The sequence below is a fragment of the Devosia sp. Z11_6 genome, assembly GCF_058133665.1.
The window spans coordinates 57,672-115,342 of record NZ_JBYUNQ010000009.1; the positions used below are offsets into that span (position 1 = coordinate 57,672).

Sequence of the window (57,671 nt, forward strand, 5' to 3'; positions counted from 1 at the left end):
CAACCCGCTGGCCACGAACGGAGGGGTCCGTGAACATGCGCTTGACCTCGCCCAGATCCGAAGAATGAACCTTGAGCGCGCCGCAGCCCACTGCCTCGCCTTCGGCATTGCGCGCCACGAAAACCGTCGTGTCGTCACCCGCCATCTGCTCAACGGTCATCTTGAACTGAAATTCGATTGGCGAAAGCGGCAGCAGGTGATCGTTGAGCGCCGCCACAAGGCGGCGCACATCGTCCTGCAACGGCGTTTCAATGCCAATCGTGACGGCCATCGCCTACTCCACGACCTTGGGGACCATGAAGAAATTGTCTTCCGACAGCGGCGCATTGGCCACGATCAGCTCAGGATAGCCGCCATCGGTGATCGCATCGTCGCGCCGGCGCAACTGCATCGGGGTCACCGACGTCATTGGCTCGACGCCGGACACATCCACTTCGCCCAGCTGTTCCACGAAACCGAGAATGGCGTTCAGCTCGCTTTGATAGCCAGCGACTTCCTCGTCCTCGATGCGAATACGCGCCAGGCGCCCGATACGCTTCACCGTTGCGGCGTCTACCGACATGGCTCATGCCTCCAAATAGGGAGATGCGGCCCTTGCCGCTCTGGTGCCGCTTTTAACAATGGTGGCGGGCAAGTTGCAATGGCAGAGGCGCCGCGGCTTTAGAGCTCAAGCCCCAGCCGTGACTCGAGAGCAACCAGAGCGGTGTCGTCCAGGTGGGCTCTCAAAGCGGGAATGGCTTCATCAAGCTCAGCGTCAGCAGCCGCCAGCGCAAGCAATCTCGGAGGCTGGCGCTCCAGCAGATTCCTGCCGTTGGCCACCAATTGACCAGCCGAACCAAACAGCACCACCACGGCATCGCCGAGCCACCGCCCGAACGGCAACAACTCCCCGGCCACCAGCAGCAAGGGCCGCTCACCATCCACATGCACGAGAACCAGCCCCGCCCCTGCCCGCAAGATTGTTGCCTCGACGGGACCAGCGTCGAGCGGCCGGATGCGCCGGGGCTTCCAAAGGGCAAGATCAACCTGAGGCAAGCAATCTTCCGCCGCAGCCAATCCCAAAACCCGATCCGCCCCCGACACCAGCTCAGCCGCGTCGATCCCGGCCGGGGCCACACCGGCATCGGCAACCAGGATCAAGCCGCCAATGTGAATACGGAGCGTCGTACCACCAAACCAGGTGAGTTTCATTGCAAAGTCCAATCGCCAAAGTCAGGGGAAAACTATAGGAGCGGCACCATTGAGCAAGCCGAGGTGCAGCATGAGCGACGATCTTCCAGAAAATCCCCTCGCTGGTCTGCCCGCCGCCGGCAAGCTCCTGTGTCTTGATCTTGGCACCAAGACGATCGGCGTGGCCGTCTCAGACGCGATGCGCTATTCGGCGACGCCGCTCGAAACCATTCGGCGCACCAAGTTCACCCAAGATGCCGAGCGACTCGACGAGTTGATCGCACAAAATAATGCCGTCGCGATCATTCTCGGCCTGCCGCTAAACATGGATGGCAGTGAAGGGCCGCGGGTGCAATCGACGCGGGCCTTCGCCCGCAATCTAGCTGCGCGGATCAGCATTCCCATTGCATTCTGGGACGAGCGCCTGTCCACCAGCGCCGTTACCCGCATGATGATCGACGCCGATCTGCGGCGCGACCGGCGCGCCGAACTGGTCGACAAACTCGCGGCCAGCTACATCCTCCAGGGCGCGCTCGATCGCCTGCGCCGGGGATAAAGCAACAAACAGTTGAACACCCGCCACCCCTCCGCTAGACCGCAGCTAATTGCAGGGGATCCGAGGCCATGGCTGAACCAACCGGCGGCAACGTCACGCAAGCTGGCAGCAGCGCTGGCGACTTCCCCCCCTTTCGCCAGCGTCACCTGCTTTCCATCGCCGATCTGAAGCAGCACGAGATCATCGACCTGCTCGACCGGGCCGAGCGCATGGTCCCCGTTTCGCGCCAGGAGCGCAAGACGCATCCTACCCTGTCGGGTAAAACCCAGATCAACCTGTTCTTCGAACCCTCGACCCGTACTCAGGGCTCGTTCGAGATCGCCGGCAAGCGCCTCGGCGCGCTGGTGATGAACATGTCGGTAAAGTCCTCCTCGGTATCCAAGGGCGAGACGCTGGTGGATACCGCGACAACGCTCAACGCCATGCGCCCGGATGTGATCGTGGTGCGCCATTCGGCGGCCGGCGCGGTGGAGCTTCTCTCGCAAAAAGTGGGTTGTGCGGTAATCAATGCGGGTGATGGCGCCCACGAACACCCCACTCAGGCGCTGCTCGATGCGCTCACCATCCGGCGCCATAAGGGCCGTATCAATGGGCTGACAGTCGCGATCTGCGGGGACATCGCCAATTCACGCGTTGTGCGCTCCAACCTGCTGTTGCTCGGCGCGCTTAATGTCCGCACCCGGGTGATTGCCCCGCGCAATCTCTTGCCTGCGGGGATCGAGCAACTTGCAACCGAAGTGTTCACCGATATGCGCAAGGGCCTCGAAGGTGCCGATGTGGTCATGATGCTGCGCCTGCAGCATGAGCGCGCCAATGGCCGCATGATCCCTTCGGTGCGCGAATATTACCGTTTCTATGGATTGGACGCCGACAAGCTCAGCCATGCCAAGCCGGACGCGATTGTGATGCATCCCGGCCCGATGAACCGGGGCGTGGAGATCGACCCAGCCATTGCAGACGGTCCCGCTTCGGTGATTACCGACCAAGTGGAAATGGGCGTTGCCGTGCGCATGGCAGTGCTCGATGCCTTGCTGCCTGCGGGAGACGTTCGATGAACCGCCCATTGCTGATTGAGAACGCCCGCCTCGTTGATCCGGCTTCCGGCACAAATGCCCGCGGAGCTGTGCTGGTCGAGAATGGCGTCATCACCGATCTCGCGCTTGACGGGCCCATCGGTGTGCCTGACGGAGCCGAGGTGATCGATGCCGCGGGCCACGTGCTGGCGCCAGGCCTCATCGATATGCGTGTGTTCACTGGCGAGCCTGGCAAGGAATATCGCGAAACGCTCCAGTCGGCCGGCGAGGCCGCCGCCGCAGGGGGCGTCACGAGCTTTGTGATGATGCCGGACACCAGCCCGGTGGTCGACGACGGTGCGCTGGTGGATTTCCTGCTGCGCCGGGGCAAAGCCACGAGCAAGGTCAATATCTTGCCCGCTGCCGCGATCACCAAGGGATTGCGTGGCGAGGAGATCACCGAGTTCGGGCTGCTGCAGGAGGCGGGCGCCGTTTGCCTGACCGACGGGCGCAGCTCCATCCAGTCCAGCGCGCTGCTGCGCACCGCGATGAGCTATGCCGCCAACTACGACATGCCGATCGTTCATCACCTCGCGGACCGTGGGCTAGTTGGCGATGGCGTAATGAACGAAGGCTTCTTCGCCACTATTCTGGGCCTCAAGGGCATTCCGCGGGAAGCCGAAACCATTCCCCTGGCGCGGGACCTGCAACTCGCCGCTTTGACCGGCGTGCGCTACCACGCGGCACAGATTTCCACTGCTAGCTCCGCCGAACTGGTCCGGGCGGCCAAGGCCCGGCACGCCAATGTGACGGCCGGCGTGTCGATCAACAATCTGGCGCTCAACGAAAACGACATCGGCCGCTACCGTACTTTTTTCAAGCTCGCAACACCCCTGCGCTCCGAAGATGATCGCCAAGCGATGATCGAGGCGCTGCGCAACGGCACGATCGACACCATCCATTCCGATCATGACCCACAGGACAGCGAGGTTAAGCGGCAGCCCTTTGCCGAAGCCTCGGATGGCGCGATCGGGCTCGAAACCTTGCTGGCGGCTGCATTGCGGCTGGTTCATTCCGGCGAGCTAGATCTCCTGACGGTGCTGCGGGCGATGACCATCCGGCCGGCGCAAATCCTGGGCCTGCCTTCCGGGCGTATTGCGCGCGGAGCACCAGCCGACCTGATCTTGTTTGATCCCGATTATCCCTGGCAGGTCAGCGAAACCGCGATTCGCTCGCGTTCGCGCAACACCAGCTTTGAAGGCGCGCGCCTTGCCGGCAAGGTGATGCGCACCATTGTGGGTGGACAAACGGTTTATCTCCACACCGAGACGCTCTAGCCATGTGCGAGCCCTTGTGGAACGGGCGAGGCTGGGGCTACCAATACTTACCTTCGCTCGGAACCTGTTATGGCCCCTGATCTGCTTACCCTGCTCTACGCCGTCGTGCTCGGCTATCTCTGTGGCTCGGTGCCGTTCGGCCTACTGCTGACTCGCGCGGCCGGGCTTGGCGATATCCGCGCGATTGGCTCGGGCAATATCGGTGCCACCAATGTGCTGCGTACTGGCAATCGCTGGCTCGCGGCCGCAACGCTGGTTCTCGACGCCGCCAAGGGCGCCATGCCGGTTTTGCTGGCTCGCTATCTTTGGGGCGAGGACGCGGCAATGATCGCTGCGATTGGCGCCTTTATCGGGCACTGCTTTCCGGCGTGGCTGGGCTTCAAGGGCGGCAAGGGTGTCGCCGTGCTGATCGGCGCCCTCCTGGCGTTGTCTTGGCCTGTGGGGCTGATCTTCTGCGCGGTCTGGCTGCTGATCGCCGTAACGCGCAAGACCTCCTCCCTCGCTTCACTCACCAGTGGCGCCACCGGACCGATTTTTGCCTATGTCGTCGTCAATGAGTGGCTCGCGGTAGCAGTGGCGGTCATGGTGATCCTGCTCTTTATCCAGCATCGCACCAACATCGCCCGTCTGATGGCGGGAACCGAGCCAACCATCGGCTCTACCAAGAAAGTCTGATCCGTGGGCAAAGGCGCTGCACTGGTTTCTGACCAAGAGCGCCTTGCCTGGCTTCGCCTGATTCGCACTGACAATGTCGGCCCCGTCACTTTTCGCCAACTGCTCGGCCGCTTCGGTTCAGCCGAGGCGGCGCTCGACGCCCTGCCCGGCTTGCTCAAACGGGCCGGAACGCAGCCGCGCATCTCGACCCGTATGCAGGCCGAAGACGAACTCGCTGGCTTGCAGCGCTTCGGCGCCCATCTCGTGCTCAGCTGCGATCCCGACTATCCGCCCCATCTCGGCTTTATTGCCGGCGCGCCGCCGGTGCTAACCCTCGCGGGCGGCGCCGATCTGGATTGGCGACGCACCGTAGGCATGGTCGGTGCGCGCAACGCCTCCTCGGCGGGGGTGAAGATGACGCGCCTGCTCGCTACCGATCTTGGTGCGCGCGGTTATACGATCGTTTCCGGCCTCGCCCGCGGCATTGATGCAGCGGCCCACCGGGCAAGTCTGCAAACCGGCACCGTTGCGGTCCTGGCGGGCGGCTTTGACCAGATCTATCCCGATGAGAACATTCCGCTCGCCCATGACATTCTGGACTACGGCGGCGCCTTGCTCACCGAGATGCCGCTCGGCTGGGAGCCTCGTGCCCGCGATTTCCCGCGCCGCAATCGGCTGGTGTCAGGGCTGTCGCTCGGCATTGTCGTGGTGGAGGCGGCCAAACGCTCGGGCTCCCTGATCACGGCGCGCCTTGCGCTTGAGCAGAACCGGGATGTCTTTGCGGTGCCGGGTTCACCCCTGGATCCCCGGGCCGAAGGCGGCAATGCCTTGATCCAGCAAGGGGCGAAGCTGATCACTAATGCCGAGGACATCATCGAAAGCCTGGGCTCGGCCGATCCGTCGCGGCAAGCACTATTTGATCGACAATGGGAGCCGGACCCCGACGAGGTCGGCGCTGGGTTAGACGTCCCCGATCCTAGTGACGCGGATCGCTTGCGCGGTTTGTTGAGCACCGCTCCGATGGAAGTCGATGAACTGCTGCGGCAAACCGGACTGTCTGCCGCAGCGATGCAGATGCTGTTGCTGGAGCTCGATCTGGCGGGCGAGATCGAGTGGTCGAGCGGTCAGCTGGTCGCTAAACGCTACCGCTGACCGCCGCGCCTTCGGTTTAGCGCCCGCCTTCGAGCTTGCGATGGCGCTGGTTGATGCCACCAGCGCCATAGGGGTAATCGCCGATCTGCGGCTTGCTCGCCTCGTCAAGCCGCGCAACCTCCTCAGCGCTTAGGCTCAGATCGCCCGCGGCCATGTTGTCGGCCAGCTGTTCGCGCTTGCGGGCGCCCAGGATCACCGAGGTGACGGCGGGTTTTTGCACCAGCCAAGCCAGCGACACCTGCGCTGCACTGACGCCACGCTGCTCGGCGATCTGCATGACCGCGTCGATCACTGCCCAGGTCTGTGGGTTGGCGTTGCGCTTTTCATACGCCTCCATGCCTCGCTTCGGGTTTTCCCCCAGCCGCGTTGCCCCGCTTGGCATTTCGTCACGCTTGTATTTGCCCGACAGCCAGCCGCCAGCCAGCGGCGACCAGGGCAGTAGGCCCATGCCGGCATCGAGCACGGCAGGCACGATTTCGTGCTCGATATCGCGCACCAGTAGATTGTATTGCGGCTGCAGGGTTACGGGAGGGGTATAGCCCTGCGCCTTGGCAATCCACACTGCCTTGGTCAGCTGCCAGCCGAGGAAATTGGAAAAGCCGTAATAGGCGATTTTGCCGTTACGCACCGAATCATCAAGGAAGCGCAGGGTTTCCTCGATCGGCGTCAGCGCGTCCCACGCATGCATCTGGTAAAGATCGATCTGCTCGACGCCCAATCGCCGCAGCGAGGCATCCAGCGCGTACCCCAAATGCTTGCGCGACAAGCCAAGGCCGTTGGACCCTTCCAGCGTCGGAAAGCGGCCCTTGCTGGCAATCACCAGCCGGTCAGCCATCCCGCCCTTGCTCTTGAGCCAGCGACCAATGATCTCTTCGGAGGTGCCATTGGTGTAGACGTCAGCCGTGTCGAGGAAATTTCCGCCCGCTTCGACATAATCATCCATCAAGGCGAACGACGTGGCCTCGTCCGCGTCCGACCCGAAGGTCATGGTCCCAAGGCAGAGTGCCGAAACCACCGTGCCGCTATTGCCCAGTTTGCGTAAATCCATTGTCAACTTCCTCCTGTTGATCGCCACAACGGCCCGGCCGACACTCGGCTCCACGGGATCATACTAAATCAGCGCCCGTTGACACTGCCCCTCCGCTTCACCATGTTGCGCCACCTTGCGTTGCAGTGTTTCGGATCGGGTTTTCCATGAAGGTCGTTGTCGTTGAGAGTCCGGCTAAGGCTAAGACAATCAACAAATATCTGGGTAAGGACTATGAAGTCCTGGCCTCCTTCGGCCATGTTCGTGATCTGCCCGCCAAGGACGGTTCAGTCCGGCCCGACGAAGATTTTGCCATGTCCTGGGAGGTTGATACCGCCTCCAAGAAGCGCCTTGCCGACATTGCCAACGCGCTTAAAGGCGCTGATGAACTGATCCTTGCGACCGACCCTGATCGCGAAGGCGAAGCCATTTCCTGGCACGTGCTCGACGTTTTGCGCCAGAAAAAGGCGATCAAGAAAGACACCCCGGTCCAGCGCGTGGTGTTCAACGCCATCACCAAGGATGCCGTGACTGCGGCCATGGCCAAGCCGCGCGACATCGACATGCCGCTGGTCGATGCCTATCTCGCTCGCCGCGCGCTCGACTATCTCGTGGGCTTCACCCTTTCGCCGATCCTGTGGCGCAAGCTGCCCGGCTCCCGCTCGGCCGGACGCGTGCAATCGGTGGCTTTGCGCCTTGTGTCCGACCGCGAGTCCGAGATCGAGCGCTTCAAAGCCGATGAGTACTGGTCGGTGGAAGCCAAGCTCGCGCAAAAGGGCAAGAGCTTCATTGCCCGGCTTTATTCCGTCGACGGCAAGCGCACCGACAAGCTGGCGATCAAGAACGGCGAGGACGCCGCCGCGCTCAAGGCGCTGATCGAAGCTGGCCAGTTCAATGTTTCGGGTGTTGAAAAGAAGCCCACCAAACGCAACCCCTATGCGCCCTTCACCACCTCTTCGCTGCAGCAAGATGCCTCGTCCCGGCTAGGTCTGTCGCCGTCGCGCACCATGCAGATCGCCCAGCGCCTCTACGAGGACGGGTTGATCACCTATATGCGTACCGACGCGGTGCAGATGGCCCCCGAAGGCATCGCCATGGCGCGCTCTGCCATCACCAAGAACTTTGGTGCCGAATACCTGCCGGAAAAGCCACGCATCTATCAGACCAAGGCCAAGAACGCCCAGGAAGCGCACGAGGCCATCCGTCCCACCGATATGCTCAAGCATCCCGATACGATGAGCAATCTCGATGCCGACCAGCTCAAGCTCTATGGACTGATCTGGCGCCGCACGCTGGCGTCACAGATGCGCTCGGCCGAGATCGACCGGACCACCGTTGACATCGCCGTCAATGTGCCCGGCCGCGAGGTCGAACTGCGTGCTGTTGGCTCCGTAGTCACCTTCCCCGGCTTCCTGGCGCTGTATGGCGTTGAAGCCAAGAGCGACGATGACGAAGAAGACGAGGACAGCCGCGAATTGCCGCCGCTGGCCGTTGGCGACAAGCCTGCCTTGCAGGCCGTCGAAATCGAGCAGCACTTCACCCAGCCACCGGCCCGCTACACCGAAGCCAGTCTGATCAAGAAGATGGAAGAGCTCGGCATCGGCCGGCCCTCCACCTATGCCGCTACCCTCTCGACCCTCAAGGATCGCGACTATGTGCGCCTTGAGGGCAAGGCGCTGCATCCCGAGGATCGCGGCCGCATCGTCACGGCCTTCCTCGAGAGCTTTTTCAATCGCTATGTGGAATATGGCTTCACTGCCAATCTGGAAGAACAGCTCGATCTGATCTCGGCCGGTGAGCTCGACTACAAGCAGGTGCTGCGCGATTTCTGGCGTGATTTCACCGTTGCGACCACCGAGATCAAGGATCGGCGGGTCACGGAGGTGCTCGACGCCCTCAATGACTTGCTGGAAGACCACATCTTCCCGGCCAAGCCTGATGGCTCGGATCGTCGCCTGTGTCCAACCTGCGGCACGGGCCAGCTGTCGCTCAAGCTTGGGAAATATGGTGCTTTTATCGGCTGTTCGAACTATCCCGAATGCAAGCACACCATGCAGCTGTCCGACGCGGCCACTGGCCAGTCCTCGGAAGCGGCGGCAGGTGACGGCGTGTTGGGCACCGATCCGGAAACGGGGGAAGAGGTTTACCTCAAGACAGGGCGCTTTGGCCCCTATGTGCAGCTTGGTGACGGCAAGGAGCCCAAGCGCTCCTCCCTGCCAAAGGGCTGGGAAGCGGCGTCCCTGACGCTCGACAAGGCCCTGCAGTTATTGTCACTGCCACGGGAAGTGGGCACCCATCCGGAAACGGGCTCGCCGATCACGGCAGGGCTCGGGCGCTACGGCCCCTTCATCCTGCATGACGGCAAATACGCCAATCTGCCCGATGTGGAGGAAGTGTTCACCGTCGGCATCAACCGCGCCGTGGACCTCTTGGCGCAAAAGGCGGCGGGCGGTTTCAAGCGCGGTGGCGCTGCCGTCGCCGCGATCCAGACCTTCGAGCACGACAACGGCCCCATCACCGTGCGTGCTGGTCGCTATGGTCCTTATGTTAACCAGGGCAAGATCAACGCCACCATTCCCAAGGACATCAAACCCGAGGATGTAACGGTGGACCAGGCGGTGGAATGGATCGCCGCGCGCGCCGAAGCCACCGGCACCAAGCCTAAAAAGGCCCCAGCCAAGAAGGCAGCTGCCAAGAAACCTGCCACCAAGACGGCTGCCGCCAAAAAGCCTGCTGCCAAGAAAGCTGCGACCAAGAAGTCACCAGCCACCAAGACCGTGGCCGACGAAGACGTTCCGTTCTGACGCATGGTTTGTCGGGGCGCGCGAGCATGATCTGGATCAAGGGCACTGATCGGCCCCTGTGCTAGCTTAGCGCTGCAAGCCCAAGGGGGGCGCTTACGCGCTGCAAGGACAAGGTTGCGTGGTCACCGGCGCCGGCTTCGGCGTCGGACGAACCCGGCACCGCGTCGGCTGGAGCGCCGCCTGACGCCGTCTACCGGTTCAGCCGATAGTGCGCTCGATCAGCGACAGCCAGTTGTCGCAGGCGATCTTGCGCACCAGCGTTTCGCCATAGCCCTTGTCCAACAGCGCGGCGAGCAGCTTTTGCACGCCCGTGACATCGCCGATCTCGGCGGGGATCATGGCGCCGTCAAAATCGGAGCCAAGCGCCACGCCGTCTTCTCCCAGCGCTTCCACCAGACTGTCCACGTGGCGCACCATCATCTCGACGGGCGTATCGGCCCGCATCTGCCCGTCCGGACGCAAAAAGCCTGTGGCAAAGTTCAACCCGACAACGCCGTTGCTTTCGGCGATCGCTGCCAGCTGCCAATCGACGAGGTTGCGCGCATGCGCGGTGATGGCATGGACATTGGAATGAGTGGCAACCAGCGGCTTGTTGCTGATCGCAGCCACATCTCGAAACCCCGCGGCATTAAGATGCGACAGGTCGATCATCACGCCAAGGCTATCGCAGGCGCGCACCAAGGCCTTGCCCGCATCCGAAAGTCCCGGGCCGATATCTGGATCCGCCGGGTAGCGAAACGGCACGCCGGTACCAAAGGCATTGGCGCGGCTCCACACCAGCCCGATCGAGCGCAAACCGGCCGCATAAAGCACATCAAGGGAGCGCAAGCCCGTGTCGATCGCTTCGGCGCCCTCGATATGCAGCACTGCTGCCAGCTTGTCGGCCGCGATCCCCTGGCGAATCTCGGCAGCACTCCGGCACAGTGTTAAGGCGCCAGCCCGCTCCAGCCGCAGCAGGATCGAGGCCATGGCAAGAGTCACCGATTGCGCATCGGCCAGCGGCAATTCAGGAGGAAGCGTGGAGCTTGGATTGGCCGAATTGGCTACCACCGATCCAAGGCCGCCCTTAAGCGGTGGCGGAAAGATCGCAAAGAACCCACCCACCATACCGCCCGTGCGGGCACGTGGACCATCGATCTGGGCCGCAGGCATCCCCTCCACAAACAGCCGCTCGGGGTCGGCGACACCCGCTTCCAGCAGCTTGAGCAAGGTGTCGTTGTGGCCGTCGAAAAATGGAATGGTCATGGGAACTCAGCAGAATCGGTGGAATCTGGGCACCCTAGCATCCTCTGGACGGGGACGGGTCAGCCGATAACCTGTGCCTTGTTCCGCATGGACGACCTCGGTGAAGATAGAGCAATAACGGCCTTATCCCGGCCATACTCGGCACCAGAGCGCAATAACCTCGATCTCGTCGCGCAACATTTCAGCCGCGTCAGACATTGAAATTGGGCAGGTCAGGCGGACTTGGCAGAGCGGCGGTTTGCAAAAGCCCGGGCGATCCCTATTTATGTTGCAACATAAAAAGAACTGACACTTATGGCCAAACTACAAACAAGAGCAAAAAACACTTCCGGCCCCAAGCGCCCCCGCCTCAGTGCTGCCGAGCAACTACCTTCACGCGAGCAATTGCTGCAGGCGCTCGCCGAAACGCCCGATCTCAAGGGCAAGCGCGATCTGGCCAAGCTGTTCGGCATCCGCGGCGATCTGCGCAAACCATTCAAGGCCATGCTGGCTGAGCTGGAAGGCGAAGGCGTTATTACCCGCACGCGCAAGGCGCTGCGCCGTACCGCCGCCCTGCCCCCGGTAACCGTGCTCGACATCCCCACCGATGCCGATCCCGATCACCTTCACGCCTTCCCTGCCCAATGGAATGACGAAGAAGGCGAACGCCCCCGCGTTCTCGTTTATCAGGGGCGCGACGCCCGCGTCATACCCGCTCCAGGCGACCGCATCCTGGCCCGTATTGACGCCGGTGATGGCGAGATCCCGGCCTATACCGCCCGCCCGATGAAGATCCTCGACAAGCCGCGCCGTGCCCATATCGGCATTGTGCGCATGGATGAGGACGGCGCCCGCCTCATTCCCGTGGATCGCAAGCAAAAGGAAATGCGCATCCCCATGGGCGACCTTGGCGAGGCCCGCGACGGCGATCTGGTGGAAGTGGAGGTCAAGCTTTCAGGCCGCCTGATGATCCCGCGTGCCCGCGTTACGGCCGTGATCGGCAACCCGGCTTCCGAAGGCGCCATCAGCCTCATTGCTATCCACAGCCTCGAGATCCCCTATCGCTTCCCGACATCGGTGCTACGTGAGGCCGAGGAAGCCAAGGAAGCCACGCTCAAGGGCCGGGAGGATTGGCGTGACCTTCCCTTGATCACCATCGATCCGTTCGACGCCAAGGATCACGACGACGCCGTCTATGCCCAGCCCGATCCCGATCCCGCCAATGCCGGCGGGCACCTGGTCACCGTGGCCATTGCCGATGTGGCGGCCTATGTCCGTCCCGGCTCAGCGCTCGACCGCGAGGCCTATCTGCGCGGCAATTCCGTTTATTTCCCTGACCGCGTCGTTCCCATGCTACCCGAGCGCATCTCCAACGAGTTGTGCTCGCTCAAGGAAGGGGAACCGCGTGCGGCCCTTGCCGTGCGCATGGTCATCGGCGCCGATGGGCGCAAGCGCTCGCACAGCTTCCACCGAGTGCTGATGCGCTCGGCCGCCAAGCTGTCCTATCAGCAGGCACAAGCGGCCATTGACGGCCAGCCCGATGACAAGGCTGGCCCGCTGCTCGAGCCGATACTGCGCCCGCTCTGGGACGCCTATGAGACCATGGCCAAGGCACGCGACCAGCGTGGGCCGCTCGATCTCGACCTGCCCGAACGCAAGATCGTTCTGGACGAGAAAGGCATGGTCAAGGACATCCGGATCCCCGAGCGCCTCGATGCCCACCGGCTAATCGAAGAAATGATGATCGCGGCCAATGTCGCGGCGGCCGAAACGCTGCAGGCCAAGAATATGCCCCTGCTGTTTCGCGTCCACGATACCCCTTCGACCGAGAAACTCGCCGCCCTTCGCGATTTCCTCGGTTCGCTCGATATTGCGGTCAAGAAATCCGACGCGGTGCGAGCCAGCGACTTCAACGGCATCCTGGCCCAGGCCCGCAAGGCGGGCAATGCCGAGCAGGTGTCGGAAATGGTGCTGCGCTCGCAGGCCCAGGCAGAATATGCCCCCGAAAATTACGGGCATTTCGGCCTCAACCTCGACAACTACGCCCACTTCACCTCGCCCATTCGCCGCTACTCGGATCTGATCGTCCACCGCGGCCTGATCCGGGCGCTGGGCTTGGGTGATGATGGCCTCTCGGACAACGAGATGCAAAAGCTTGCCGGCATCGGCCAGCACATTTCAGCGACCGAGCGCCGGGCCATGGCGGCGGAACGTGAAACGTCCGACCGCCTGCTGGCGCAATTTCTGGCCGGCCAGATCGGGGCACGGTTCGAGGGCCGGATCTCCGGGGTTACCCGCTCCGGCCTGTTCATTCGGCTCCTTGATACCGGAGCCGATGGATTTGTTCCCGCCTCCACCCTGGGAGCCGATTTCTATCGTTATGAGCAAGAGCAGCAGGCAATGATCGGCGATCGCACCGGCGAGAAGTTCGCCCTAGGTGACCGCGTGACCGTTCGCCTGCTCGAAGTTGCCCCCGTGGCAGGGGCAATGCGGTTTGAACTTCTCTCGGAGGGCAGCCGCGTCAATCCGTCAACTACACGGCGGACAACGAAACGCCCATCTAGGACACTCGGCCCCAAAGGCCGTCGCAAGAGGTGACGCCATGAGCATCGTAGCCAAAAGTACCGATCAACGCAGCGTCATGCAGGCTATGTGGCGTGGCGTGCTGTGCAAGTGCCCAAACTGCGGCGAGGGCAAGCTGTTCCGCGCTTATCTGAAAGTCGCCGACCACTGCGAAAACTGCGGTGAGGAGTTTCACCATCATCGCGCCGATGACTTGCCGCCCTATATTGCCATCACCATTGTCGGCCACCTGCTCGTTGGCGTGATGATGCATATGGACATGACCTATCACGTCAATCCGCTGACCTATCTTTATACCATGGTACCCTTGGGCATCATCATGCCGCTGGCTATGCTGCCCTCGATCAAGGGTGCCGTTGTGGGGCTGCAATGGGCCAACCGCATGTATGGCTTCGACCCAGCCAAGCGTGAGGCTTGACATCCGGCGGTAAATCCGTAGGTTGCACCCAAATTCCGGCGCCGCGTTCGCGGCGCCTCTTTGTTTACGCGAGGACACTCCAATGGCCAAAGCCGCTTCCGTCAAGATCAAGCTCGTGTCGACGGCTGATACTGGCTTCTACTATGTCACCAAGAAGAACGCCCGCACCCAGACCGAGAAGCTGTCGTACAACAAGTACGACCCGGTTGTGCGCAAGCATGTTGAATTCAAGGAAGCCAAGATCAAGTAATTGATCCTCTTCCTAGCCGAACAAAAACCCCGCAGCGATGCGGGGTTTTTTGTTTCTGAGGCTGCGAGCAGCGGCCACGGCCTGCAGGCCACCCAGAGAATGAAGGGAAAGTGGCTGGTCCGGAGCGGCATGTCGAAGAGGCCACTCTGTCCGCGTCCGGACCAGCCGCCCTACGGTCTCAGGAGTTGCGGCGGACCTGAGAGAGCCGTAGGGAACTTTGGGCGCCATCCACAAGAACTTGGCAGCGCCGTTAAAGAAACCCTACGCCTGCCCCGCCAAAACTCAAGCATCTCCAGCAGCTTGCGGCCGCTAAGCTTCTGTTAAGTATAATGGATAACCCTAATTACGTAGCTGGCAGGCTCAAGCGGCGTCAAAGACAACCTGGTTGCGGCCCTGCCGCTTGGCGCGATAGAGCGCCACATCGGCTCGCTTCATCAGCACTGCCGGTGTATCCGAGACGCTCTCGTTGAGTGTCACGCCAGCCGAAACCGTCACCCACATCGGCCGGTCGCCGCCGACATCAAAACCCTGTTCGGCAATGGCTCGGCGCACCCGCTCGGCGACGGCTTCCGCCTGCCCCATATCGGTATCGGGCATTAGCACCACGAACTCCTCCCCACCGAAACGGCAAGCAAGGTCGACACCTCTGACACTGCGCCGCAACCGCTGCGCGAACTCCTTGAGCACACTGTCGCCGACATGGTGCCCATAAGTGTCGTTGACGGCCTTGAAGTGGTCGATGTCGAGAATCATGACGGCCATGTCCCGACCTTGCGACTGCGCCTTGCTCAACATCACATGCAGGTGCCGCTCGAAATAGCGGCGATTATATAGCCCGGTCAGGTCGTCCGTTACCGCCATGGCCATGGTGTTGTTGACGCTTTGCCGCAGCTCCAGCGCGTAGCGCTGCCGGCGGATCTGCGTGCGCACCCGCGCCGCCAACTCATTGCGCTCCACCGGGCGCATAATGAAATCATTGATCCCCAGATCCAGCGCCCGCACCACTTTGGGGCGGTCGGTTTCATCGGCAATCAGAATGATGGGCAAGGTGCGCGTATGTTCGAGCGTACGGATCTGCGAGCACACCCGGAGCGGGTCGAAATTCTCGAGCGCCATGGCGACGAGCACAACTTCGTAGGGCGCCCCGGTGACCTGGAACACGGCATCGGCGGGCTGAACGAGCACATCAACGCTATGTTCGGGAACAAGATAGGTCTTGATCCGCTCGGCATGGCGCGCGTCGGTGTCGATCACCAGCACATGCCCGCCGCCAGTGTCGACATTGTCCATCGCACGCAGCGCATCCTCGATGGCGATCTGCTGGCCCGTGAGGGCCCGCGCGCGCAGCTCGTCGGTCAGCGTCTTGAGGCGCACCAGGCTTTTGACCCGGGCCATCAGTTGCATGTCATCGACTGGCTTGGTCAGAAAATCGTCGGCACCCACTTCCAGCCCCTGCACCTTGTCGGAGGGCTGGTCGAGCGCGGTAATCATCAGCACCGGAATGTGGTTGGTCCGCGGGCTCGCCTTGAGGCGGCGGCACACTTCAAAGCCATCCATATCGGGCATCATTACATCGAGGAGGACGATATCCACATCGTTGCGATTGCAGATTTCGATGGCCTGCGGGCCGGAACTGGCGGTCAGGACCTCGTAATACTCAGCGGCTAAGCGAGCCTCCAGCAGGCGTACATTGGTCGGAATGTCGTCGACGATCAATACGCGTGCAGTCACTCTTCGCCCCACCTACCACAGCCGGCATATAGACGACCGGGCAGCACCATGGCCGCGCCGAGCGCAACGGCCCCCTCAAGCCGGGCCAATATAGCGGGCAATAGTTTCCAGAAAGTGAGGCACCGAAATGGGCTTGGAGATGTAACCCTCGCACCCGCCTTGCAAAATCCGCTCTTCGTCGCCCTTCATGGCAAAGGCAGTCACCGCGATTACCGGGATATGGGCAAGCTCTTCATCATCCTTGAGCCACTTGGTGACCACCAGTCCCGACACTTCAGGCAACTGGATATCCATCAAGATCAGGTCGGGATGGTGTGCGCGCGCCAGATCCAGCGCTTCCATGCCGGAGCGGGTCTGGATGACGGCGTAACCGCGCGATTCGAGCAGATCGTTGAAGAGCTTCATGTTGAGCTCGTTGTCTTCCACGATCATCACTGTTTTTGGCATCAAACCTCGCTTGCGCTGCTCGAGTACCCTCAGCACTTCGTTTTACCGCGCCATTCAGGTAACATCGAACTCATTACAAAAGACCAAATGAGCCTGGCTGTGCCCCGTATTGAATCTGCGCCCCCTCCCAATGCCTCCGGACTCGCCGATGCCTGCCTCTCCTACCTTGCCGAGAACCCCGATGAACTCTTGGCATTCATGCAGGTCGCCGGCCTTGATCCCGACTCGCTGCGGCGCTCCACCGGTTCCCCAGCCTTCCAGCACGGACTTATCGACTATTTTGCGGCCAACGAGCCGCTGCTCCTGTCACTTTGTGCCAATACCGGCATGGCACCCGAAACCTTCATGCGAGTCTGGCACCAGCTCAATCCAGCCGGCTAAGCACGAACGCCCTCAGTGCGTGCTGCCGGTTTTCACTTGCGCCGCCGGCCCGGAGCCCTGATGATCCGGCGACACGGCTGATGTGCTCGATGGGGTCGGCTGCCCTCCGGTGAACCGGCCAAGTGTTGGGGTGCGCTGCCGGCCGCTCGGAATCGGTGTATCGGTTTCGGGAAGGCCAAGGCTACGGTGCGATCTGCCGGAGTTCGGCAATGCCGAGGGCCGCGGTCTAGTTGAACATCTCAGCGCATTGGGCTTCGGCCATGCAAGTGAAGCCGATGCACGGCCGGCCCAATCAAAATGACGACAACCAAGGCAAACAGCGATGACCAGTCCCACTGAAAAACTGCGTGAATACGGCTACGAGCTCCCTGCCCCCAAACCGCCGGTCGCCAGCTATGTTCCGGTGACCCGCACCGGCAATATTTTGTACGTATCGGGCCAGATCTCCAGCAATGAAACCGGCGTCGTCACCGGCCTCCTGGGCGATACCATGAATGTCGTACAGGGCGGCAACGCTGCCGAACTCGCGGCGCTCAACGTGTTGTCGCAAATCGTCCATATGGGTGGCGTGCCGCTGGAAGAGATCAAGCGTATTCTCAAGATCACGGTTCTTGTGGCTTCAACGCCTGACTTCACCGAGCACCATCTGGTTGCCAATGGGTGCTCGAACCTCCTGGTCGGGGTGCTGGGTGACCGGGGCAAGCATGCCCGTGCCGCCTTCGGCGTTGCCGCGCTGCCCTTTGGCGCCGCCGTGGAAATCGAAGCCGTGGTGGAAGTCTAGCCACAGGCCCGGTCCTCGCCCACCTCCATATCCCCAGCACAACTGGATACCAAAACTTGACCGACCTGCCCCTTTTCCCGCGTCCCGTCGCCCATCGTGGTCTGCACAATCGTGCCGCTGGTGTCATCGAAAACAGCGCTTCCGCCTTTGAAGCCGCTATCGCCGGCAACTGGGCGATCGAGTGCGATCTGCAGCTGACCTCGGACGGCGTGCCGGTGCTGTTCCATGACAGCAAGCTTGAGCGCCTCACCGGACGCACCGGTGCGGTCAGTGAGCTCACTGCTGCCGAACTCACCGCGATCCCCTTACTCGACAGCGCCGCCGGTGATCGGCCCCAGCGCTTTGCCGAGTTCCTTGAACAGATCAATGGCCGTGCGCTGCTGCAGATCGAGCTCAAGCATCAGGCCGACAGCGCCGGCACTCAGTTGCTCGCCCGCGCGGCGGCCGAAGCCTTGAAGTCCTATGCCGGCCCGGTAACCGTCGAGTCCTTCGACCCCAACCTGATCACCCAGATCCGTCAGTTCGGTTTTTCCGGGCCGCGCGGCATCATCACCTACAACTATGAAGGGGTTGAAGCCGAGCAGAACTACACGGCAGAGCAGCGCTGGACCCTGCGCCATCTGCTGCACTGGCATGAAACTCAGTTCGATTTCATCTCCTGTGCCAAGGACGCGCTGGAGCTGCCCGCGATCAAGTTCTGGCGAGCACTCGGCAAACCGGTGACCGGCTGGACGATCCGGTCTAAACAGGAGTGGGAAGCCGCCCGGCCCCATATCGACCAGATCGTCTTTGAAGGCTTCGACCCGGACCTTGCCTGATCCCGGCTATACCGCCACCATCCATCCAACCACCGCCGGCATTTCGGCGGCGGTTTGGAACAGCCTTGTGCCGTCCACGAACGGGGTGGCGGATAACCCGTTTCTGAGCCACGCCTTCTTCCTGGCCCTCGAACAATCCGGCTGCGCCACTGCCCGCACCGGCTGGCAACCTCAGCACATCCTGCTGGCCAACAGCGCGGGCCAGCCCGTTGGGCTGATGCCGCTCTTTCTCAAGTCCCACTCCATGGGCGAATATGTCTTCGACCACGGCTGGGCCAATGCCTTCGAGCGCGCGGGCGGGGACTACTACCCTAAGCTGCAATGTTCGGTGCCGTTTACCCCGGCCACCGCGCCCAAGCTCCTGGTGCCGAGCGGTAGCCTTGAGGAACAGGCGGCGCTGCTTTCCGCCGCTCAGCAACTCGCCAGCCAGCGCGACGCCTCGTCGGTGCACATGACCTTCGTGCCCGAAGCCGAGGCCGATCTGGTGGAAACAACTGGCTGGCTCAAGCGCCTCGACACCCAGTTCCACTGGCACAACCAGGGCTTCGACAGTTTCGAGGGTTTTCTCGAAACCCTCTCCTCGCGCAAGCGCAAGACCATCCGGCGGGAGCGCCGCGATGCGCTCGTCGATGGCCTTACGGTCAAGTGGCTGACGGGCTCTGACCTCCAGGAGCATCACTGGGACGCCTTTTACGATTTTTACGAGGATACCGGGGCGCGCAAATGGGGCCGGCCCTACCTCAATCGCAAGTTCTTTTCCCTGCTTGGTCAAACCCTGGCCGACCGGATCGTGCTGATGCTGGCCTATGACGGCCCCACCCCAATCGCCGGCGCGATCAACTTCCTTGGCCATGATCGCATCTTCGGGCGCAACTGGGGTGCTACCCGCGAGGTGCCGTTTCTCCACTTCGAGCTCTGCTACTACCAGGCGATCGATTACGCCATCGCGCACAAGCTGGCTGTGGTGGAAGCCGGGGCCCAAGGCGAACACAAGCTCGCCCGCGGCTATGCTCCCGCCACCACTTATTCCGTGCACTATATCGCTCATCCTGGCCTGCGCGGGGCCATTGCCGACTTCCTTGAGCATGAGCGCGCTTCGGTTGCGCGCGAGCAGGAAGCGCTGGACACCTACACTCCGTTCCGCAAGGGCGAGCGCACCGACCGCTAGCGCGGCAGGATGCCCCTTGGACTTAGCCGGCGCCGGAGGCTATGTAGGTTAACGCTCCCTGCAGGAATCCGCATGAATATCTCTGACGCTTTCGTCTTTATTCTCCAGGCCGGCGTCACCTTCGTGTTCTCCACCGCCCTCTTCGATGCGCTGCACTGGTTGCTGCATCGCTGGGAAACCTCGCGGTTCAAGCTGTTGCGCACCTTCTCGTCCTGGCACTGGGTGCATCACAAGTTTCTCGACCTCGATATGAAGATCAATCCGGCCTATGCCCGGGCCAATATCTGGTTTCACATCCTGCCGGAATACGCGACCTCGATGCTGGGCATTGCGCTGTTCCTGCTCGTTTTCCCTTGGCCGCCCATAGCGCTTGTGGCTGTCATTCGTACCATCATGCTGGTGATGACCTTCCGCGAGGAAGGGCTCGACTACAACCACATGGCGATGGATCGCGTCGGTGCCCAGCAGGGTCTGCTCTGGGTGGACAACAACTACCACGCCATGCACCACGTCTACCCGCATAACTTCTTTTCGTCCTTCGCCAACATCTTCGACCTGCTGTTCGGCACCACTTGCCAGATCAAGGGTCGCCGCTTTCTCGTTACCGGCGCCAGCGGGTCTTATGGCTCGGCGATGGTGGCAAAGTTGACCGATCTGGGTGGTCTTGTGGAAACCGCCAAGTCAGGCACCGATTTTTCAGCCGGCGACTATGACCGCATGCGCGAAAAGCTTGAACGCGCCGAGGTGCTGGTGCTCGCCCATGGCGCCAAGTCGCAGGATTGCTGGAACGCCAATTTCGTCACCTTTACCGACCTGGTCGAGCTCTTCACCGCCCTCGGCGAGGACAGGCTCACCCCGCCCGAAGTATGGGCGGTGGGCTCGGAAGTCGAGTTTCACGGCGATATGGGCATGGAAGAGCTCAAGGATTATTCGGCGTCCAAGCGCGCCTTTGCGCGCCGTGCGCTGGATTATTACCACTCCGACGCTGTCTTCTACCGTCACATCGTGCCGTCGAGCTTTACCTCCGCAATGGGCAAGGGGGCAATGAGCGCGGGCACCGCCGTCAACATCACGCTGTTCTTTATTCGCCGCGGCTTTTCCTATGTGCCGGTCACCTTTACCGGCCTTGCGGTTCTGAACTATTTCCGCTTCCGCTTCTTCCAGCGCCGCTCGGGACAGGCAGCCCCGGCCGAATAGGCGGTTGATCTCGGCTCTTGAGCCGAGCACCTTGCCGGGAGTATGCCAAGGCCATCCACTCCCGCGAGGTACACCGTGAGCACCGCCTACGATCCCGACAACATCTTCGGCCGCATTCTCCGGGGCGAAATGCCAGCCCACAAGGTTTACGAAGACGACACCGCCTTGGTGATGCTCGATGTGTTCCCCCAGTCACGCGGGCACACGCTGGTTCTGCCCAAGGCGGCCTCGCGCAACCTGCTCGACGCGGATCCTGCCACCCTTTCGGCCGTGATGCCGATCGTGCAGCGGGTGGCTGTTGCGCTCAAGGCAGCGACGGGGGCTGATGGCATTCGCCTCGTCCAGTTCAATGAAGCCCCTGCTGGACAAAGCGTGTTTCACCTGCATTTCCACCTCATTCCCGTCTATGAGGGCGAGGCTTTGGGCGATCATGGCAAGGGTGCTGCTGACGCCGCTGAAATGGCCGGGCTGGCGCAAGAAATCGCCAGCCGCCTTTAAGCCGGTGACGCCCGCTCCCAAGCTCGGCCAAGGGCTCTTGCTCACCGGATTGGCCGGGTTCATCGATGCGATCGGCTTTATCGAACTGGGTGGCTACTACACCTCGTTCATGAGCGGCAACACCACCCAGTTGGGCAATTACCTGCTCGATACGCCCTCGGCAGCCGCGTTGCTGCCGCTTGGCCTGTTGCTGCTGTTCTTCACTGGCAGCACGGTGGGATCGCTGCTGTCTTTGGCAAGCGAGCGTTTTGGCCCAGCCCTTGTTGCGGCCTTGTTGTTTTCCAGCACAACAGGGGCAATCGTCTTGCACTTTGCCGGCGCCGACTCGCCGCTTTCGATGGGACCCCTGGCGTTTGGCGCGGGCGCCCAGAACGCTTTGTTGTCCCCGGCCGGCTCCGTTCGGCTTGGCGCCACCTTCGTGACGGGAACTCTGTTTGCTGCCGGCCAGGACCTGGCCAAGGCCATCCACAAATTGGCCCCGCGCTGGCGATGGACGCAACACCTCCTGGTTTGGCTTTCCCTGTTGCTGGGTGCCGCCCTGGGCGCGGCATCCTATCAGCGCTTGGGCCCGCTCGCCCTGCTTGCACCCGCGGCTCTCCACGCTGCCTTCTGCCTTGGGCTGGCGCTGCGCCAGCGCAAGGCGGGCCCCCGGCCCTAGTCGACCCGTGGCTGCTCGCGCGAGCGGAACTCGAACAATTCGCGGAAGGCTCCGGGCACCAGTGCGGATAGCGGGTTGATGCGGAAATCGGGCTTGGCGAGTGGTCCCTTGACTGCAAAGGTCACGCCCACCAGCCCCTCACCATCGCGTCCGCCCAAGAGCGGCCCCAGCAGCGGGATTTTCTGGAAGGCGCTGTTAAGCCCGAATAGCGGCACATAGGTGCCCGCCAGATCGTATTGCCGCTGGTCGGTATAGATAAAGCCGCGCATCGTTCCGCCTACGGTGTCGCCGGTCAAAACAGCATTGGTGACCTCGACCCGGTCCGAGCGCCGCACGAAATTGACCATGCCCCGGTCGAAATCCAGCCGGTTCCCGCGCGCGATCACCGCTCGCGAATCGGCGTGGTTGCCAAGCACCTGCGCAACATTGGCCTCGTCCACAATGGAAAAGCCGCGCATGCGCAACTGGCCGAACTCGGCGCCTGCTTCGCTGTCGGTGGTCATGACGAGATTGCCCTCGCCGCCCGCCAGCTGTGAATACACGCCCAGGAGCCGCAGGATCGTTCCGGCATCGCTGAATGCCACCGTCATCGTTCGCCCCTTGGGCGCGGGATTGGTGGTGACCGAAATGGCGTTGTCATCACCAAACTGCGCCGTCAGCCGCGCCCGCCGCATGTCGCTGCCCTTCAGGGACAGGTCCAGATCGAGATTGAAGGCGGTCGTGGCGTAATAACCCAGCGCTCGATCGAGCTCCACGTCGAGCACCAGCGTCTGGTCGAACTCGGTGGTTTGCACCCCCCCGGTGCCTTCATCCAGGCTGAAGAAGCGCTTCAGCATGGGCTTGAGGTCCAATTGGGTACCGCGCACCTGCACGGAATAGCCGCCGTCGATCGGAGCGAGCTTGAGTTGCGCGCCATCCCCCTCGCTGAGGCCGAAATCGATGAACTCGGCACTTTGCAGCCCAGCCTCGGCGTCGAACTTGAGGCCACCCTTGAGTTTCACGGTGCCAAAAGCCAGATCAATCCCGAATAGCTCGGTTACACCATCGGTTTGCTTGACGATTGTCTGCAAGGTGCCGGGGACGCCGGCAGCCTTGCTCAACCCCAGATCCCCAATGGTGAGCGCTGCCTCCTTGAGGTCTACCGCGATCTGCAGCGAGCCATCCAGCAGCGGCTGCGCCACAAAGCCAACCTGCCCGCTCATGAACGGCGAGGCATCGAACCCCATGGCGGCCAGGTCCTTCACCTCCACCGTGGAAGCGAGCCGGAACGCAGGCTGAGTTTCCGGCGTGCCGGCAATCTCCAACTGCGCCTCCATACCGTCTATGTCAGCGGTACCCTGCACCTGATAGCCGTCCTGCGAGGCGCTGAAGGACAGCTGCCCGTTGCCGATTGTGCGCTCCTGTATGGCCTGAGTGCTGGCGAAATTGGCGACATTGCCATTGACCACATAGTCGAGGTCCAGCGGCGCGCCGCTTGCTTCATCGCGCAGCTTGATGGTTGCCACAAGCCCCAGATCAATCTGACCGGATAGCGCGGCAAGATCGAGCGGCAGGCTGGCTTGCGCCAGCATTTCGGGCTGCTGTTCCTTGGCCAGGGCAAGCAGGGATGGAATACCGGCGCTCACATCCCCCGAGATCTCGAGAATGCTTTCTGCCGGATTGGAGTTGTCCATGATCACGGCCGGATTGCGCACCGCAATCGGCCCCGCCGTGGTCGCGATGGCACCTCCACCAGCCGAAACCGTCAGGTTGGGGCCGCTCAATTGCAATCGCGTTTCGCCATCAATGGCGATATCGGCCATCTCCGGCACCGGCTTGACCACCACGCCGGTACCAACCATGTCGATCTGCATCGCCTCGGGCGATATCGGCTTGTCCTCGCCACCCACTTCCAGGCTGCCCACCGGGAATTTGAACTTCAGCCGCGCGCGCGTCACCGTGCCGTCGCTCACATTGGCCACAAACCAGTCACGGCTTTCCGTGCCCAGCATATAGGGCCAGAGGCGTTTCAGGTCGTCCGCACTGACCCCTTGGCCGACAATGGTCATGTCGAGAGCCATGCCGGCCTTGAGAATATCGATCCGGCCGGCGCTTTCGACGATGGCAGCGCCCTTTTTCGCGACGAGCCGGTCGATGCCCGTGGCACCATAAAGTGGCGCCGACCAGCCCGAGAACTCGACGCTGTCGAATGGCTCCGCCGGTGCCGCCATGTCGTTGGGGTGCACGCGGACCTCGCGTGCCTTGATCATCATGCCGATCGTCGGCCCGAATTCCGCATCCAGGCCGAGCGCAAACGTGCCCGAAACGCGGGCGGAACTCTGGCCGATCTGCAAGGCGGCCTCGTGCAACTCGAACCGGGCGTCCTTTGGCGACCAGGTCACGTCCAAGATCGAGCTCGCGACTGGGAAGAACTCGTCCTCGATGCGCATGTCGAGACCCGTCAGGTCGATCTTGAACGCGCCGTCCACGAGCTTGCCCGTCTCGGGCGCAAAATGCACATCGATGGATAGCGCACCCGCGCCCCGCAGGGCCGCGATGCTTTCAGCGTCATCGACAAAGGGGGCCACGGCCGCAAAATCGATATTGGCAATGTCGGCCTCGAGCCGGGAGCCACCCTTGTCGTCGAGGGTGCGCGACAGGCTCCCCATCATCGTACGCCCTCCCAGGGCCGCCGAGAATGTCCCCCTGGTGTCCTCGCCGCCGGGCGTAGGGCCGATCTCGAGGTTCACGCCGTTGAACTGACGCATCCGCCCGTAAACGGCATCGATCATCTCGACGGTGCCGTCCTTGATCGTCAGCTTGGAGAACCGGCCTTGTTGCGCCTGCTCCACAATGTCGGCCACACCCTTCTCGCTCGCCTCGAGATTGTAGATCAGCCAGTCATTGTCGGACCGCAGCTGCAGCGGCACCGACCCACCCTGAACGTCGACGCCACTGGCGGAAATGTCGACGCTGGGGAACGCATCCTCCCCCTCCAGCACCCTTGCGGTCGTGCCGCCCTGCTCCTCGGCCACTAGCTCAAAGCTCGTGGTGCGGGGCCCAAACAGGTCCTGCACGATCTGGATGTGGGGGCGCACAATGGCGATGGTGGCCCCAGGCTGCCCAACCAGCGCGCGGATCGGCGAGAATCCAATCTCAAGCGCATCCATCTTGACCTTGGCGCCGGTCTTGGCATCCGTCATCAGCACGGGCGAGAACTGCAGCACCGGCCAAACGCCACGTTCAAGCGCCAGCGCCATTCCTCCCAGATCGAGCTTGCTGGTGGGCGGCATGATGGATTGCGCCAGCGCACGCGCCGCTTCACCGCCAAATGGCAGTCGCAGCGGGGTCACCAGCAGCACTAAATACAGAACGATCAGCAGGACGGCTGGCACGCCCAACACCCAGGCGCCCATCTTGGCGGCAAGACGCATAGGATGCCGACGCCGCATTGCGGGGGCTGGACCTGGCGTGTCTTCGAGGGTTGTTGACGCGCTCACTTACATCCAGATCAAGCTCGGCCGATAAGTCTCCCGGCCTCTTGAGAATCAACCGCAAGTGGCGGCTTCTTGCGCGATGATACCGGCTGGAATATGGCACCGGCAGCTACAATCTAGCGGGGAAAACAGGATTTAACCGGCATGCTTGCGCCTGGGGATACCGCTCCCGACTTTACCCTGCCGCTCGACGACGGCACCTCCTTCCACCTTGCCGATCACCGCGGCAAGTTTGTGGTCCTGTTCTTCTATCCGCAGGACGATACCCAAGGCTGCACCAAGGAGAACCTCGAGTTCTCTAACCTGGAGCCGGAGTTCGCCCGAAGCGGTGCTGTCCTCCTCGGCATATCGCCTGATACTGTGGAAGCGCATCGCAAGTTCCGGGAAAAATACAGCCTCACCGTGCCGCTGGCCGCCGACCCTGAGCGGACCGTGATCGAGCCATTTGGAGTATGGCAGCTCAAGAGCCTCTATGGCCGCCAATTCATGGGCCTCGTGCGCACCACTTTCGTTGTCGCGCCTGATGGCCGGATCGCCGGCGTGCTCCGCGCGACGCGGGTTGCGGGTCACGCTCGAAAGGTTCTCGACCTTCTCGGAAATTTGCAGCCCAATACTTCGGAAAGCTGAGGGTTTTCCGTTTTTTAACCATGCAGGATCATACTCGCTAACCATAAATATGGATCAGCGGAGTGTATGGCGTGCGTAATGGAGCGAGCTTCTCGTCGCCGGGTCGAGCCAAGCCCAAAACGGCTCCCCACGCAGGCATTCGCCCGCTCTGGTTCTACGGCATGTTCACGCTGCTCTTGGCCGGCAATGCCCTGACCGGCACCGCCCTGCTGTTCTCACCCGAGATCGCCAAAGTCCTCAACGGCCAAACCGAACAGGTTATCCAGGCCTATGAGGATCGGATCGCCCAGCTGCGTGTTGAAGTCGATCGTCTCCATTCCCGCTCCTATGCGCAGGCGGGCGACATCAACCTGCAACTGCAGGAACTTTCGCAGCAACAGGAAGTGCTGTTGGAACAGCATCAACTGGTTAAGGTCCTTGTCGACAAAGCCGGCGAGCTTGGCATTCAAACTGCCGCCCTCGGGTCCAGTCCGGGCGATCTGGCGATGGCGGCGCCTACCACCCCCAGCGGAAATCCCGACATCGACGAAACGGCTCGTGCCCTTGCCCAAATGATGGGTGAAACCGAGCACGCCATGACCAGCATCGCCCAGACCGCTACCGAGCGGACGACCAGCATTGTCAACGAGATGGCCGATATCGGCATTCGCGTCAGCCTGCCCGATGCCCTTGATGGCGTTGGCGGTCCCCTGCTGGCGCCGAGTGAGGGCGGCGACGCAGCACCGATCATCGAGGATGCCAACGCCGTGATGGCAGCGCTGGTGCGCTACAAGGCGGCCCGTGAATCAATCGATGCCGCGCCCATTCACCTGCCCATCGCCGGCACCTACCGCCAGAGTTCAGGCTTTGGCAACAGGCGCGATCCCTTCAGCGGCAAGCGCGCCTTTCATTCCGGGCTCGACTTCGCTGCGCGCTCCGGCACCACCGTACTGAGCGCGGGCCAGGGCGTGGTAACCTTTGTCGGCGTGCGCTCTGGCTATGGCAATGTGGTGGAGGTCACTCACCCCAGCGGCTGGGTGACCCGTTATGGTCACCTCTCCGACTTCCTTTCCAGCAAGGGCCAGAAGGTGCACACCGGGACCCCTATTGCCAAGGTGGGCTCTACGGGCCGGTCAACCGGCCCGCATTTGCATTTCGAAGTGCGACAAGGCAGCCGCGCCATGGATCCCAAGCAGTTCATGGAAGCCGGCAAGCGCCTGCAGGCGCTGCTCGGCTAACTATTATTTGCCTTCGGCCACGACATCGGTCGCAACGCCAACGCGCTGCGCCAAAGCCGCTTCCATGAACTCGTCGAGATCGCCATCCAGCACCACGGAGGGCTGGCCGCTTTCCACGCTTGTGCGCAGATCCTTGACCATCTGGTAGGGCTGCAACACGTAGGAGCGGATCTGGTGACCCCAGCCGATCTCTGTCTTGCTCGCTGCCTGCGCGTTGGCCGCTTCCTCGCGCTTTTGCAACTCGGCTTCATAGAGTCGAGCCTTGAGCATGTTCATGGCCGTCGCGCGGTTCTTGTGCTGGCTGCGCTCGGCCTGGCACGCCACGATGATGCCCGATGGCACGTGGGTGATGCGGATGGCCGAGTCGGTGGTGTTGACGTGCTGCCCGCCCGCGCCGGACGCGCGATAAGTATCGATCTTGAGATCGCTTTCACGGATCTCGATGTCAATCGAGTCGTCCACCACGGGATAAACCCAGACGCTCGAAAAGCTGGTATGCCGCCGAGCCGCCGAGTCGTACGGGCTGATCCGGACCAGCCGGTGCACGCCGCTTTCGGTCTTGAGCCAGCCATAGGCATTATGGCCCTTGACCAGTATGGTCGCCGATTTGATGCCGGCTTCTTCACCATCATGCATTTCGATGGTTTCGACCTTCATCTTCCGCCGTTCCGCCCAGCGCGTATACATGCGCAACAGCATGTTGGCCCAATCCTGGCTCTCGGTGCCGCCGGCACCAGAGTGGATTTCCACATAGCAGTCGTTGGCGTCGACTTCACCCGAAAGCAGAGTCTCGATCTGCCGGCGGCGCGCATTGATGCGCAGCTCGAAGATTGCCTCTTCGGCTTCCTTGACGATCTCGGCGTCGCCTTCGGCTTCGCCCATCTCGATCAATTCGAGGTTGTCGCGGACGCCGTTTTCCAGCTCGTGCACGGCCTTGACCGCCACGTCGAGCTCATCGCGCTCACGCATGGTGACGCGAGCCTTTTCCGGATCGTTCCAGAAGTCGGGTGATTCAGTCTGCGCTGTTAGCGCGTCGAGACGAAGTTGTGCCGTATCCCAGTCAAAGATGCCTCCTCAGCAGGCCCAAAACCTGCTCGATGTCGGCGACGGCTTTTTCGATTTCCGCACGCATGTGAACTATCCTTTTGTGTGGGGCCTCATGTAGCCGTCCACCCCCGCCCAATCAACCCATTGAGCTATCAAAGCGGACTTGCCAAACTGCCTCGCCCGGCCAAGGCTGATCCAGGGGAAGTTCAACATCGCAAGGGAAACGCACATGTTACGCATGGGAGTGTTGCTGGCCGCGGTATTACTGTCGCACGCCGCTTTGGCTGCGGAAGCGGAGCCATCGGTGGAGCATGGCGAGCGGGTCGCCCGCATCGGTGGGTGCCATGATTGCCATAGCCCCGGCTATGCGGAAAACGGGGGTCAACTCGATCCCGCCACCGCGCTGATCGGCAGTCCGCTTGGCTACCAAGGGCCCTGGGGCACCACCTATGCCGCCAATCTGCGGCTCACCGCTGCCGAGCACAGCGAAGATGAATGGGTGGCGTATTTGTCTGAACTCGAGACTCGGCCGCCCATGCCTTGGTTCAACCTGCGCCATTTCACCGAAACGGAAATGCGCTCCCTCCACCAGTATATCGTCGCGCTGGGCCCGGTGGGCGAACCAGCGCCTGCCTATGCCCCTCCTGGCAGGCCAGCGACAACGCCCTTTATCGTCATGGCGCCACCAAACATGCCGGAGTAGCCAGCGAGGCGACCTCAACCGGCGCGCTGTTCCTTTTTGAACCGGCGCAGCACTGTTTCGCGCTTAAGCCGCGACAGGTGGCTGAGAAAAAACACTCCCTGCATCTGCTCGATCTCGTGCAGGCAGCAGCGGGCGACAAACCCGTCGAAGCGCTTCGTCACTCGATCCCCCGCCGCAGTGTCGTACTCGATCACAGCCCAAATCGGCCGGCTGATCGCCACCTCGATCCCCGGCAAAGATACCGAACCCTCACTGCCGACTTCCGCCTCAGCGCTACACTCGGCAATGCGGGGATTGAACATCACCCGATAATCGCGACGCGACGTGTCCGCCGCGATGCTCACCACGATGACGGGCTCGTTCAGCCCCACATGGGCCGCGGCCAAGCCATAGGCCTTCGCCGCTTCTGCGGCTGCAAGCAATTGCTCCCCTGCCCGTTCCATCGCCGCGTCGAGGGGCCGCGTTGCTGCGGGCGCGGAAAGCGCCGGATGGGGAAAGCAGACAAACGGCAAGATCCCGGTCACCCCTGCTACTCCGACAGGGATTGCGGTGCCTCATACTCCTGGAAGCGACCGCTGGGCATTGCCTGGGCGGGGGAATCCTGGAAGCCACCCGAATAAGGTTGCCGATAAGCCTCATAACCCGGCTGCGGCTGCTGGCTTTGGGCCGTGTTATAGCCGCCACTTTCGATGCCGATGACCGAGGTCATCAGATTGGGGCCGCTGCCAGGCTTGAAGGCCTCGAGAATAGCCGATTCACCCTGATAGGCCTCGACGCCGGAGTTCGGATTGATCCAGGCCGTGGCCATGCCGGAGGGTACGTTGAATGGCGTTGGCGGCTTGCCCCGTAGGGCGTTCTGCATGAATTCGGTGAAGATATTGACCGAGAACGTGCCGCCGGTCACCGAAGAGCCCATGGAACGCGGCTGGTCATAGCCAACATAAACTCCGACGGCCAGTTCAGGGGTGAAGCCCACAAACCACGCATCCTTGTAGTCATTGGTGGTGCCGGTCTTGCCAGCCACCGGACGGTTGAGCGCCTTGGCGGCCGTTCCGGTGCCGCGCTGCACGACACCCTCCATCATCGAGGTGATCTGATAGGCCGTCATCGGATCGAGCACCTGCTCACGATTATCCACAATGATCGGCTCGCCCTGCCCCTGCCAGGCCTGCGCCTTGCAGCCTTCGCATACCCGCTCGTCATGCCGGTAAACCGTCATACCATAACGGTCCTGGATGCGGTCGATCAGCGTCGGCACGATCTTGCGGCCGCCATTGGCGATGGTGGCGTAAGCTGCCGTCATCCGCATATCGGTGGTTTCGCCGGCACCCAGCGCCATCGCGAGCACGGGCTGCATGGAGTCATAAACGCCGAACAGGCGCGCATATTCTGCTACCAGCGGCATGCCGAGATCCTTGGCCAGTCGAACCGTCATCACGTTCCGGCTGCGCTCGATGCCGCGCCGCAGCGTTTGCGGGCCATAGAACTGCTGCGCATAGTTTTCCGGCCGCCAAACCGAGCCATCCGAATTGCGGATTTCTACCGGTGCGTCGAGCACCACCGATGCGGGCGTATAGCCATTATCGAGCGCAGCGGCATAAACGATCGGCTTGAACGAGGAGCCGGGCTGGCGCAGGGCCTGGGTGGCGCGGTTGAACTCGCTTTCCGCGAACGAGAAACCGCCCACCATGGCGAGCACCCGGCCGGTGCGCGGGTCCATTGCCACCAATGCGCCCTCGATCTCGGGCAGTTGCTCGAGCGTGTAAATTCCGTCCTTGCCCGCGACCGGGGAAACATAAACCACATCCCCAACCTTGAGGATGCTTGACAGCGGCTTGGACACCCACTTGATCTCGGGCCCGGACAGCACAGCTTCCGTCCGCTCGTCCGAAATGGCGCCGTCAACGTCATCTGCGGGTCGCAGTCCGATCCTGGCCTGGTTGCCATTCATCTCCAGCACCACGGCAAGCCGCCACTCCGGCACGTCGCGGAGCGGCTGGATCTTGGCAACATCCAGGCCCCAGTCCTCGCCGATCTCGATGCTGGCAACCGGCTCGCGAAATCCCTTGGAATGATCAAACGCGATCAGCCCGTCCATCAGCGCCCGGCGGGCATATTCCTGCAGCTTGGGCTCAAGCGTCGTGCGCACCGACAAGCCGCCGCCATAAAGCTGGTCTTCCCCATAAAGCTTGGCCAGTTCGCGACGCACTTCCTCGGTGAAATATTCGGCCGAGTACAACTGGCTGCCCGACGCCCGTGGAATGACGTTGAGTGGCTCCGCCTTGGCGGCGGTCGCTTCTTCGGGCGTCACATAGCCGTTCTCGACCATGCGATCGATTACCCAGTTCCGGCGCTGTACGGCCGCCTCGGGTCGCCGGAATGGGTGGTAATTATTCGGGCCCTTTGGGAGGGCAGCGATATAGGCCGCTTCGCTGAGCGTGAGTTGGTAGAGTGCCTTGTCGAAATAGTTCAGCGCCGCTGCAGCCACGCCATAGGAGTTCAGCCCAAGGAAAATCTCGTTGAGATAGAGTTCGAGGATCCGATCTTTGGAGAACGTCGATTCGATGCGCACGGCCAGCAGCGCTTCCTGGATCTTGCGGTCCCAGGTCTGCTCCGAGCTCAGCAGGAAATTCTTGGCCACCTGCTGGGTAATGGTCGAGGCGCCCACCATCGGGCCACTGCCGCCATCGAGCTTTTGCAGCAGGTTGTCACGCACGGCGCGCACCACGCCATCGATCGCGATGCCGCCATGATGGTAGAAATCCTTGTCCTCGGCCGACAGGAACGCGTTCACCAGTAGCGGCGGCACGGTCTCGATCGGCTGGAACAGCCGGCGCTCGCGCGCATATTCAGCCAAGAGCGTGCCATCGGCGGCATGAACGCGCGTCGTCACGGGCGGCTGGTAGTCCTTCAGCACGGTGTAATCGGGCAGCTGGGCCGTAACCATGGTCAGATAGACTGCCGCGAGCGCCAGCACCCCCAGCACCGCGAACATTCCAAAACTAAACAGCCAGCCAAGCAAGCGCAGCATATACAAAAAGTCTCCAGGGCTTGCGGCCCGATGTGTCAGGAATCATAGCAGACGTAAGCTGTGTTGAGGATCACGACCGCGCAAACCCCGCATTGGGACGCGCAGCCGTCACCTCAAAGTCACATCACTGCGGCGGCGCTATGCTGTCAAAATATGTCGAAATCCCGCGCGCCAGAGCCGTGGCGGTCCGATCCTGCCAGTCCGACTCCATCAGATTGGCGATGTCAGTGGCATTGCTCAAAAAGCCCAGCTCGATCAACACCGAGGGAACATCAGGCGCCTGCAGCACGAAAAAATCGGCCTGCCGCAGCGGAAATTTCCGCAAGGCCACGCTTGGCTCGAGCTGGTGCACGATGGCCTGCCCGGCCATATAGGACTGCACCCGCATTTCCCGGCGCATCAGGTCAACCAGGATATCCACGACCTCTGGTGCCATTTGCGGGGGCGCAAAGCCGGCGATCACATCGGTCTTGTTCTCGGTATCCGCCAGGACCTTGTCGAGCACGTCCGTGGCATTCTCGTCGCGTGTATAAACGCTGGCGCCACGGATTTCGGGCTGCTGGAAACTGTCGGCGTGAATGGAAAGAAAAAGATCTGCCTTGTTGGTCCGGGCCAACGCCACCCGCTCCTCAAGCCGCAGGAAGGTGTCGTCCTCGCGCGTCAACGCCACGTCGAACCGGCCCGATTCCACCAGCAATTCCTGCAGCCGCAGAGCAAAAGAAAGGACGATGTCCTTTTCCTTGACCCCGTTGGGAGTTTCCGCCCCGCTATCGATCCCGCCGTGGCCGGGATCGATTACCACCAGCGGCCGCGTCACCACCGGCAGCTCAGTGCCCCCTGGAGGCGTGGACGCAGCCGGGGCCGCTTCCGTGGTGCCGGTGATGTCACGCGCCACATTGGCCGCGAACTCTTCGGGCGTGGCGGGAATGATGTCCACCACCAGCCGAGCCGGCTGGTCCTCGAAGGCATCGAGCACATAGGCTTGCTGGACTTGGGCCGGAGCAGCCAGCGTCAGGGTGGTACGAACCCGGTCAGCTGCCGCCTGCTCCACCAGATAGCCCGACACCAGCCCTTCCCCGGCCGGCGTGCCGGATGGCTCGGCGAGCGAAAAGGTCGCCGCCCGCACATCGATCGCCAGCCGGTTAGGATCGCCCAGCGAGACCAGGGCGAAGTCAGTCCGGCCCGCGAGGTCAACCACGAGCCGCGCGCGTTCGGGCGTCGAGCTGACGCGCACCTCCATCACATTGGGTAGCGCTGCTGGTGCGGCCGGAGTTGCCGTTGCCGGCGGCTCCTGCGCCAAGCTGGCAATTGGCGCTACGCCCAACGCTCCCGAAAGAATGCAGAACAGCGCGAGCGCACGGAGGGGTTTAAACAAATGCGGACAGGCCCTATCTATAATTTAGGCGCGCAGATGCCATCGCTTTGAAGCGATTCTGCGGCATTTCCTTTATGCGCTGTTTCGGCCCAATGGCCAAGAACAGCTCGTCCGAGGTGGCTGATCAGCCCCTCGGCAGTTTGGGACTTTCCTGTTGCTAATCGGACGCAACGGCCCTACACGCTATGAGGTGAAGTGCAAGCTTCCTGCATGACGGTTCCGGTGCCCTAAGGCACTGCAAACGTAAGCCGGAAGGGCTCGGGACACAGGCGCAGAATACGCCTGACACCCCGATCAGATGCGGCAAATCCAGCGCTTCTCTATGAATTTCGGTTCTGATGAACCGGACGGCTGGGACCGGCGCTCTGCCCCACTCAGTCCAAAAGGAAGAGGTCATATGGCCCGCAGGCGAACAGAACGTGGTGTGATCGACGAAACCGGTCGCCGTTTTGCTTTGCTGCCATTTTCGGCCATGACCTGCACTGCCGGCGCCCCGACCAGCCTGGTCCCGCGCGCCACCCCCCTTAAACCACTCGCCTCGCATTGCGCCACTCGGAGATTGCCACCTGTTGGGCAGCCTCTTGTCGGCGCGCGAGTGCGCGGAGCTCATAATGGCTACAAAGAGAATGCTGGTGGATGCCATCCACCCGGAAGAAACGCGGATCGTCGTCACTGCGGGTAACCGCATCGAAGAGTTCGATTTCGAATCGGCAACCCGCCGCCAGTTGCGCGGCAATATCTATCTCGCCAAGGTCACCCGCGTGGAGCCTTCGCTCCAGGCAGCCTTTGTCGAATATGGCGGCAACCGTCACGGTTTCCTCGCCTTCAGCGAAATCCATCCCGATTACTACCAGATCCCCGTTGCCGATCGCGAAGCCCTCCTCGCCGAAGAGCAGGAGGAAGAAGTTTCCGACGAGGCGGCCGCCGATGAAGGCGCAGCCCCCGAGTCCGTCAGCGAACCCGCTGAAGAAGCGGGCGAAACATCTGAAACATCCGACGCTGCCGAGGGCGACGACAGCCATATCGAGCAGGCGCCGGCCAATAACGAGCCGGTGGAAAGCGTCGGCGGTGCCGATGCGCTTGAGGAAGTGCCGGAGCGCCGCCGCTCATCGAGCAATAACCGCCGCCACTACAAGATCCAGGAAGTGATCAAGCGCCGCCAGGTCATGCTGGTGCAGGTGGTCAAGGAAGAGCGCGGCAACAAAGGCGCGGCTCTGACCACCTATCTGTCGCTCGCCGGCCGTTATTCCGTTTTGATGCCAAACACTGCTCGCGGTGGCGGCATCTCGCGCAAGATCACCAATGCGGCGGATCGTAAGCGCCTCAAGGAAATCACCTCCGACCTGGAAGTGCCGCAGGGCATGGGCGTGATCCTGCGCACGGCCGGTGCTTCGCGCACCAAGGCCGAGGTCAAGCGCGACTTTGAATATCTGATGCGCCTTTGGGAATCGGTGCGCTCGCTCACCCTCAAGTCGCAGGCTCCCTGCCTCGTTTATGAAGAAGGTTCGCTGATCAAGCGCACCATTCGCGACCTCTACAACAAGGACATCGACGAAGTGTTCGTCGCTGGCGAGGACGCCTTCATCGAAGCGCGCGACTTCATGCGCATGATCATGCCGAGCCACGCCAAGAACGTCGTGCTCTACAAGGAAGATCAGCCGCTTTTCTCTAAATACGGCATCGAAGCGCAGCTCGATTCCATGTTCTCGCCAACCGTGACCCTGCCGTCGGGCGGCTACCTCGTCATCAACCCGACCGAGGCGCTGGTTTCCATCGACGTCAACTCGGGGCGCTCCACCAAGGAGCACAACATCGAGGACACCGCGCTCCAGACCAATCTGGAAGCAGCCGAAGAAGTGGCCCGCCAGCTCCGCCTGCGCGACCTTGCCGGCCTCATTGTCATCGACTTCATCGACATGATGGAGAACCGATCCAACCGGGCTGTCGAGCGCAAGCTCAAGGACTGCCTCAAGGACGATCGCGCCCGCATCCAGGTTGGCCGCATCTCCCATTTCGGTCTCATGGAAATGAGCCGCCAGCGCATCCGCTTTGGCGTGGTGGAAAGCTCCACCCACAAATGCCCGATCTGCGACGGCACGGGTCTGGTGCGCTCCACCGAATCCATGGCGCTGATGATCATGCGCCACATCGAAGACCATGTGATGCGCAAGCAGGGCCAGTCCATCAATGTCCGGCTGCCCATCGAGGTCGCGCTCTACATCCTCAACTTCAAGCGCGAAACCCTGACCGCGCTGGAGCAGCGCAATAACCTCTCCATCACCATCACCGCCGATGGCAAGATGACCGGCCAGCAGTTCGCCATCGAGAAGGGTGAAGCCCGCGTTTCCGCCTATGCTGAAACCCGTGCTGTCGAGCATGTGCGGGTCGATACCGCCACGATCGACGATGCCGATGACGAGATCATCGAGGACGAGGCTGACGAGGTCGAAGACCAGCCCGTGTCGGCTGGCGAAGTTGGCGAAGGCGAGCCCTCGCGCAAGCGCCGCCGTCGCCGCCGCCGCGGTGGTGAACGTGGCGACGACAATGGTGGTCGCCCCGCTCAGACCCGTTTGGCTGCGCCCGTTGACGAAGCCGAGCTTGAAGACGCTTCCGCCGCAAGCAGCGAAGCCGAGGAAGCCGGGGCGGAGCCTGAGAGCGTGCGTGAAGCCGTCGGCTTTACGGCCGATGAGGGCAGCGAGGAAGAGCGCCGCAAGCGTCGCCGTCGTGGCCGCCGTGGTGGTCGCCGCAATCGGCGTGAACTGGAAGCCGAAGCCGGTGTCACGGAAGCTGTGCCAGCTGGTGAGGCCGAACTGAGCATGGAAGCGGTTGCGGAAGTCGCCGACGTCCTCCTGGCCCAGGAAGAGATCGCGACGGGCGAGCCGACCCTGACTGAAACTCCAGTTGAAGTGCCGGTGGAGCCAACAGCGGAAGCGGCGGCAGAAATCCCTGCCGAAAAGCCTAAGCGCGGCCGTCGCAAGAAGGTCATCGAGACCGAGGAAAGCGATCCGGTGCCGGCCGAGGCCGACGCCAGCGCTGAACCTGCTGCCGTCGCGACCGGAGAAGCTGCGGCTGCGCCCGAAAAGCCCAAGCGCAAGCCTCGCGCCCGCAAGCCCAAGGCCGAAGCTGCAGCAGCTGAGCCCGAAACCATGCAAGAAGCGGCTCCCGTTGTCGCCACCGAGCCGGCTTCCGAAGCTGCAGCGGAAGCGCCATCTGTACCGGCATCGGAAGCGCCAGGCCTTGAGCCGGTCGCCGTTGCGGAAACAGACGCACCGACCGAGGCCCCGGCCGAAGTCGAGCTTGCCGCCCCGGCGGAGCCACTGCCGGAGCCCGCCGCTGAGGCAGCGCCCGAAGCTTCGGCTTCAGCCGAGCCCGGCCGCACCCGCCGGACGCGCAAGGAACTGCCTGAGGAAGGCGTCGTAGTCTCCTCGAGCACCCCTCGTCCCGAGGGTGAGCCGGACAAGCAGCCTGAAAAGAAGAAAGCCGGTTGGTGGCAGCGCCGCCTCGGCCTTGGCTAGAAACAACAAAGGCGGCCCCCGGGCCGCCTTTTTCACATCTAGGGCTGACAAAACACCGCGTTTTCAGCGCTCATCGGAGTGCCTTGGCCATCCGCTCCAGCGCCAATTCGATGCTTTCGCGTTTGCCGGCATAGCTCAGACGCACATAGCCCTGTCCGCCGACGCGGTCGAAATCGATGCCCGGGGTGATCGCCACCCCGGCCTCTTCCAGCATCCGCTCGCAGAACTCCAGGGAGTCATTGGAGAACTTGGCGATCCCTGCATAGGCATAGAACGCCCCGTCCGAGGGCTCGCCCAGGGCAAAGCCCAGCGTGCTCAGGCCGTCATGCAGCAGTCCGCGATTGGCCGCATAACCCGCTTTCTGCTCTTCCGAATAATCGCGCTCACCCAAGGCGACCGTAGCGGCGATCTGACTCAGCGTCGGGGCCGAAATAAACAGATTCTGCTGCAGGATTTCGGTACGCCGGATCAGGTCCTCCGGCATCACCATCCAGCCGATCCGCCAGCCCGTCATGCAGTAATATTTGGAAAAGCTGTTGATCACGACAGCGTCGCGCGTCAGCTCCAGCGCGCTGACCGAAGGTCCGCGATAATCGAGCCCATGATAGATTTCGTCCGAGATCAGCCGCACGCCGAGCCGGGCGCAGGTGTCAACGATGTCGCGCAGCCCTTCCCGGTCCACCGTTGCCCCTGTCGGATTGGCAGGGCTCGCAAACAGCAGTCCCTCAAAGGGCGACGCGGCATGGGTGGCGGCAATCTCCGCACCAGTTAGGCGCCAGCCATTGGCAGCAGTGAGCGGAATTTCAGCCACCCCGAACCCCAGCCCCAACAGCGTGTTCACATAGGCCGGATAGCCCGGCCGGGTAATGGCAATGCGAGCCCCCGGCCGAAAAGCAGCGTGAAACGCCAGAATGAACCCGGCCGATGACCCCATGCTCGCGAGAATCAGGCCCGGATCTACGGATACACCATGCTGGGCCGAGTAATAGGCTGACAGTCCCTCGCGCAGTTCCGCCAACCCTTTTGCATTGGTATAGCCCTGCGCCTGCGGCAAGGCCTTGGTGACGGCCTCGATCACCTTCGGCGCCGGCGGCGAGCCCGGCTCGCCCAATTCGAGGTGACACACCGTCCGGCCCGTCGCCTCCATGGCTTTGGCGCGCTTGAGAATTTCCATGGCTTGGAACGGCATCAAGCCGTCTGGTGCTGGGTCGGACATGAATGAGCTCCTGCTGTGGGTTTGGCCTATCCTGTTCTGGCCGCGCTCTCAACCAAGTGATGCGCCAGCCACGGGCCGTTTACGCGCCGCTGTAATATTGCTTGGTGTCTGCTAAAAGGCGCAGCGTCCTGCTTCGGAGTCGTCCATGCCTCGCCTCACCCTTGCTCTTGTTGCCCTGGTCGGCGTCCTGGCTGGCGCTTTGGGCTACTCCATGTGGAGCCGCCCGGCTCCACAAACCGATGCAGCCGCGGTTCGCGCCATTGTCGAAACGGCCCTGGCCGAGCGCGAGGCCGCAACTCCACCACCGGTCCCTGCCGCTGCTCCCGCTCTGGCTGAGCTTGATCCTGCCCAGCTCAACCCGCTCATTGAAAACTACCTGATGAGCGACCCGACGATCCTGCAGCGCCTCTCGACCGCTCTCGACACCAAGCTGCGCACCGCCGAGCGCGAACAAGCCACCACGGCCATCGCCAGCATGCGCGAAGCCATCTTCAACGATCCCGGCCAGGTCGTACTCGGCAATCCCGAGGGCGACGTCACCCTGGTCGAGCTCTTCGACTACAACTGCGGTTATTGCCGCAGTGCCCTGCCCGACCTCGCCACGCTTCTGGCGGAAGATCCCAATCTGCGCGTCGTGCTCAAGGAATTCCCGATCCTGTCCAACGAATCGATGGATGCCGCCCGGATCGCCGTTCTGGTGGGCCGGGAGGATGTGGATTATTGGCGCTTCCACGAGGCCCTCTTCACCACGCGCGGCCAGGTGGACAAAACCGCAGCCCTCGCCGCCGCCGCAGATCTTGGCCTCAGCCCGGTCAACCTTGAGCTGCAGATGAACGAGGAAACGGTCGCCCAGACGATCAAGACGTCCTACGAAATCGCCCAGGCGCTCAACATCACCGGCACGCCCACCTACATCATTGGCAATGAGGTCATTCCGGGCGCCATCGGCATTGACGAGCTGCGCAGCCGCATACGCAACATGCGCGCTTGCGGTGAAAGCCAGTGTGAAGGCTGACGCCGCCTTTTGCCTTTTGCCGCCGAGTCGTGTAACCGACGATCTTCCGGCCCTCAACCGCCGGTGCAAAGGCGACCTTCATGGCTAAGCGCGTACTCGTACTCAACGGACCCAATCTCAATCTTCTGGGCATCCGCGAGCCCGGCATCTACGGCTCCAATACCCTCAAGGATATTGAGAACCTGTGCCGGGATACGGCGACCGAACTCGGCCTCAGCGTCGATTTCCGGCAGTCCAATCATGAAGGCGAGCTGGTCACCTGGATTCAGGACGCGCGCGCCACGGCCGATGCCATCCTGATCAACCCGGCCGCCTATTCGCACACGAGCCTGGCCATTGCCGATGCCCTCAAGGCCGTCGGCTTGCCGGTAGCCGAAGTCCACCTTTCCAATATTCACCAGCGTGAGCCATTCCGGCACCATTCCTTTGTCTCAGCCGTTGCTGTGGGTGTGCTTTGCGGCTTTGGAGCGCTCGGCTATAAGCTGGCGCTCCAGGCACTGGCTGAAAAACTGTAAACAACGATCGACGCGCAAGCGCGGGAGACCAACAAGAATGAGCAAGTCATCGCAAGTGGATCAGGATCTGGTCCGCGCCATCGCCGAACTCCTCAACAAGGAAAATCTCGCCGAGATCGAGATTGAACAAGAAGATTTCCGCGTCCGCGTCACCCGGTCCTACGCCAACGAGACGGTCACCTACGCAGCCCCGCCGCAATACGCGCCTGCGCCAGCAGTGGCCATTCCGCTGGCCCCTGCCGGCTCCGTGCCGGCTGCTGCGCCCGCCGCGATTGAGGACCTCGCCTCCAATCCCGGCACCTTGACTTCGCCTATGGTCGGCACCGCTTACCGCTCGCCCGAACCCGGCAAGCCCGCCTTTGCCGAAGTTGGCTCCAAGGTCACCGAAGGTCAGACCCTGCTGATCATCGAAGCCATGAAAACCATGAACCAGATCCCCGCCCATCGCTCCGGCACTGTTGTCCGCATCCTGGTGCAGGACGCGCAGCCGGTGGAATACGGCGAGCCGCTCGTCGTCATCGAATAGGAGACGGCCCCGTGTTCCAGAAGGTTCTGATCGCCAATCGCGGCGAGATCGCGCTGCGCATCCTGCGCGCCTGCAAGGAGCTGGGCATCCAGACCGTTGCGGTTCACTCCACCGCCGATGCCAATGCCATGCATGTGCGCCTGGCCGATGAAAGCGTCTGCATTGGCCCCCCCGCCGCTAAGGACAGCTACCTCAACATCCCCTCGATCATGGCCGCCTGCGAGATCACCGGCGCCGATGCCGTGCACCCCGGCTATGGCTTCTTGTCCGAGAACGCTCGCTTCGCTCAGATTTTGACCGAGCACAACGTCACCTTCATTGGCCCTTCCGCGCACCATATCGAGATCATGGGCGACAAGATTACGGCCAAAAAGACCGCCGTTGAGCTGGGCATTCCCGTTGTGCCGGGTTCCGCCGGCGCCGTCGAGAACGATGAGGACGCCATCTCCACGGCGGCCGAAATCGGCTATCCCGTGCTGATCAAGGCCACCGCCGGTGGCGGCGGGCGCGGCATGAAGGTCGCCCATAGCGAAGCCGAACTTCTGGTCGCCTGGTCCACGGCCCGCTCGGAGGCTAAGGCCGCTTTCGGCAATGATTCCGTTTACATGGAAAAATACCTGGGCAAGCCGCGCCACATCGAAGTGCAGGTGCTGGGCGATGGTCAGGGTAACGCCGTTCATCTGGGCGTGCGCGACTGCTCGCTGCAGCGCCGCCACCAGAAGGTCTGGGAAGAAGCGGGCGGCCCGACAATCCTGCCTGAGGAACGCGATCGGATCGGCGAGATTTGCGCCGCCGCCATGCGCAAGCTCAAATACTCCGGCGCAGGCACGGTCGAGTTCCTCTACGAGAACGGCGAGTTCTATTTCATCGAAATGAACACCCGACTTCAGGTGGAGCACCCCGTCACCGAGCGCATCACCGGCATCGACATCGTCTATGAGCAGATCCGTGTTGCCTCGGGCGAGGCGCTCTCGATGACCCAGGACAAGATCAACTTCTATGGCCACGCCATCGAAGTTCGGATCAATGCCGAGGACCCGCAGACCTTTGCTCCCTCGCCTGGCACAATCACCTTCTACCACCCGGCCGGTGGCGTAGGCGTGCGCGTCGATTCTGCCGTTTACCAGGGCTACAAGATCCCGCCCTATTACGACTCGCTGATCGGCAAGCTCATTGTTTACGGCCGCACCCGCGAGGAATGCCTGCAGCGCTTGCGCCGCGCCGTCGATGAATTCGTCATCGACGGGGTCAAGACCACCCTGCCCTTGTTCCAGCGCCTGATCAAGGAGCCGGAAATCCTGGCTGGCGACTACGACATCCACTGGCTCGAAAAATACCTCGCCGCCAACAAGGTCTAGACTTCAAGCCCTCGTGGTCCGGCGCTGGGTGGCGCATTGACCATGGGGGCTTTTCTACCGCCCTGTTATAGGGGCTATGGTCTGGTGCGAGTTCTTCACGAACCTCGAACCACGGGGGCGGGCACACCGCTCCAGGAGTTGCAGCCACACAAATGCCGCGCCGTCCTGACCCGTTCAGCATCGAGATCACCCCGGAGCTGATCATCCGGGCCTATCGCGCGGGCATATTTCCCATGGCGGAGGACGCCGCCGACAAGGACGTGTTCTGGGTCAGCCCGGAAATGCGCGGCATTATTCCGCTGGATGATTTTCATCTTTCCGCCAGTCTGCGCAAAGCGATCCGCAAATCCCCCTTCACCATCCGCGTTGATACCGATTTTCCCGCCATCATCGAAGGCTGCGCCACCGTCGGTAAGGATCGCCGCAGCACCTGGATCAACGCCACCATCCGCTCGGTTTATGGCGAACTGTTCCGTCGCGGCATCGCCCACACCGTGGAAGTTTGGGATGGGCCCGACCTGGTGGGCGGCCTTTATGGCCTCGCCATCGGCGGCGCCTTCTTTGGCGAATCCATGTTTCACCGCGCCACCAATGCCAGCAAGATGGCCCTCGCCCATCTGGTGGATCGGCTCAATGCAGGCGGCTTCACACTGCTCGACACCCAGTTCGTCACCGATCACCTGGCATCGCTCGGCGGCATCGAGATTGCGCGCGCAGATTACGAGGAGCGCTTGGGCAATGCGCTTCTCCTGCAAGGCGACTGGCACGCGATTGACCGCCAATGACCATACCTGCAGACCTGCCCCCGAAATTCATCGATCTGGCCGCACGCGACTGGACACCGATCACCATCGGCAAGTCCGGTGCGCGGGTCTGGCGCATCGCCCTCAGCGATGGCAACGCGGTTTTTCTCAAGAGCGAGTCCAACCATCCGCTGGCGGAACTGCCTGGGGAGATCGACCGCCTTGGCTGGCTCACCCGCATGGGCTTCAAGGCGCCGCGCATCGTCGACACGGATGAGACCCAGGGCGGGCTATGGCTGCTCATGACTGCGGTGCCCGGCCAGGACCTTACCCATTGGATGGTGGACAAAGCCGAGTTTGTCCGCATCTACGCTCAAGGCTTGCGGCGGCTGCACGCCCTGGATCCCCGCACCTGCCCATTCGACCACAGCCTCGATCAGCGCCTCGCCGCCGCGCAGGCCCGGGTTGCGGCCGGCCTTGTCGACGAAACCGACTTCGGGCCCGACCAGCAGGGGTGGAGCGCAGGGGCTGTGCTCGACTGGTTGCACCGCAACAGGCCCACCAGCCGCGACAGCATCGTCACTCACGGCGATGCTTGCGCGCCCAACATCCTTGCGTCCGAAGGGCGCTTTTCCGGCATGGTTGATTGCGCTCGGTTGGGCGTGGCCGATCTTTGGCAGGACCTGGCGCTAGCCTGCCGCAGCATCCAGCACAATATTGGCGAGGAACATGTCGCCCCTTTCCTCGAGAGCTATGGCGCCGAATGGGACGAGGTCCGCTACCGCTACTACAATGCCCTCGACAACCTGTTCTAGCGGCAAGCAACAAGCACAGCTGCCATAACATGGTCTAAGCGCTGCACTGCTTGCGGAACTTAGGTCCCCCGCTCCAGTTGACGCCAAAACAACCGGAGAACTGACCATGATTCCAACTCGCGTCCATGGCGTCATCGACTATATCGTCGGTATTGTTCTGATCCTCGCGCCCTATATTCTCGGCTTTGCCGATGGAACGGCGGCTCAATGGGTGCCGATGATCCTGGGCATTACCGCGCTCATCTATAGCCTGCTCACCCGCTACGAGCTGAGTATTGCCAAGCTCATCCCCATGCCGGTGCATCTGGGCCTCGACATTGCCAGCGGTCTACTTCTGGCAGCTTCGCCATGGCTGTTCGGTTTCGCCGATCGGATCTGGTGGCCCCATGTGCTGATCGGCGTAATGGAGATCGTGATCCCCCTGCTGACTGCCCGCCACAGCAGCATCGAAACTACTGTCAGGGCTTGAGCTTGAACGCCAGCGTGGTCACCCAATCCTCCGGGTTGGGGACCTCGCTCGGATCGGTCTCGTAGATCTCTAGCCGACAGGCAAAATGATCCCCGTCGGCTTTGTCCGCCATGTCGAACTCAAGGCCCACCAATCTCGTCCAGCCGATCAGCATGGCCGTTACCTGCTCGAGCGCATCGTAGTGGCCGTGCCAGTCCAGGGTCACATAGCGCCCCGCCGGCAACACGCCGAACCTTACGCCATCTGCCTCCTGCCCGGGCTGCGCCACAGGCACGCCAGCCTCGACATCGAGGGTCTCGGCCATGTTGATGCGGCGATAATTGTAAAAGGGCGCAGAGCTGGGGGCGATGCCCTGTTCGCCTAGAAAACCGAACAGCTTCGGAAATCCCTGGTCGGCCGGGAGTTTCATCTCATCCATTCGGACCCGGAACGGTAGATAGGCATAGGCCTGTTCAGGTCGTTCAACGATCTGGGGCAAGCTCAGCATCGTGTTCTCCTGGTTTGATCAGGAACAGGACGCGCGTGGACCTGCCAAGCCGACAGGCCCGCCACAAGAATTGCAGCCCAGGGGAATTTTATCTTAGCGCGCGTCCGGCGGCGGTACATCGGTGGAGGTTTTGCACTCCACCAGCCAAACATCATAAACCGCATGGTCCACGGCGTTGAGCGCCGGGCTGTCTGCAAACATCCAGCCGGTGAAAATGCGCTTGCTCACGCCCTGCAGGCTGCGCTGGTCCACTTCCAGGAATGCGGAGGTGCGTTGCTGGGTTTCGGTTGGCGCCCGGTTGTAGCAGGCGCGCGGCGTGATCTCGAGCGCGCCGAACAGCACGGTTTCGTCGACATAAACGTCAAAGCGCGTGATGCGCCCGGTGATCTTGTCGAGACCGGCAAAGGTCGCCACCGGATTGGCGATGGGCTGGGCGACGGCCGACCCTGGCACGGCGAGCACCAGAATGGTGCCGAGCAGGGCGATTCGGCGCCAAAGGCGCAGCGGCTCTAAATCAGTGAAGCGCAAAGTCTCGGCCTATTCAGGTGACCAGGCTTCATAGTCACCCGTCACCCGGGGACGCTCGCCCGATTTGAGCAGGCTGCCATCGGGACGGTAAGCCTCCGCGGTCCCAGTCATGTTGCGCTGATGCGGCTTTTCCCAGGCATGGGGGGTGTAGGTGTCTTGGGTGGGCGGCAGGTCCGTGCGCCCGTGCATCCAGCCATACCAGCCTGGGGGAATGGTCGAGGCATCGGCTGGCCCGTTATAGGTCACGTAGCGCCGATTGCTCTTCTTGTCCTTGTAGTAGCGGTTGCCGAACTGGTCCGTTCCCACGAACTCGCCGTGCCGCTTCAGCCACAGCCTGGTGCCCCAGGTCTGGCCGTGCCACCAACGGAAAATCTCAAGGAGAAAGTCTTTCATCGGGCGTTCCACATCAGTCTTGTGCCCGCGTTGGGGCTGCAGTGCCTTTACCATGCTGCATATGGCGACACTAGGGTTTCGTGCGGGGAACAAGAACGCTCGGCAAACACAAGGCCCCCCCTGCTCCGCACAGCTCGATTTTTTGCCATTGACTCCCGTGCGGTCCAGAGTCGCAGCCAGCCGGCATTTTGGTAAGCCCTTAGGACTCCTGACTCTTCGCTCAATCGAGCCCGAACGCGGCGTCCTTATCATCATCCATTAACGATTTGATAACGGTTTCGCGAACCCCCGGTTTTCCTCGTTTTTCACAGGCTGGTACTATATATAGATCAGTGCCAGCAGCTCACGCACAAGCTCTAGCGAATTTTCTCCCGTCGACAGCTTCGCGGGAGATGGTATCGATGACCCAACACCGGAGTCTGGCCACTAAGCTCGCCAGTCTCAAACCGCATCAATCGAGGCCATTATGAAGATCGATCGCCGTTTCACTGCCGCCGCCGAGGACCGCTACGCGTCAATCGAATTCCGCTCCGCCACGAGCGAGATTCGCAACCCGGATGGCTCGGTCGTTTTCAAGCTCGAGAACATCGCGATTCCCGCAACCTGGAGCCAGGTCGCTGCCGACATTATTGCGCAGAAGTACTTCCGCAAGGCCGGCGTAGCCCGTGCGCTCAAGAAGGTTGAGGAAAACTCCGTTCCGTCCTGGCTGTGGCGCTCCGTCCCTGACGAAGCCGCGCTCGCCAAGCTGCCGGAAGCCGAACGCTTCGGCTCGGAAATGGACTCGCGCCAAGTCTTTGATCGCCTTGCCGGCACCTGGACCTATTGGGGCTGGAAGGGCGGTTATTTCGACAGCGAGGACGATGCCCGCGCCTTTTTTGACGAGCTCTGCTACATGCTCGCGACCCAGCGCGTCGCCCCCAACTCGCCGCAGTGGTTCAACACCGGGCTGCACTGGGCCTATGGCATCGACGGCCCCGGCCAGGGCCACTTCTACGTGGACCCCTTCACCCACAAGCTGGTGCAGTCCAGGAGCTCCTACGAGCATCCCCAGCCGCATGCCTGCTTCATCCAGTCGGTCAATGACGACCTCGTCAATGACAACGGCATCATGGATCTTTGGGTGCGTGAAGCGCGCCTGTTCAAGTATGGCTCGGGCACCGGCACCAACTTCTCCAAGCTCCGTGGCGGTGGCGAAAAGCTTTCCGGCGGCGGCCGTTCTTCTGGCCTGATGAGCTTCCTCAAGATCGGTGACCGTGCTGCCGGCGCCATCAAGTCGGGCGGCACCACCCGTCGCGCCGCCAAGATGGTGGTGATCGATATCGATCACCCCGATATCGAGGAATACATCAACTGGAAGGTCAAGGAAGAACAGAAGGTCGCAGCGCTCGTGACCGGCTCCAAGACCGTCTCCAAGCACCTCAAGGCCATCATGAAGGCCTGCGTCAACTGCGAAGGCAATGGTGACGATTGCTTTGACGTGACCCTCAACCCCGCCCTCAAGCGCGAAGTGCGCGCCGCCAAAAAGGCGCTGGTGCCCGAGAACTACATCTACCGCGTCATCCAGTTCGCCAAGCAGGGCTATACCGATCTCGAATTCCCCATCTACGACACCGATTGGGATTCCGAGGCCTACCTGACCGTGTCGGGCCAGAACTCCAACAATTCCGTCCGGGTCACCGACGACTTCCTCAAGGCGGTCGAAACCGATGGCGACTGGAACCTGACCGCCCGCAAGGATGGCAAGGTCACCAAGACCCTCAAGGCGCGCGATCTGTGGGAACAGGTCGGCTATGCCGCCTGGGCTTCGGCCGATCCTGGCATCCAGTACCACACCACCATCAATGAGTGGCACACGTCGCCCGCGGCTGGTCCGATCAACGCATCCAATCCCTGCTCGGAATACATGTTCCTCGATGACACCGCGTGCAATCTCGCTTCGGTGAACCTGCTGCCCTATCGCAACCCCGATAGCTCGTTCAACACCTCGGCCTATGAGCACACCGTCCGCCTTTGGACCATTGTGCTCGAAATTTCGGTGATGATGGCGCAGTTCCCCTCGCGCTCCATTGCCGAACGCTCGTTCGAATACCGCACGCTGGGCATCGGCTACGCCAATATCGGTGGCTTCCTGATGACCTCGGGCATTCCCTATGACTCCGCCGAAGGCCGGGCCATTGCCGGTGCCGTCACCGCCATCCTGACCGGCGTCGCCTATGCCACCTCGGCCGAGATGGCCAAGGAGCTCGGGCCCTTCAAGGACTACAAGCGCAACGCCCCCCATATGCTGCGCGTCATCCGCAACCATCGCAACGCCGCCCATGGCAATGCCGAGGGCTATGAGGGTCTCTCCATCACCCCGGTGCCGCTCGATCATGCCTCGCTGATCGATGCGAACCTCAGCGAACGCGCCAAGCTCGCCTGGGACAATGCCCTCGCACTCGGGCAAGCCCATGGCTATCGCAATGCCCAGGTTTCCGTGATCGCCCCCACCGGCACGATCGGCCTTGTCATGGATTGCGACACCACCGGCATCGAGCCCGATTTCGCCCTCGTAAAGTTCAAGAAGCTCGCCGGCGGCGGCTACTTCAAGATCATCAACCGTGCCGTGCCCCCGGCCCTGCGCACCCTTGGCTATTCCGAATCCCAGATTGCCGAAATGGAAGCCTATGCCGTGGGCCACGGCAATTTGAACCAGGCACCGGGCGTCAACCCATCGACGCTGCGCGCCAAGGGTTTCACCGATGACAAGATCGCCGCGCTCAACGCTGCGACCGCATCTGCCTTCGACATCAAGTTCATCTTCAACCAGTGGACCCTGGGTGTCGATTTCCTCAAGTCGCTCGGCGTCACCGAAGAGCAGATGAACGATTTCTCGTTCGAGCTGCTGCCCTTCCTTGGTTTTTCCAAAAAGGACATCGAGGCCGCCAATATCCATGTTTGCGGTGCCATGACCCTCGAAGGCGCGCCGCACCTCAAGGACGAGCATCTGCCCGTGTTCGATTGCGCCACCCCCTGTGGCAAGATCGGCAAGCGCTACCTGTCGGTGGAATCGCATATCCTGATGATGGCGGCCGCCCAGCCCTTTATCTCGGGCGCCATTTCCAAGACCATCAACATGCCCAATGACGCGACCGTGGAGGACGCCAAGCAGGCTTACATGCTGTCCTGGCGCCTGGCGCTCAAGGCCAATGCGCTCTACCGCGATGGCTCCAAGCTCTCCCAGCCGCTCAACTCCTCCGTGCTCGCCGCTGCCGACGAGGATGAGGACGAGGATCACGTCGAGAACCTTGTCGCCATGAACGCCGATGCCCGCGTCCCCGCGATCGCCGAAAAGATCGTCGAGCGCATCATTGAGCGCGAAGTGGAAGTGCGCTCGCGCGAAAAGATGCCCGATCGCCGCAAGGGCTACACCCAGAAAGCCGTGGTCGGTGGCCACAAGGTTTATGTGCGCACCGGCGAATATGACGATGGTCGTTTGGGCGAAATCTTCATCGACATGCACAAGGAAGGCGCTGCCTTCCGCGCCATGATGAACAACTTCGCCATCGCCATTTCGCTGGGCCTGCAATATGGCGTGCCGCTGGACGAATATGTGGAGGCCTTCACCTTTACCCGCTTCGAGCCCGCCGGCATGGTCATGGGCAATGACCGGATCAAGAACGCGACCTCGATCCTCGATTACGTGTTCCGCGAACTCGCCGTTTCCTATCTCGACCGCGACGACCTGGCCCATGTGAACCCCGACAGCCCCACCTCGCTTTCAGGTGGCGTTGATGAGGAACACCATGCGCGCCCCTCCGCTTCCGCCAGCCCGGCACCGGTTCCAGCCGAAAAGTTCGTGTCCCGCGGCATGACCCGTGGCCGCACGCAGAACGCCTCGCTGATGCTGGTCCCCACCGCCCAGGCCGCGCACTACGCGGCGCCGGCAGCCTCCACCTCGACGGTAACCACGCTGCGCTCGGCCACGGCCCTCAAGATCGATCCCACCCCGACGGCCCTCAACGCCGCCGAGCTCCACCCCATCCCAACCCCGCCCCCGTCCAAGGACACGGGCGTGCTCCGCGCCGAAGCCCAGATGAAAGGCTATACCGGCGACCAATGCACCGAGTGCCACAACTTCACGATGGTGCGGAACGGCACATGTTTGAAGTGTGATACCTGCGGGACGACGACTGGTTGTAGTTAAACTAACGCGATTGATTGGCCCGACCTCCTCCGGTCGGGCCAATCTCGTAAGGAGATCAAAACGAGACTCATTTCCTAAGAATCAAAAAGGCCGAGGCGGCAACCTCGACCTTTGATCCGCGCAACCACCTGTGCGGCTCGCGTGGAGGCAATCTGAGTTGGAATCCAAACTGCAGGTTCACCCTGCAGCCGCCCTGTCCCTCGAGGCCGCTACGCGGCACCTCAGGATGAGGGCTGCCGCAAGGGCGGGGAAAACCGACGCCCCCAGAACCGATCTCCCACCCAGCATTACCGCCCCCTAGCCCTCATGGTGAGGCGCGAAGCGCAGCGCAGCCTCGAACCACGAGGGCGCAGCCCCCATGCCGTCCATAGCACCCACCGCGATTTCAGCAAGCCCAACACGCCTTGGTAATGGCCGCGCAAGCCCCTTGCACCCACCCCGTTTCCGCCCCAGCATCAGGCTCCGGAGGGCATCATGGAAGTCACCGTTTACCTGCTGCGCTGCTCGGATGGCTCCTTTTACACCGGCCTCACTAAAAAGCCGGTCGAGCAGCGGGTTTGGGAACACAATGAGGGGCTCACTGTAGGCTACACCAAAAGCCGCCGCCCCGTGGAACTGGTGTTCACCGAAACCTATGAGCGGATCGTCGATGCCATCGAGCGCGAGCGGCAGATCAAGGGCTGGAGCCGGCGCAAGAAGGAAGCGCTGATCAGCTATGATTATGAGGCACTGCCTGCTCTGGCCAGCCGCAAGGAGCGGTGATTGCCGCCCTCGCCCTGCGAGGCTGCTGCGCGGCACCTCAGGATGAGGGCTCATCGAGGTCCCGCAACCGACCAGATCCATCCGAAGCCCTCATGGTGAGGTGCGAAGCGGAGCGCAGCCTCGAACCACGAGGGCGGCCATCACCACCCCCAAAAACTTATCCCCGCCCCCGAAAACCTCAGGCACAATCCCCCTAGTTCCCGGACAAGCTGCGCGGTCGCGACGAACGGTCGGTGCGGGGATATCGGATGGGTTTGGGGTCGCCCAAGCTCCTTCGGGACGAGGATGATCCGGGACCGATTTCATCCCCCGGTCCAATGAAGCTCCAGGGCTTCTGGCGTTTGGCACGGGTCTAGCCACGGACGGTCCTCACCGAAGAGTCTCCGATAGAGCATGGGGCGAAGCTTGCTTCACCTTCTACTTCCCGCCGGACGACCGGCACCGAGGCGAACTTCGCCCCATGTCGCAGCCCTCGCTGCGATGCCCGCCTTCCCATACCCGCACGGCCCATGGCCAGTGCGGCTTCAGGCGCATCCAACAGCCGATGGGGCCTGCGAGGCCTTTGGCTCGACCCCCTGGCAGATGCCGATCGAGGTCCAGCCGCCCTCGCACTGCGTACCGTCACGGCCCGGCTCAACCAGACACTGATGCTGGCGCCCTCCAGGGTCGTCATCACCTCCATGATCGGGATCGGGGGTGCGGCCGCTGGTTTCCCGGTCAACCGCATTGTGCCGGTTGCCAATAGCAGCTTCCTTGCCGAAAACCTCGCTGCCGCAAAGCTGCTGAAAATCGCTGCTATCGCGCTCCCTGCGGTGAAACAATGGTGCCGGCAGCACCAAGGCCATCGAACAGCAGGATGCCGGCTGGATTGCGAATAATCCTCACCTGGTTCCGCTTACTCGGGCGAGGCCGCACGGCATCAACCAACTGGTCGCGAGCCGGTCTGGCTTGGGACCGCTTCTGCGGTTCCGGGTTTTAACATTAGCACAAGGGCCGGAGAAACACATGCTGCGATCCATTCGCCCAATCCTGCCGGTGCTGGCCAGCGTCGCCATCCTCATGCTGGGCAATGGGGCGCTCAGCACCCTGATTGGCCTGCGCATGACCAATTCCGGGGCAAGCTCGCTCGCCGTGGGCGCCGTGACGGCCGCGTTCTTTGCCGGCCTCACCTTTGGCTCGCTGCAGTGCTTCCGTTTCATCAAGCAGGCCGGCCATATCCGCGCCTTCGCGGCATTCGCCTCGGTTTATTCCGCCGCCGCGCTCGGCCATGCCCTGTCGGATAATCTCATCCTGTGGGCGGCATTGCGCTTTGCCGAAGGCGTGTGCCTCGCGGGCATCTATATGTGCATCGAAAGCTGGCTCAATGCCGAAGCCAGCAACAAGACGCGCGGCCTCATCGTGTCGTCCTATATGGTCACGCTTTATGCGGCGATGGCTGCAGGCCAGCAATTGCTGAACCTAAACGCCACCGGCAGCCCACTGCTGTTCATGATCATCTCGATCCTGCTATCGCTGTCGCTGGTGCCGGTCTGCCTGACCCGCTCGGCGCCGCCGTCGCTGCCCGATGTCAGCTCCTTCAGCCTGCGCGCCCTCTACCAAGCCTCTCCACTGGGGTTGGTTGGTGTGTTCCTCAGCGGCGGGGTGATCGGGGCTATCTATGGCCTCGCGCCCGTCTATGCGGCCTCGACGGGCCTCGGCATGACCGGGACGGCAACCTTCATGACCCTGCTGATCGCCGGGGGCGTGCTGTTGCAATTTCCCCTCGGCAAACTCTCCGACGCCTTCGACCGACGCACCATCATCATCGGTGTATGCGGGGCCCTGGCGCTCTTGAGCATTGCCATGCTCACCTCCGGCTATGGCAGCTGGATGTTCCTGCTTTCTACCCTGCTGTTTGGCGGCATTTCTTTCAGCATCTATCCGCTCTGCCTTGGCCACGCCAACGACCACGTCGCCAGGGCCGATCTGGTGGCGGCGAGCGGCGGGCTGATCCTGCTCAATTCCGTGGGTTCGATCCTCGGCCCGCTGATCGCATCGTTCAGCATGTCGCTGTTCGGACCCGATGGGCTCTTCATCTTTTCCGCTGCCATGGGTCTCGCAGCTGGCGGCTTTGGCATCTGGCGCACCCGGATCCGACCGTCCCCGCAAGCCAGCGACCAGGCCATATTTCGACCCATCCCCCAGACTACCCCGGTGGTCGCGCCCCTCCATGCCGACGCTGAGGCGCCGGGAAAACCGGCAAACTAGAAAAGCTCATCAGAAGGTCGAGTAAGTCCCGCCCGAAGGGCGACACCGGCTACAACTCGCGCAGCAGCCGGGCCGGTGCAGCCGTGGTGGCGCGCAGCAAGGTCGCTGCCCCCAATGCGCCGGTAAGCGCAATGCTGGCGATCACGACGCTGAACAGCGTGGCCGCCTCGGCGGTAAATTCCACATCAGTCAACAGCCGGCTGACGAGCCAGCCCAGGCCAAGTCCCACCACCATTGCGGGGATCGCCGCCAGCAGCCCCAGCACAAGATACTGCACCAGCGCCGTGGTCAGGATGGCTGGCCGTGCCTTGCCCAGCATCTTGTTGATCACGGCATCAGCCTCCCGCTGCTTGAGGCCGGTCGCAATGCTGCCCAGCACCACCAGCAGGCCATTACCGACCGCCAATCCACCCACCAGCAAGGCGGCAAAGGAAAGTTGCTGCAGCGCGTCCGTGACCTGCTTAAGCGTTTCACCCACAGGGATGAAGTTCACGTCCGGCAGAGTACTGGCAAGGGCGCGCTCTACTGGCTCCTCGGCGCCGGGCGCCGCTGTCACCGCGGCAAACAGCGTCGTTGGATATTCCTCCAGCACGCCGGGCGAGAAGGTCGCGAGAAAGTCGATGCCGCCCTGCCAGGAATAATCGCGGAAGCTCGCGACCGTAACCGTGATCGGCTCGCCGAATATGCTGAAGGTCAGCTCGTCGCCAATATCGACATCAAGGCCTTCGCGGAGGCTCCGGTGCAGCGAAACCAGGCCGGGCCCTTCATAGTTCGCCGGCCACCACTCGCCCGCCGTCACCACCGAGGAGGTCGGCAAGGCATCTCGATAGGTCAGGGGCACTTCGCCCGACAGCAGGAACGTGGCTTCGGGGCCGCGCGGCCGCAGCGTGTCCACGGGCTCACCAGCCACCTCGGCCAGTGCGCCGCGGAGCATGGGGGTCGCCACGACAGCTTCGATCCCAGCCGTGGTTGCCCGCATGGCCTCGAGATCTTCCATCTCGTCAGGGAACAGGTCTGAGGCCACCAGCGTGGGGACATCAAAGGCCGAAGCGCCGAGGAACTCCTGGCGCAGATTGCCCTGCAGCACGAGGACGATGATCAGCATGGTCAGCGTCATGCCTACCGCCGTCACGATCGAGGCGGCCGCCGTTTGCGACACTGCAATGGACCGCACGGCATGGCGCAGCACCTGCCCCGGCATTTCGGGCAGCCCGGCAATCGTCGCTCGTACCGCGCGGACAAAGAGCTGGAACAGCACCACCGAGAGCGCACTCGCCACGGCGAAGGCCGCGACCAGCAGTGCATCGCCGGTGATCAGATAAGCCAGCCAGAAGAGGCCGATACCGGCGATGATCATCGGCAGGCCCTGCGGCATGCGCAACAGATCGGTCCACTTGGCGCTGCCAACGTCCAGGCCCTTGGCGCGGAACAGCAGGATGGGCCGGATCGCCTGCGTGCGCTGCAGCGGCTGGTAGGAAAACGCGAAGGCCGTCAAGATACCGGCCGCCGCCGCAACCAGCAGCGGTTGCGGATTGATGCTCGGCCGCAGGCCGATACCCATGGCTTCGCCCACATAGGGCAGCACGAAATAAGCAACACTGCCGCCAATGGCGATGCCAGCCAACACGCCAACCAGCGCCAGCGCGCCCACTTGGGACAGGAAGTGCACCAACACCCGGTTATGCGTCGCCCCAATACTGCGCAGCACCGCAATCACCTGCGTGCGCTCGGCGATATAAGCCTGCATGCTGGTCCAGACGCTGACGCCCCCGATCAACAGCGAGCCCAACCCGACAATCATCAGGAAGCGCATGAACTGGTCGTAATAGCGCACCATGTCGCCCAGCCCGTCGCGCGCCGTACGAATGGTCCAGCCGGTATCAGCCAGTGCCGTAGCGATCTCCCCCTGCACCGCTTCGGCGTCACCGTCATTGAGGAGCAGCTTGTAGCGATACCATACGCCCAAACCCGGCAGCGGCGAGGTCCGATCCGATACGGTGGCAAAAGCATCGGTTGAAATCAGCGTCGTCAGCCCCAGCTTGAAGCCGCGCACCGCCGCATCAGGCAGTCTCGACAAGGTGCCGCGCGCCTCGAACTCGGTGCCCCCGAGCTGGAAGCGATCACCGACCCCTATGCCCAATTGGTCCAGCATCACCGCGTCCACCAGCGCGCCGAACGCACCGTCCTGCTCGCTCAAAAATTCGTTGGCGGCGGCATTCCCCAATTCCGGGCTAACCACATGCCCCACCAGCGGATACCCCTCGCCAGCCGCCACCAGGTCGACAAAGGCATCCGCTTCAGCCCCCTTGGCGCGCAGATTGGTGTCCACGATCGGCGCAATCCGGCCGAACTGGCGCATCGCGTCAAGTTCCTCGGATGTTGCAGGGCGATCGGCCCGCGACAATTCCAGATCACCGCCCATCAGTTCGGCGGCGCTGCGGTCCATGGCCTCGGTGATGCTGGCGCCGATCGAGCCAACCCCGCCAATCAGCGCGGTACCGATTGCAAGGCACGCGACCAGCAGCACAAAGCGGCGGAGATCGCCGCGCATATCCAGCAACCCAATCCGGATGGCTCGCAACAAAGAGCTCATCGAGCCGCCGTGGTTTCGGTAAGGTGGCCCTGGCTCATGGTCAGCACCCGGTCGGCGCGCGCCGCGAGCTTGGGATCGTGGGTGACCAGCACCACGGCGGTCTGATTCTTCCGGGCAAGGCCGAACATCAGCTCGATCACCACTTCGCCGGTCTTCTCGTCAAGATTGCCAGTGGGCTCATCGGCCAGCAACAGGGGCGGATTGGCGATCATCGCGCGAGCCAGGCCAACGCGCTGCTGTTCGCCCCCCGAAAGCGCGGACGGCCGGTGATCGACCCGGCCACCCAGACCCACCGCTTCGAGCGCCTCAGCGGCGCGGCGGCGCACCTCTGCCAAGGCCAGTTCAGGCGAGGCGATTTCCAGCGCCAGCCCGACATTTTCGACCGCGGTCAGCGATGGAATGAGGTGGAAGCTCTGGAATACGATACCCAGGGAGCCCCGGCGGAACCGGGCAAGCTCGTCCTCGCCCATCGTGCCAAGGTCGGTGCCGCGCACTAGGATCTTGCCTGAAGTTGCCCGATCCAGCCCCGCCAGCAGCATCAGCAGCGAAGTCTTGCCGCTGCCTGACGCGCCGACAATGGCGACAACTTCGGCGGGCCGAACCACCAGGTTGACATCGTGCAAAATGTTGAGCGGCCGGGACGCGACATTGAGCGTGTAACCAACGTCATGCCCCTCGATGACGTATTGGTCCTGTCGGGCCAGGGCATTGCTCCCCATCTCATTCATTGATTCAATCCAACTCTGGCCATTACGAGGCCAGGCCAGACTGCCACGGATCTGTTCCGAGGAACAGGGCCGCAGCGTCGCGTCACCTGTCTGTCTTGAACTAGCGGTTGAAGGGGACCTGGGCGGTAAGCACCTCGCCCGAATTGTTGAATTCGACCTCGAAGTCCACCCGCACCTGATCATTCTTCAAGATGATCGTAGCGCCAATTCGCACGTCGCTGCCGCCGCGATCCTTCTGCTGCTCACGCAGGTTGAAGGTGATGTCGCTTCCCCGCTGCTGGCCAACAGCCGTGCCGGTAAAGCCGGCATTGGAGCTCATCGCCGCTTCGTAGCGGTCGGCCTGCCCGTTATAGGCGATGGTGCCGCTCACCGACAGGGTTGACCGCGCCAGATTGCAGCGGCCCGAATAGTTGATCTTGCCGGCATTGCCTCTGGTGATGTTCAGCCGGCACCGCAGCGCCTCGGGCTCGTCCCCGCCCACCAAAGCACCGTTGCCGCGCCAGTCACCCGTGTAGGATGCAAGCAATGCCATGTTGGATTCGGCCGCGCTGGCCGGCGCGAGCATGGAGCCAATTTGCAACAAAGCGGCCAGGGCTGCGGTCACTACGTATTTTTTCATCGTCCAGATCATCTCTCAAAGGAACGCATGCAAACGCATGGTTTCGCGCTCGGATGCACTATGCCTATCAATACATAAGATAAGCAATGAAACAGCGTTAAGGGTTCCCCCGCAGGTACACGAATCCGGCACCGCGACAACGCGCCCCACCCTTGAAGCCGCTGTGGCGCCCTCCAGCAACAATGCCAATTTCGCCTCTAGGCCCCCAAGGCAGGCGGGCTGCCCGCCGGCTGCGCCCCGCCCTGTGATTCCTCCTTGGCATAAGGCCAAGCCGTCGGGTCGATATCGAGATCGCTGAAATTCTCGGGCCGGAATACTGGACGCTCGACCCCTTGCTTTAGCTGGGTGCGGAAGTCGTTGAGAATGCGCAGCGCCACCGGGAACAGCATCATGATTGCCATGAGATTGACCAAAGCGAGGACCCCCATCAACGGGTCCGAGAAAAAGAACACGGCCGTGGCTGCCGGTGCCGAGGCGCCCAAAAACACGACAAGGACAATGCCAACGCGCAGAGCGTGCAGTGCCGCATCGTTCCCCGTGATCACCTTGAGCGCGGTTTCACCTAGATAGTAATTGTAGATGATTGAGCTGAAGGCAAACAGCAGGATGGCGAAGGTCAGCAGATATTGCGACCAGTTGCCTAGCTGGCTCACCAGCGATTGCTGGGTCAGCACCACCCCATCAACGCCTTCCGCGCCAGGCACGTAAACCGGGCTCAAGAGGATGATGAAGGCCGTGCAGGAGCACACGATGATGGTGTCGATGAACACCGAAAAAGACTGCGTGATCCCTTGGCTGATTGGGTGCCGCACATCGGCCGTCGCCGCAACATTGGGAGCGGAGCCGAGGCCCGCTTCGTTGGAAAACAGGCCCCGCCGCAGCCCCTGGGCCAGCGCCGCACCAACGCCACCGCCCACCACTTCCTCGAGGCCGAAGGCATTGGCAAAGATCGACCACAGCACCCCCGGCAGCGCCGTGATGTTGAGGGCGATCACCAATAGGGCCATCCCGATATAGGCAACGGCCATGATCGGGATGATCACATCGGCGACCTTGGCAATGCGGCGAATGCCGCCATAAACGATAAGCCCGGTCACCACGGCGAGGAAGGCGCCGGTCCAGATCCGGTCGATGCCAAGGCTGTCATTGGCCGCCCCCGCAAAGGTATTGCCCTGGAAGGCATTGAACCCGAGCCCAAACGCCGCCAGGAGGCAAACGGCATACACCACTGCCAACCACCGGTACTGCGCCCCCAGCCCATGAATGATGTAAGCGGCCGGGCCACCCCGATAGGTGCCATCGCCATTGGCGCGCTTATAGAGCTGCGCCAGTGAGGATTCCACGAGACTCGTCGCCATTCCCAGCAGGGCCACGGCCCACATCCAGAATACCGCCCCCGGGCCGCCCAGTGTGATCGCCACCGCGACCCCGGCAATATTGCCGCCGCCGACCCGGCCGCCCACCGAAACCAGCAGGGCTTCCCGCGCACTGATCGCATTGGGATCCCCGCTCTGGTTCTTGGACGACAGCACCCGGAACATGCGCCCGAAATACTCGATCTGGACGAACCCGCTCATGACCGTGATGAAGCCGCCAAAGATGATGAGGATGGG

Annotated in this window: 50 protein-coding genes (2 of these 50 cut by a window edge); 30 read left to right on the forward strand and 20 right to left on the reverse strand. The window is 62.3% G+C overall.

The features are described from left to right. The 3 genes from AC3YMN_RS18445 to AC3YMN_RS18455 all read right to left on the reverse strand — a co-directional run. Positions 1 to 271, reverse strand: the 5' portion of a protein-coding gene (locus AC3YMN_RS18445) for a GNAT family N-acetyltransferase (protein WP_489891158.1). Its footprint begins 212 nt before the window's first position; only the first 271 of its 483 coding nucleotides appear in the window; the start codon lies at positions 269 to 271; the stop codon falls past the left edge of the window. Positions 272 to 274: 3 nt separating this feature from the next. Further along, positions 275 to 562, reverse strand: coding sequence for an Asp-tRNA(Asn)/Glu-tRNA(Gln) amidotransferase subunit GatC (gene gatC, locus AC3YMN_RS18450; RefSeq protein WP_127753173.1), 288 nt, complete (start codon positions 560 to 562; stop codon positions 275 to 277). Positions 563 to 660: 98 nt separating this feature from the next. Further along, entirely contained in the window at positions 661 to 1,191 is a 531-nt protein-coding gene (locus AC3YMN_RS18455) for a hypothetical protein (RefSeq protein ID WP_489891159.1), read from the reverse strand. 70 nt (positions 1,192 to 1,261) lie between these two features. Between AC3YMN_RS18455 and ruvX the strand changes: the two genes are divergently transcribed. From ruvX to dprA, 5 genes are all read left to right on the forward strand, one after another. Next, on the forward strand, positions 1,262 to 1,726 hold the full coding sequence (gene ruvX / locus AC3YMN_RS18460; RefSeq protein ID WP_489891160.1) for a Holliday junction resolvase RuvX: 465 nt from the start codon (positions 1,262 to 1,264) through the stop codon (positions 1,724 to 1,726). 68 nt (positions 1,727 to 1,794) lie between these two features. After that, on the forward strand, positions 1,795 to 2,781 hold the full coding sequence (locus AC3YMN_RS18465) for an aspartate carbamoyltransferase catalytic subunit (RefSeq protein WP_127753176.1): 987 nt from the start codon (positions 1,795 to 1,797) through the stop codon (positions 2,779 to 2,781). Beyond that, entirely contained in the window at positions 2,778 to 4,076 is a 1,299-nt protein-coding gene (gene pyrC, locus AC3YMN_RS18470; protein WP_489891161.1) for a dihydroorotase, read from the forward strand. Before AC3YMN_RS18465 ends, pyrC begins: the two co-directional genes overlap by 4 nt. A gap of 69 nt (positions 4,077 to 4,145) precedes the next feature. Then, the gene (gene plsY / locus AC3YMN_RS18475) at positions 4,146 to 4,751 is read left to right on the forward strand and encodes a glycerol-3-phosphate 1-O-acyltransferase PlsY (protein WP_489891162.1); all 606 of its coding nucleotides are present in this window, start codon (positions 4,146 to 4,148) and stop codon (positions 4,749 to 4,751) included. 3 nt (positions 4,752 to 4,754) lie between these two features. Next, on the forward strand, positions 4,755 to 5,882 hold the full coding sequence (gene dprA, locus AC3YMN_RS18480) for a DNA-processing protein DprA (RefSeq protein ID WP_489891163.1): 1,128 nt from the start codon (positions 4,755 to 4,757) through the stop codon (positions 5,880 to 5,882). 16 nt (positions 5,883 to 5,898) lie between these two features. Here the strand turns inward: dprA and AC3YMN_RS18485 are convergent, their stop codons facing one another. Continuing rightward, positions 5,899 to 6,930, reverse strand: a complete 1,032-nt coding sequence (locus AC3YMN_RS18485) for an aldo/keto reductase (protein ID WP_172123403.1) — start codon at positions 6,928 to 6,930, stop codon at positions 5,899 to 5,901. A 146-nt stretch (positions 6,931 to 7,076) separates the two neighbouring features. On the opposite strand from AC3YMN_RS18485, the gene topA reads away from it, so the two are divergent. Next, a complete protein-coding gene (topA, locus tag AC3YMN_RS18490) occupies positions 7,077 to 9,713 on the forward strand; it encodes a type I DNA topoisomerase (RefSeq protein ID WP_489891164.1) in 2,637 nt (878 codons plus the stop codon). A 198-nt stretch (positions 9,714 to 9,911) separates the two neighbouring features. Here the strand turns inward: topA and AC3YMN_RS18495 are convergent, their stop codons facing one another. Continuing rightward, entirely contained in the window at positions 9,912 to 10,958 is a 1,047-nt protein-coding gene (locus tag AC3YMN_RS18495; RefSeq protein WP_489891165.1) for a dipeptidase, read from the reverse strand. Between the two features lie 294 nt (positions 10,959 to 11,252). On the opposite strand from AC3YMN_RS18495, the gene rnr reads away from it, so the two are divergent. The 3 genes from rnr to rpmG all read left to right on the forward strand — a co-directional run bounded on the left by rnr (position 11,253) and on the right by rpmG (position 14,188). Then, the gene (gene rnr, locus AC3YMN_RS18500; RefSeq protein WP_489891166.1) at positions 11,253 to 13,535 is read left to right on the forward strand and encodes a ribonuclease R; all 2,283 of its coding nucleotides are present in this window, start codon (positions 11,253 to 11,255) and stop codon (positions 13,533 to 13,535) included. 4 nt (positions 13,536 to 13,539) lie between these two features. Then, a complete protein-coding gene (locus AC3YMN_RS18505; protein WP_489891167.1) occupies positions 13,540 to 13,938 on the forward strand; it encodes a DUF983 domain-containing protein in 399 nt (132 codons plus the stop codon). Between the two features lie 82 nt (positions 13,939 to 14,020). Further along, positions 14,021 to 14,188 (forward strand): 50S ribosomal protein L33, encoded by a 168-nt coding sequence (gene rpmG / locus AC3YMN_RS18510; protein ID WP_035096841.1) that lies wholly within the window; start codon positions 14,021 to 14,023, stop codon positions 14,186 to 14,188. 360 nt (positions 14,189 to 14,548) lie between these two features. Here the strand turns inward: rpmG and AC3YMN_RS18515 are convergent, their stop codons facing one another. Together AC3YMN_RS18515 and AC3YMN_RS18520 are read right to left on the reverse strand one after the other, a co-directional pair. Beyond that, entirely contained in the window at positions 14,549 to 15,919 is a 1,371-nt protein-coding gene (locus tag AC3YMN_RS18515) for a PleD family two-component system response regulator (protein WP_489891168.1), read from the reverse strand. Between the two features lie 75 nt (positions 15,920 to 15,994). Continuing rightward, a complete protein-coding gene (locus tag AC3YMN_RS18520) occupies positions 15,995 to 16,366 on the reverse strand; it encodes a response regulator (RefSeq protein WP_172123408.1) in 372 nt (123 codons plus the stop codon). A gap of 87 nt (positions 16,367 to 16,453) precedes the next feature. Here AC3YMN_RS18520 and AC3YMN_RS18525 point away from each other — a divergent pair, with 87 nt between their 5' ends. The 7 genes from AC3YMN_RS18525 to AC3YMN_RS18555 all read left to right on the forward strand — a co-directional run bounded on the left by AC3YMN_RS18525 (position 16,454) and on the right by AC3YMN_RS18555 (position 21,867). Beyond that, positions 16,454 to 16,747, forward strand: coding sequence for a DUF3572 family protein (locus tag AC3YMN_RS18525; protein WP_489891169.1), 294 nt, complete (start codon positions 16,454 to 16,456; stop codon positions 16,745 to 16,747). A gap of 322 nt (positions 16,748 to 17,069) precedes the next feature. Further along, the gene (locus AC3YMN_RS18530; RefSeq protein WP_127753188.1) at positions 17,070 to 17,528 is read left to right on the forward strand and encodes a RidA family protein; all 459 of its coding nucleotides are present in this window, start codon (positions 17,070 to 17,072) and stop codon (positions 17,526 to 17,528) included. A gap of 56 nt (positions 17,529 to 17,584) precedes the next feature. Beyond that, a complete protein-coding gene (locus tag AC3YMN_RS18535; RefSeq protein ID WP_164854810.1) occupies positions 17,585 to 18,346 on the forward strand; it encodes a glycerophosphodiester phosphodiesterase family protein in 762 nt (253 codons plus the stop codon). Beyond that, positions 18,339 to 19,514, forward strand: coding sequence for a GNAT family N-acetyltransferase (locus AC3YMN_RS18540; protein WP_489891214.1), 1,176 nt, complete (start codon positions 18,339 to 18,341; stop codon positions 19,512 to 19,514). Before AC3YMN_RS18535 ends, AC3YMN_RS18540 begins: the two co-directional genes overlap by 8 nt. A gap of 72 nt (positions 19,515 to 19,586) precedes the next feature. Then, positions 19,587 to 20,711, forward strand: a complete 1,125-nt coding sequence (locus AC3YMN_RS18545; RefSeq protein ID WP_489891170.1) for a hypothetical protein — start codon at positions 19,587 to 19,589, stop codon at positions 20,709 to 20,711. Positions 20,712 to 20,753: 42 nt separating this feature from the next. Beyond that, entirely contained in the window at positions 20,754 to 21,209 is a 456-nt protein-coding gene (locus AC3YMN_RS18550) for an HIT family protein (protein WP_127753192.1), read from the forward strand. Next, positions 21,142 to 21,867: a YoaK family protein gene (locus tag AC3YMN_RS18555; RefSeq protein ID WP_489891171.1), complete on the forward strand. Its 726-nt coding sequence runs from the start codon at positions 21,142 to 21,144 to the stop codon at positions 21,865 to 21,867. Before AC3YMN_RS18550 ends, AC3YMN_RS18555 begins: the two co-directional genes overlap by 68 nt. Here AC3YMN_RS18555 and AC3YMN_RS18560 read toward each other — a convergent pair. Next, positions 21,864 to 25,280: a hypothetical protein gene (locus AC3YMN_RS18560; RefSeq protein WP_489891172.1), complete on the reverse strand. Its 3,417-nt coding sequence runs from the start codon at positions 25,278 to 25,280 to the stop codon at positions 21,864 to 21,866. The two genes, AC3YMN_RS18555 and AC3YMN_RS18560, sit on opposite strands and share 4 nt — an antisense overlap. 207 nt (positions 25,281 to 25,487) lie before the next feature. Between AC3YMN_RS18560 and AC3YMN_RS18565 the strand changes: the two genes are divergently transcribed. Further along, entirely contained in the window at positions 25,488 to 25,970 is a 483-nt protein-coding gene (locus AC3YMN_RS18565) for a peroxiredoxin (protein ID WP_489891173.1), read from the forward strand. A gap of 161 nt (positions 25,971 to 26,131) precedes the next feature. Beyond that, a complete protein-coding gene (locus AC3YMN_RS18570; protein ID WP_489891174.1) occupies positions 26,132 to 27,187 on the forward strand; it encodes a M23 family metallopeptidase in 1,056 nt (351 codons plus the stop codon). Between the two features lie 3 nt (positions 27,188 to 27,190). Here AC3YMN_RS18570 and prfB read toward each other — a convergent pair. Then, positions 27,191 to 28,319 (reverse strand): peptide chain release factor 2 gene (gene prfB, locus AC3YMN_RS18575; protein WP_127753197.1). Its coding sequence is split into 2 segments (ribosomal slippage): positions 27,191 to 28,249 and positions 28,251 to 28,319, totalling 1,128 coding nucleotides; the frame shifts between segments, so codons are not numbered across the junction. A 144-nt stretch (positions 28,320 to 28,463) separates the two neighbouring features. Between prfB and AC3YMN_RS18580 the strand changes: the two genes are divergently transcribed. Next, positions 28,464 to 28,937 carry a hypothetical protein gene (locus AC3YMN_RS18580; protein ID WP_489891175.1) on the forward strand — a complete coding sequence of 158 codons (474 nt, stop codon included), beginning with the start codon at positions 28,464 to 28,466 and terminating at the stop codon, positions 28,935 to 28,937. Positions 28,938 to 28,951: 14 nt separating this feature from the next. Here AC3YMN_RS18580 and AC3YMN_RS18585 read toward each other — a convergent pair whose 3' ends face one another. The 3 genes from AC3YMN_RS18585 to AC3YMN_RS18595 all read right to left on the reverse strand — a co-directional run bounded on the left by AC3YMN_RS18585 (position 28,952) and on the right by AC3YMN_RS18595 (position 33,343). Then, the gene (locus AC3YMN_RS18585) at positions 28,952 to 29,461 is read right to left on the reverse strand and encodes a peptide deformylase (RefSeq protein ID WP_489891176.1); all 510 of its coding nucleotides are present in this window, start codon (positions 29,459 to 29,461) and stop codon (positions 28,952 to 28,954) included. A gap of 5 nt (positions 29,462 to 29,466) precedes the next feature. Continuing rightward, positions 29,467 to 31,968, reverse strand: coding sequence for a penicillin-binding protein 1A (locus AC3YMN_RS18590; protein ID WP_489891177.1), 2,502 nt, complete (start codon positions 31,966 to 31,968; stop codon positions 29,467 to 29,469). 124 nt (positions 31,969 to 32,092) lie between these two features. Beyond that, positions 32,093 to 33,343, reverse strand: coding sequence for an N-acetylmuramoyl-L-alanine amidase (locus AC3YMN_RS18595; RefSeq protein WP_489891178.1), 1,251 nt, complete (start codon positions 33,341 to 33,343; stop codon positions 32,093 to 32,095). A gap of 611 nt (positions 33,344 to 33,954) precedes the next feature. Here AC3YMN_RS18595 and AC3YMN_RS18600 point away from each other — a divergent pair. Beyond that, positions 33,955 to 36,858 (forward strand): Rne/Rng family ribonuclease, encoded by a 2,904-nt coding sequence (locus AC3YMN_RS18600; protein ID WP_489891179.1) that lies wholly within the window; start codon positions 33,955 to 33,957, stop codon positions 36,856 to 36,858. Between the two features lie 70 nt (positions 36,859 to 36,928). Here the strand turns inward: AC3YMN_RS18600 and AC3YMN_RS18605 are convergent, their stop codons facing one another. Continuing rightward, on the reverse strand, positions 36,929 to 38,074 hold the full coding sequence (locus tag AC3YMN_RS18605; protein ID WP_489891180.1) for a pyridoxal phosphate-dependent aminotransferase: 1,146 nt from the start codon (positions 38,072 to 38,074) through the stop codon (positions 36,929 to 36,931). A 145-nt stretch (positions 38,075 to 38,219) separates the two neighbouring features. Between AC3YMN_RS18605 and AC3YMN_RS18610 the strand changes: the two genes are divergently transcribed. The 7 genes from AC3YMN_RS18610 (at position 38,220) to AC3YMN_RS18640 (ending at position 43,515) form a co-directional block, all read left to right on the forward strand. Beyond that, positions 38,220 to 39,089 (forward strand): DsbA family protein, encoded by an 870-nt coding sequence (locus tag AC3YMN_RS18610; protein ID WP_172123422.1) that lies wholly within the window; start codon positions 38,220 to 38,222, stop codon positions 39,087 to 39,089. Positions 39,090 to 39,169: 80 nt separating this feature from the next. After that, positions 39,170 to 39,604: a type II 3-dehydroquinate dehydratase gene (aroQ, locus tag AC3YMN_RS18615; RefSeq protein WP_127753205.1), complete on the forward strand. Its 435-nt coding sequence runs from the start codon at positions 39,170 to 39,172 to the stop codon at positions 39,602 to 39,604. Positions 39,605 to 39,641: 37 nt separating this feature from the next. Continuing rightward, positions 39,642 to 40,130, forward strand: a complete 489-nt coding sequence (gene accB / locus AC3YMN_RS18620; RefSeq protein ID WP_127753206.1) for an acetyl-CoA carboxylase biotin carboxyl carrier protein — start codon at positions 39,642 to 39,644, stop codon at positions 40,128 to 40,130. An 11-nt stretch (positions 40,131 to 40,141) separates the two neighbouring features. After that, entirely contained in the window at positions 40,142 to 41,488 is a 1,347-nt protein-coding gene (gene accC, locus AC3YMN_RS18625; protein WP_127753207.1) for an acetyl-CoA carboxylase biotin carboxylase subunit, read from the forward strand. Between the two features lie 152 nt (positions 41,489 to 41,640). Continuing rightward, positions 41,641 to 42,273, forward strand: a complete 633-nt coding sequence (gene aat, locus AC3YMN_RS18630) for a leucyl/phenylalanyl-tRNA--protein transferase (RefSeq protein WP_489891181.1) — start codon at positions 41,641 to 41,643, stop codon at positions 42,271 to 42,273. Continuing rightward, the gene (locus AC3YMN_RS18635; protein WP_489891182.1) at positions 42,270 to 43,046 is read left to right on the forward strand and encodes an APH(3') family aminoglycoside O-phosphotransferase; all 777 of its coding nucleotides are present in this window, start codon (positions 42,270 to 42,272) and stop codon (positions 43,044 to 43,046) included. The genes aat and AC3YMN_RS18635 overlap by 4 nt, the downstream gene beginning before the upstream one ends. Positions 43,047 to 43,152: 106 nt before the next feature. Continuing rightward, entirely contained in the window at positions 43,153 to 43,515 is a 363-nt protein-coding gene (locus tag AC3YMN_RS18640; protein WP_489891183.1) for an SPW repeat domain-containing protein, read from the forward strand. Here AC3YMN_RS18640 and AC3YMN_RS18645 read toward each other — a convergent pair. The 3 genes from AC3YMN_RS18645 to AC3YMN_RS18655 all read right to left on the reverse strand — a co-directional run bounded on the left by AC3YMN_RS18645 (position 43,505) and on the right by AC3YMN_RS18655 (position 44,923). Next, positions 43,505 to 44,002: a GyrI-like domain-containing protein gene (locus tag AC3YMN_RS18645; RefSeq protein ID WP_489891184.1), complete on the reverse strand. Its 498-nt coding sequence runs from the start codon at positions 44,000 to 44,002 to the stop codon at positions 43,505 to 43,507. The two genes, AC3YMN_RS18640 and AC3YMN_RS18645, sit on opposite strands and share 11 nt — an antisense overlap. Positions 44,003 to 44,095: 93 nt before the next feature. Next, positions 44,096 to 44,530: a DUF2155 domain-containing protein gene (locus tag AC3YMN_RS18650; RefSeq protein WP_489891185.1), complete on the reverse strand. Its 435-nt coding sequence runs from the start codon at positions 44,528 to 44,530 to the stop codon at positions 44,096 to 44,098. Positions 44,531 to 44,539: 9 nt separating this feature from the next. After that, positions 44,540 to 44,923, reverse strand: a complete 384-nt coding sequence (locus AC3YMN_RS18655) for an NADH:ubiquinone oxidoreductase subunit NDUFA12 (RefSeq protein ID WP_489891186.1) — start codon at positions 44,921 to 44,923, stop codon at positions 44,540 to 44,542. 466 nt (positions 44,924 to 45,389) lie between these two features. On the opposite strand from AC3YMN_RS18655, the gene AC3YMN_RS18660 reads away from it, so the two are divergent. The 3 genes from AC3YMN_RS18660 to AC3YMN_RS18670 all read left to right on the forward strand — a co-directional run bounded on the left by AC3YMN_RS18660 (position 45,390) and on the right by AC3YMN_RS18670 (position 52,118). Then, entirely contained in the window at positions 45,390 to 49,109 is a 3,720-nt protein-coding gene (locus tag AC3YMN_RS18660; protein WP_489891187.1) for a vitamin B12-dependent ribonucleotide reductase, read from the forward strand. A gap of 474 nt (positions 49,110 to 49,583) precedes the next feature. After that, positions 49,584 to 49,871, forward strand: coding sequence for a GIY-YIG nuclease family protein (locus AC3YMN_RS18665; RefSeq protein ID WP_489891188.1), 288 nt, complete (start codon positions 49,584 to 49,586; stop codon positions 49,869 to 49,871). A 1,005-nt stretch (positions 49,872 to 50,876) separates the two neighbouring features. Beyond that, entirely contained in the window at positions 50,877 to 52,118 is a 1,242-nt protein-coding gene (locus AC3YMN_RS18670) for an MFS transporter (protein WP_489891189.1), read from the forward strand. A 49-nt stretch (positions 52,119 to 52,167) separates the two neighbouring features. Here the strand turns inward: AC3YMN_RS18670 and AC3YMN_RS18675 are convergent, their stop codons facing one another. The 4 genes from AC3YMN_RS18675 to AC3YMN_RS18690 all read right to left on the reverse strand — a co-directional run. After that, the gene (locus tag AC3YMN_RS18675; RefSeq protein WP_489891190.1) at positions 52,168 to 54,669 is read right to left on the reverse strand and encodes an ABC transporter permease; all 2,502 of its coding nucleotides are present in this window, start codon (positions 54,667 to 54,669) and stop codon (positions 52,168 to 52,170) included. Between the two features lie 38 nt (positions 54,670 to 54,707). Continuing rightward, the gene (locus tag AC3YMN_RS18680; RefSeq protein ID WP_489891191.1) at positions 54,708 to 55,439 is read right to left on the reverse strand and encodes an ABC transporter ATP-binding protein; all 732 of its coding nucleotides are present in this window, start codon (positions 55,437 to 55,439) and stop codon (positions 54,708 to 54,710) included. A gap of 100 nt (positions 55,440 to 55,539) precedes the next feature. Next, positions 55,540 to 56,058, reverse strand: coding sequence for a hypothetical protein (locus AC3YMN_RS18685; RefSeq protein WP_127753304.1), 519 nt, complete (start codon positions 56,056 to 56,058; stop codon positions 55,540 to 55,542). A gap of 197 nt (positions 56,059 to 56,255) precedes the next feature. After that, positions 56,256 to 57,671: the 3' portion of an alanine/glycine:cation symporter family protein gene (locus AC3YMN_RS18690; RefSeq protein WP_489891192.1), read on the reverse strand. The gene runs 63 nt beyond the window's last position; only the last 1,416 of its 1,479 coding nucleotides appear in the window; the start codon falls outside the window, past its right edge; its stop codon occupies positions 56,256 to 56,258.

Coding starts and splice junctions, on each gene's coding strand:
- gatC (WP_127753173.1), bottom strand. CDS start 562: ATGTCGGTAGACGCCGCAACGGTGAAGCGTATCGGGCGCCTGGCGCGT.
- AC3YMN_RS18455 (WP_489891159.1), bottom strand. CDS start 1,191: ATGAAACTCACCTGGTTTGGTGGTACGACGCTCCGTATTCACATTGGC.
- ruvX (WP_489891160.1), top strand. CDS start 1,262: ATGAGCGACGATCTTCCAGAAAATCCCCTCGCTGGTCTGCCCGCCGCC.
- AC3YMN_RS18465 (WP_127753176.1), top strand. CDS start 1,795: ATGGCTGAACCAACCGGCGGCAACGTCACGCAAGCTGGCAGCAGCGCT.
- pyrC (WP_489891161.1), top strand. CDS start 2,778: ATGAACCGCCCATTGCTGATTGAGAACGCCCGCCTCGTTGATCCGGCT.
- plsY (WP_489891162.1), top strand. CDS start 4,146: ATGGCCCCTGATCTGCTTACCCTGCTCTACGCCGTCGTGCTCGGCTAT.
- AC3YMN_RS18485 (WP_172123403.1), bottom strand. CDS start 6,930: ATGGATTTACGCAAACTGGGCAATAGCGGCACGGTGGTTTCGGCACTC.
- topA (WP_489891164.1), top strand. CDS start 7,077: ATGAAGGTCGTTGTCGTTGAGAGTCCGGCTAAGGCTAAGACAATCAAC.
- AC3YMN_RS18495 (WP_489891165.1), bottom strand. CDS start 10,958: ATGACCATTCCATTTTTCGACGGCCACAACGACACCTTGCTCAAGCTG.
- rnr (WP_489891166.1), top strand. CDS start 11,253: ATGGCCAAACTACAAACAAGAGCAAAAAACACTTCCGGCCCCAAGCGC.
- AC3YMN_RS18505 (WP_489891167.1), top strand. CDS start 13,540: ATGAGCATCGTAGCCAAAAGTACCGATCAACGCAGCGTCATGCAGGCT.
- rpmG (WP_035096841.1), top strand. CDS start 14,021: ATGGCCAAAGCCGCTTCCGTCAAGATCAAGCTCGTGTCGACGGCTGAT.
- AC3YMN_RS18520 (WP_172123408.1), bottom strand. CDS start 16,366: ATGCCAAAAACAGTGATGATCGTGGAAGACAACGAGCTCAACATGAAG.
- AC3YMN_RS18525 (WP_489891169.1), top strand. CDS start 16,454: ATGAGCCTGGCTGTGCCCCGTATTGAATCTGCGCCCCCTCCCAATGCC.
- AC3YMN_RS18530 (WP_127753188.1), top strand. CDS start 17,070: ATGACCAGTCCCACTGAAAAACTGCGTGAATACGGCTACGAGCTCCCT.
- AC3YMN_RS18545 (WP_489891170.1), top strand. CDS start 19,587: ATGAATATCTCTGACGCTTTCGTCTTTATTCTCCAGGCCGGCGTCACC.
- AC3YMN_RS18550 (WP_127753192.1), top strand. CDS start 20,754: ATGCCAAGGCCATCCACTCCCGCGAGGTACACCGTGAGCACCGCCTAC.
- AC3YMN_RS18555 (WP_489891171.1), top strand. CDS start 21,142: ATGGCAAGGGTGCTGCTGACGCCGCTGAAATGGCCGGGCTGGCGCAAG.
- AC3YMN_RS18560 (WP_489891172.1), bottom strand. CDS start 25,280: ATGCGTCTTGCCGCCAAGATGGGCGCCTGGGTGTTGGGCGTGCCAGCC.
- AC3YMN_RS18565 (WP_489891173.1), top strand. CDS start 25,488: ATGCTTGCGCCTGGGGATACCGCTCCCGACTTTACCCTGCCGCTCGAC.
- AC3YMN_RS18570 (WP_489891174.1), top strand. CDS start 26,132: ATGTTCACGCTGCTCTTGGCCGGCAATGCCCTGACCGGCACCGCCCTG.
- AC3YMN_RS18580 (WP_489891175.1), top strand. CDS start 28,464: ATGTTACGCATGGGAGTGTTGCTGGCCGCGGTATTACTGTCGCACGCC.
- AC3YMN_RS18590 (WP_489891177.1), bottom strand. CDS start 31,968: ATGCTGCGCTTGCTTGGCTGGCTGTTTAGTTTTGGAATGTTCGCGGTG.
- AC3YMN_RS18600 (WP_489891179.1), top strand. CDS start 33,955: ATGGCTACAAAGAGAATGCTGGTGGATGCCATCCACCCGGAAGAAACG.
- AC3YMN_RS18605 (WP_489891180.1), bottom strand. CDS start 38,074: ATGTCCGACCCAGCACCAGACGGCTTGATGCCGTTCCAAGCCATGGAA.
- AC3YMN_RS18610 (WP_172123422.1), top strand. CDS start 38,220: ATGCCTCGCCTCACCCTTGCTCTTGTTGCCCTGGTCGGCGTCCTGGCT.
- aroQ (WP_127753205.1), top strand. CDS start 39,170: ATGGCTAAGCGCGTACTCGTACTCAACGGACCCAATCTCAATCTTCTG.
- accB (WP_127753206.1), top strand. CDS start 39,642: ATGAGCAAGTCATCGCAAGTGGATCAGGATCTGGTCCGCGCCATCGCC.
- aat (WP_489891181.1), top strand. CDS start 41,641: ATGCCGCGCCGTCCTGACCCGTTCAGCATCGAGATCACCCCGGAGCTG.
- AC3YMN_RS18635 (WP_489891182.1), top strand. CDS start 42,270: ATGACCATACCTGCAGACCTGCCCCCGAAATTCATCGATCTGGCCGCA.
- AC3YMN_RS18640 (WP_489891183.1), top strand. CDS start 43,153: ATGATTCCAACTCGCGTCCATGGCGTCATCGACTATATCGTCGGTATT.
- AC3YMN_RS18645 (WP_489891184.1), bottom strand. CDS start 44,002: ATGCTGAGCTTGCCCCAGATCGTTGAACGACCTGAACAGGCCTATGCC.
- AC3YMN_RS18655 (WP_489891186.1), bottom strand. CDS start 44,923: ATGAAAGACTTTCTCCTTGAGATTTTCCGTTGGTGGCACGGCCAGACC.
- AC3YMN_RS18660 (WP_489891187.1), top strand. CDS start 45,390: ATGAAGATCGATCGCCGTTTCACTGCCGCCGCCGAGGACCGCTACGCG.
- AC3YMN_RS18665 (WP_489891188.1), top strand. CDS start 49,584: ATGGAAGTCACCGTTTACCTGCTGCGCTGCTCGGATGGCTCCTTTTAC.
- AC3YMN_RS18670 (WP_489891189.1), top strand. CDS start 50,877: ATGCTGCGATCCATTCGCCCAATCCTGCCGGTGCTGGCCAGCGTCGCC.
- AC3YMN_RS18675 (WP_489891190.1), bottom strand. CDS start 54,669: ATGCGCGGCGATCTCCGCCGCTTTGTGCTGCTGGTCGCGTGCCTTGCA.
- AC3YMN_RS18680 (WP_489891191.1), bottom strand. CDS start 55,439: ATGAATGAGATGGGGAGCAATGCCCTGGCCCGACAGGACCAATACGTC.
- AC3YMN_RS18685 (WP_127753304.1), bottom strand. CDS start 56,058: ATGAAAAAATACGTAGTGACCGCAGCCCTGGCCGCTTTGTTGCAAATT.